The 57671-nt window shown below is 71.2% G+C and carries 50 protein-coding genes and 1 tRNA gene (1 of these 51 only partly in view); 18 read left to right on the top strand and 33 right to left on the bottom strand.

The features are described 5' to 3' along the window. The 6 genes in view from ACGFMK_RS17255 to kdpF are tightly spaced (at most 4 nt apart) and all read right to left on the bottom strand, a layout consistent with a single transcriptional unit that may run on beyond the window. Window positions 1-255, bottom strand: the beginning of a protein-coding gene (locus ACGFMK_RS17255; RefSeq protein WP_392763595.1) for a response regulator. Its footprint begins 441 nt before the window's first position; the window shows 255 of its 696 coding nt (coding positions 1-255); it begins with the start codon at window positions 253-255; the stop codon falls past the left edge of the window. Next, window positions 252-2789: a DUF4118 domain-containing protein gene (locus ACGFMK_RS17250; protein WP_392763592.1), complete on the bottom strand. Its 2538-nt coding sequence runs from the start codon at window positions 2787-2789 to the stop codon at window positions 252-254. The genes ACGFMK_RS17255 and ACGFMK_RS17250 overlap by 4 nt, the downstream gene beginning before the upstream one ends. A gap of 4 nt (window positions 2790-2793) precedes the next feature. Beyond that, window positions 2794-3405: a potassium-transporting ATPase subunit C gene (locus ACGFMK_RS17245; RefSeq protein ID WP_392763590.1), complete on the bottom strand. Its 612-nt coding sequence runs from the start codon at window positions 3403-3405 to the stop codon at window positions 2794-2796. A 4-nt stretch (window positions 3406-3409) separates the two neighbouring features. Then, window positions 3410-5455 (bottom strand): potassium-transporting ATPase subunit KdpB, encoded by a 2046-nt coding sequence (gene kdpB / locus ACGFMK_RS17240; protein ID WP_392763588.1) that lies wholly within the window; start codon window positions 5453-5455, stop codon window positions 3410-3412. Continuing rightward, complete coding sequence (kdpA, locus tag ACGFMK_RS17235; RefSeq protein ID WP_392763585.1) at window positions 5452-7113, bottom strand: potassium-transporting ATPase subunit KdpA; 1662 nt, start codon at window positions 7111-7113, stop codon at window positions 5452-5454. Before kdpA ends, kdpB begins: the two co-directional genes overlap by 4 nt. Continuing rightward, on the bottom strand, window positions 7113-7214 hold the full coding sequence (kdpF, locus tag ACGFMK_RS17230; protein WP_247062298.1) for a K(+)-transporting ATPase subunit F: 102 nt from the start codon (window positions 7212-7214) through the stop codon (window positions 7113-7115). The genes kdpA and kdpF overlap by 1 nt, the downstream gene beginning before the upstream one ends. Window positions 7215-7618: 404 nt before the next feature. On the opposite strand from kdpF, the gene asnB reads away from it, so the two are divergent. The 3 genes from asnB to ACGFMK_RS17215 all read left to right on the top strand — a co-directional run bounded on the left by asnB (window position 7619) and on the right by ACGFMK_RS17215 (window position 11340). Then, window positions 7619-9460 (top strand): asparagine synthase (glutamine-hydrolyzing), encoded by a 1842-nt coding sequence (asnB, locus tag ACGFMK_RS17225; protein WP_392763581.1) that lies wholly within the window; start codon window positions 7619-7621, stop codon window positions 9458-9460. 34 nt (window positions 9461-9494) lie between these two features. Further along, complete coding sequence (locus ACGFMK_RS17220; protein WP_392763579.1) at window positions 9495-9800, top strand: hypothetical protein; 306 nt, start codon at window positions 9495-9497, stop codon at window positions 9798-9800. Between the two features lie 85 nt (window positions 9801-9885). Further along, window positions 9886-11340 (top strand): alpha/beta hydrolase, encoded by a 1455-nt coding sequence (locus ACGFMK_RS17215; RefSeq protein ID WP_392763693.1) that lies wholly within the window; start codon window positions 9886-9888, stop codon window positions 11338-11340. Window positions 11341-11356: 16 nt separating this feature from the next. On the opposite strand, the gene ACGFMK_RS17210 is transcribed toward ACGFMK_RS17215, so the two are convergent. After that, on the bottom strand, window positions 11357-11848 hold the full coding sequence (locus ACGFMK_RS17210) for an SRPBCC family protein (protein WP_392763577.1): 492 nt from the start codon (window positions 11846-11848) through the stop codon (window positions 11357-11359). A gap of 62 nt (window positions 11849-11910) precedes the next feature. Here ACGFMK_RS17210 and ACGFMK_RS17205 point away from each other — a divergent pair, with 62 nt between their 5' ends. Then, window positions 11911-12492, top strand: a complete 582-nt coding sequence (locus tag ACGFMK_RS17205; protein WP_392763574.1) for a TetR/AcrR family transcriptional regulator — start codon at window positions 11911-11913, stop codon at window positions 12490-12492. 137 nt (window positions 12493-12629) lie between these two features. Here the strand turns inward: ACGFMK_RS17205 and ACGFMK_RS17200 are convergent, their stop codons facing one another. From ACGFMK_RS17200 to ACGFMK_RS17190, 3 genes are read right to left on the bottom strand one after another with little or no spacing between them, the layout of a single operon-like run. After that, window positions 12630-13631 (bottom strand): Gfo/Idh/MocA family oxidoreductase, encoded by a 1002-nt coding sequence (locus ACGFMK_RS17200; protein ID WP_392763571.1) that lies wholly within the window; start codon window positions 13629-13631, stop codon window positions 12630-12632. Between the two features lie 29 nt (window positions 13632-13660). Then, entirely contained in the window at window positions 13661-15148 is a 1488-nt protein-coding gene (locus ACGFMK_RS17195; RefSeq protein WP_392763568.1) for a CoA-acylating methylmalonate-semialdehyde dehydrogenase, read from the bottom strand. 8 nt (window positions 15149-15156) lie between these two features. Then, entirely contained in the window at window positions 15157-16152 is a 996-nt protein-coding gene (locus ACGFMK_RS17190; RefSeq protein WP_392763566.1) for a LacI family DNA-binding transcriptional regulator, read from the bottom strand. A gap of 114 nt (window positions 16153-16266) precedes the next feature. On the opposite strand from ACGFMK_RS17190, the gene ACGFMK_RS17185 reads away from it, so the two are divergent. Genes ACGFMK_RS17185 through iolD form a run of 8 tightly spaced genes read left to right on the top strand, consistent with a single transcriptional unit; the run spans window position 16267 to window position 24544 of the window. Beyond that, on the top strand, window positions 16267-17145 hold the full coding sequence (locus ACGFMK_RS17185; protein WP_392763563.1) for a TIM barrel protein: 879 nt from the start codon (window positions 16267-16269) through the stop codon (window positions 17143-17145). A 20-nt stretch (window positions 17146-17165) separates the two neighbouring features. Beyond that, a complete protein-coding gene (locus ACGFMK_RS17180) occupies window positions 17166-18170 on the top strand; it encodes a sugar ABC transporter substrate-binding protein (RefSeq protein ID WP_392763560.1) in 1005 nt (334 codons plus the stop codon). A 10-nt stretch (window positions 18171-18180) separates the two neighbouring features. After that, window positions 18181-19224: an ABC transporter permease gene (locus ACGFMK_RS17175; RefSeq protein ID WP_392763557.1), complete on the top strand. Its 1044-nt coding sequence runs from the start codon at window positions 18181-18183 to the stop codon at window positions 19222-19224. After that, entirely contained in the window at window positions 19221-20006 is a 786-nt protein-coding gene (locus tag ACGFMK_RS17170; RefSeq protein ID WP_392763554.1) for an ATP-binding cassette domain-containing protein, read from the top strand. The genes ACGFMK_RS17175 and ACGFMK_RS17170 overlap by 4 nt, the downstream gene beginning before the upstream one ends. Then, entirely contained in the window at window positions 20003-20932 is a 930-nt protein-coding gene (gene iolC, locus ACGFMK_RS17165; RefSeq protein WP_392763551.1) for a 5-dehydro-2-deoxygluconokinase, read from the top strand. Before ACGFMK_RS17170 ends, iolC begins: the two co-directional genes overlap by 4 nt. Further along, on the top strand, window positions 20929-21825 hold the full coding sequence (locus ACGFMK_RS17160) for an aldolase (protein WP_392763548.1): 897 nt from the start codon (window positions 20929-20931) through the stop codon (window positions 21823-21825). Before iolC ends, ACGFMK_RS17160 begins: the two co-directional genes overlap by 4 nt. Continuing rightward, window positions 21822-22712 carry a 5-deoxy-glucuronate isomerase gene (gene iolB, locus ACGFMK_RS17155; RefSeq protein WP_392763545.1) on the top strand — a complete coding sequence of 297 codons (891 nt, stop codon included), beginning with the start codon at window positions 21822-21824 and terminating at the stop codon, window positions 22710-22712. Before ACGFMK_RS17160 ends, iolB begins: the two co-directional genes overlap by 4 nt. After that, complete coding sequence (gene iolD, locus ACGFMK_RS17150; protein WP_392763542.1) at window positions 22709-24544, top strand: 3D-(3,5/4)-trihydroxycyclohexane-1,2-dione acylhydrolase (decyclizing); 1836 nt, start codon at window positions 22709-22711, stop codon at window positions 24542-24544. Before iolB ends, iolD begins: the two co-directional genes overlap by 4 nt. Here iolD and ACGFMK_RS17145 read toward each other — a convergent pair. Beyond that, window positions 24541-25923 (bottom strand): cytochrome P450, encoded by a 1383-nt coding sequence (locus tag ACGFMK_RS17145; protein ID WP_392763539.1) that lies wholly within the window; start codon window positions 25921-25923, stop codon window positions 24541-24543. The genes iolD and ACGFMK_RS17145 overlap by 4 nt on opposite strands. Before the next feature lie 75 nt (window positions 25924-25998). Here ACGFMK_RS17145 and ACGFMK_RS17140 point away from each other — a divergent pair, with 75 nt between their 5' ends. Continuing rightward, a complete protein-coding gene (locus tag ACGFMK_RS17140) occupies window positions 25999-26571 on the top strand; it encodes a TetR/AcrR family transcriptional regulator (RefSeq protein WP_392763536.1) in 573 nt (190 codons plus the stop codon). Here the strand turns inward: ACGFMK_RS17140 and ACGFMK_RS17135 are convergent. From ACGFMK_RS17135 to ACGFMK_RS17080, 12 genes are all read right to left on the bottom strand, one after another. Beyond that, entirely contained in the window at window positions 26561-27502 is a 942-nt protein-coding gene (locus ACGFMK_RS17135) for a hypothetical protein (RefSeq protein WP_392763533.1), read from the bottom strand. The two genes, ACGFMK_RS17140 and ACGFMK_RS17135, sit on opposite strands and share 11 nt — an antisense overlap. Continuing rightward, window positions 27499-28728: an MFS transporter gene (locus ACGFMK_RS17130; RefSeq protein ID WP_392763530.1), complete on the bottom strand. Its 1230-nt coding sequence runs from the start codon at window positions 28726-28728 to the stop codon at window positions 27499-27501. The genes ACGFMK_RS17135 and ACGFMK_RS17130 overlap by 4 nt, the downstream gene beginning before the upstream one ends. Window positions 28729-28741: 13 nt before the next feature. After that, window positions 28742-30340: a discoidin domain-containing protein gene (locus tag ACGFMK_RS17125; RefSeq protein WP_392763527.1), complete on the bottom strand. Its 1599-nt coding sequence runs from the start codon at window positions 30338-30340 to the stop codon at window positions 28742-28744. Window positions 30341-30812: 472 nt separating this feature from the next. Beyond that, window positions 30813-31880 (bottom strand): NAD(P)-binding domain-containing protein, encoded by a 1068-nt coding sequence (locus ACGFMK_RS17120; RefSeq protein ID WP_392763525.1) that lies wholly within the window; start codon window positions 31878-31880, stop codon window positions 30813-30815. 44 nt (window positions 31881-31924) lie between these two features. Then, a complete protein-coding gene (locus tag ACGFMK_RS17115) occupies window positions 31925-33148 on the bottom strand; it encodes a diguanylate cyclase (protein WP_392763690.1) in 1224 nt (407 codons plus the stop codon). A 1049-nt stretch (window positions 33149-34197) separates the two neighbouring features. Continuing rightward, window positions 34198-35136, bottom strand: a complete 939-nt coding sequence (locus ACGFMK_RS17110; protein WP_392763522.1) for an SRPBCC family protein — start codon at window positions 35134-35136, stop codon at window positions 34198-34200. 103 nt (window positions 35137-35239) lie between these two features. Next, a complete protein-coding gene (locus ACGFMK_RS17105) occupies window positions 35240-36094 on the bottom strand; it encodes an FAD binding domain-containing protein (RefSeq protein WP_392763519.1) in 855 nt (284 codons plus the stop codon). Further along, window positions 36091-38529, bottom strand: coding sequence for a xanthine dehydrogenase family protein molybdopterin-binding subunit (locus tag ACGFMK_RS17100; protein ID WP_392763517.1), 2439 nt, complete (start codon window positions 38527-38529; stop codon window positions 36091-36093). Before ACGFMK_RS17100 ends, ACGFMK_RS17105 begins: the two co-directional genes overlap by 4 nt. Beyond that, window positions 38529-39053, bottom strand: coding sequence for a (2Fe-2S)-binding protein (locus tag ACGFMK_RS17095; protein WP_392763514.1), 525 nt, complete (start codon window positions 39051-39053; stop codon window positions 38529-38531). The genes ACGFMK_RS17100 and ACGFMK_RS17095 overlap by 1 nt, the downstream gene beginning before the upstream one ends. A 187-nt stretch (window positions 39054-39240) precedes the next feature. Then, window positions 39241-40353 (bottom strand): XdhC family protein, encoded by a 1113-nt coding sequence (locus ACGFMK_RS17090; RefSeq protein ID WP_392763511.1) that lies wholly within the window; start codon window positions 40351-40353, stop codon window positions 39241-39243. After that, window positions 40346-41458, bottom strand: a complete 1113-nt coding sequence (locus ACGFMK_RS17085) for a VWA domain-containing protein (RefSeq protein ID WP_392763508.1) — start codon at window positions 41456-41458, stop codon at window positions 40346-40348. Before ACGFMK_RS17085 ends, ACGFMK_RS17090 begins: the two co-directional genes overlap by 8 nt. Window positions 41459-41481: 23 nt before the next feature. Then, window positions 41482-41555, bottom strand: a tRNA-Arg gene (locus ACGFMK_RS17080). A gap of 927 nt (window positions 41556-42482) precedes the next feature. Between ACGFMK_RS17080 and ACGFMK_RS17075 the strand changes: the two genes are divergently transcribed. Next, window positions 42483-44390, top strand: coding sequence for an FG-GAP-like repeat-containing protein (locus ACGFMK_RS17075; RefSeq protein WP_392763505.1), 1908 nt, complete (start codon window positions 42483-42485; stop codon window positions 44388-44390). Window positions 44391-44446: 56 nt separating this feature from the next. On the opposite strand, the gene ACGFMK_RS17070 is transcribed toward ACGFMK_RS17075, so the two are convergent. From ACGFMK_RS17070 to ACGFMK_RS17025, 10 genes are all read right to left on the bottom strand, one after another. Beyond that, window positions 44447-45325 carry an AAA family ATPase gene (locus ACGFMK_RS17070; protein WP_392763503.1) on the bottom strand — a complete coding sequence of 293 codons (879 nt, stop codon included), beginning with the start codon at window positions 45323-45325 and terminating at the stop codon, window positions 44447-44449. 489 nt (window positions 45326-45814) lie between these two features. Beyond that, window positions 45815-46402 carry an NTP transferase domain-containing protein gene (locus tag ACGFMK_RS17065; protein WP_392763500.1) on the bottom strand — a complete coding sequence of 196 codons (588 nt, stop codon included), beginning with the start codon at window positions 46400-46402 and terminating at the stop codon, window positions 45815-45817. Next, on the bottom strand, window positions 46395-47225 hold the full coding sequence (locus tag ACGFMK_RS17060) for an IclR family transcriptional regulator C-terminal domain-containing protein (protein ID WP_392763497.1): 831 nt from the start codon (window positions 47223-47225) through the stop codon (window positions 46395-46397). The genes ACGFMK_RS17065 and ACGFMK_RS17060 overlap by 8 nt, the downstream gene beginning before the upstream one ends. A 10-nt stretch (window positions 47226-47235) precedes the next feature. After that, window positions 47236-47640, bottom strand: coding sequence for a 4-carboxymuconolactone decarboxylase (pcaC, locus tag ACGFMK_RS17055; RefSeq protein ID WP_392763687.1), 405 nt, complete (start codon window positions 47638-47640; stop codon window positions 47236-47238). Between the two features lie 41 nt (window positions 47641-47681). Next, window positions 47682-48458 (bottom strand): 3-oxoadipate enol-lactonase, encoded by a 777-nt coding sequence (gene pcaD, locus ACGFMK_RS17050; protein ID WP_392763494.1) that lies wholly within the window; start codon window positions 48456-48458, stop codon window positions 47682-47684. A 14-nt stretch (window positions 48459-48472) separates the two neighbouring features. Continuing rightward, window positions 48473-49027 carry a protocatechuate 3,4-dioxygenase subunit alpha gene (gene pcaG, locus ACGFMK_RS17045; protein ID WP_392763492.1) on the bottom strand — a complete coding sequence of 185 codons (555 nt, stop codon included), beginning with the start codon at window positions 49025-49027 and terminating at the stop codon, window positions 48473-48475. Continuing rightward, window positions 49027-49761: a protocatechuate 3,4-dioxygenase subunit beta gene (gene pcaH / locus ACGFMK_RS17040; protein ID WP_392763489.1), complete on the bottom strand. Its 735-nt coding sequence runs from the start codon at window positions 49759-49761 to the stop codon at window positions 49027-49029. Before pcaH ends, pcaG begins: the two co-directional genes overlap by 1 nt. Window positions 49762-49771: 10 nt before the next feature. After that, entirely contained in the window at window positions 49772-50953 is a 1182-nt protein-coding gene (locus tag ACGFMK_RS17035; protein WP_392763487.1) for a thiolase family protein, read from the bottom strand. A gap of 16 nt (window positions 50954-50969) precedes the next feature. Then, complete coding sequence (locus ACGFMK_RS17030; RefSeq protein ID WP_392763484.1) at window positions 50970-51728, bottom strand: CoA-transferase subunit beta; 759 nt, start codon at window positions 51726-51728, stop codon at window positions 50970-50972. Window positions 51729-52419: 691 nt separating this feature from the next. Continuing rightward, window positions 52420-53229: a CoA transferase subunit A gene (locus ACGFMK_RS17025; RefSeq protein WP_392763481.1), complete on the bottom strand. Its 810-nt coding sequence runs from the start codon at window positions 53227-53229 to the stop codon at window positions 52420-52422. 91 nt (window positions 53230-53320) lie between these two features. On the opposite strand from ACGFMK_RS17025, the gene ACGFMK_RS17020 reads away from it, so the two are divergent. The 4 genes from ACGFMK_RS17020 to ACGFMK_RS17005 all read left to right on the top strand — a co-directional run bounded on the left by ACGFMK_RS17020 (window position 53321) and on the right by ACGFMK_RS17005 (window position 57263). Continuing rightward, a complete protein-coding gene (locus ACGFMK_RS17020; protein ID WP_392763479.1) occupies window positions 53321-54220 on the top strand; it encodes an alpha-galactosidase in 900 nt (299 codons plus the stop codon). Between the two features lie 74 nt (window positions 54221-54294). Next, complete coding sequence (locus tag ACGFMK_RS17015) at window positions 54295-55182, top strand: SGNH/GDSL hydrolase family protein (protein ID WP_392763476.1); 888 nt, start codon at window positions 54295-54297, stop codon at window positions 55180-55182. 21 nt (window positions 55183-55203) lie between these two features. Continuing rightward, complete coding sequence (locus tag ACGFMK_RS17010) at window positions 55204-56142, top strand: 2-hydroxyacid dehydrogenase (protein WP_392763474.1); 939 nt, start codon at window positions 55204-55206, stop codon at window positions 56140-56142. After that, entirely contained in the window at window positions 56139-57263 is a 1125-nt protein-coding gene (locus tag ACGFMK_RS17005; RefSeq protein WP_392763471.1) for a glycerate kinase, read from the top strand. Before ACGFMK_RS17010 ends, ACGFMK_RS17005 begins: the two co-directional genes overlap by 4 nt. Window positions 57264-57671 lie beyond the last annotated feature (408 nt).

Below are 57671 nucleotides of genomic sequence, written 5' to 3'. Positions count from 1 at the left end.
GCGGGCGGACAGCACGATGATCGGGACCGTCGTCCAGCCGCGCAGGCCGGCGATCACCTCGGTGCCGTCGAGGTCGGGCAGGCCGAGGTCGAGCACGACGACGTCCGGCTTGGTCTCGGCGACGGCCTTGAGCGCGGCCGTGCCGTCGTGCGCGGTGATCACCTTGTAGCCGCGGGCGTTGAGGTTGATCCGCAGCGCCCGCACGATCTGCGGCTCGTCGTCCACCACCAGCACGGTGGCCCCGGTGTCGCTCATCGCACCCCCTCCTCGACTTCGTGGTAGCTGACGCTCTCGGCGGGCAAGGACACGACAACGGTGAGCCCGCCGCCCGGCGTGTCCTCGGCGCGGATCGTGCCGCCCATCGCCTCGGTGAACCCCTTCGCGACCGACAGCCCGAGCCCGACGCCCGGGGTCGCGTCCCGGTCGCCGCCGAGGCGCTGGAACGGCGCGAACGCCGAGTCCGCGGTGCCCTTGCGCAGTCCCTTGCCGTGGTCGACGATCCGCAGCTCGACGTGGCCGGAGTGGGCGCTGGCCCGGGCCGACACCCGGCCCCCGCCGTGCCGCAGCGCGTTGTCCAGGACGTTCGCCACCACCCGCTCCAGCAGCCCCGGGTCGGCGAGCACGGACGGCAGCTGGTCGTCGACCGCGACGACCACCGCGTCGGAGGCGTCCACATTGGACAGCGCGTGGGCGACGACCTCGTCGTAGCCGACCGGGCGCAGGTGCGGCCGCACCGCGCCGGTGGCCAGCCGCGAGGAATCGAGCAGGTTGTCGATCAGGCCGGCCAGCCGGTCCGCGGACAGCTCGATCGCCTCCATCAGCTCCGCGGTGTCCTCTTCGGACAGCTGCAGGTCCGGGGCGCGCAGGCTGCCGATGGACGCCTTGATCGACGTCAGCGGCGTCCGCAGGTCGTGCCCGACGGCCGAAAGCAGCGTCGTCCGCAGCTCGGTGGCCTCGGCCTTGCGCTCGGCCTTCGCCGCGGCGTCGGCACTGCGTTGCTGGCGCAACGAAAGCAGGGCCTGCCCGGCGACGGCTTCCAGCACCCTCCGGTCGGCCGCCGGCAGGGCGCGCCCGCGCAACGTGAGGTGGACGTCGGCGGTGACGGCGATGTCGACGTCGGCCTCGTCCGGGTCGGCGCACGGCTGCTCGCCGGCGGTCGCGACGCGGTGCCACTCGCCGTTTTGCTTCTCCAGCAGCGTCACCGACGTCAGTGCGAAGTTCTCGCGGACCTTCTCCAGCAGCCGCTCGATCGGGTTCGCGTGGGTCAGGACCGTCCGCGCGTAGGACGCGAGCAGCGCGGCTTCCGTCCGCGCCCGCGCCGCCTGCGTGGCCCGCCGCGCGGCCTGGTCGACGACCAGCGCGACGAGCACCGCCACCACGACCATCGCGATCAGCGTCACGAGGTTCTGCGGCGTGTGCACGTTCAGCGTGTAGAGCGGCGGCGTGAAGAAGAAGTTGAGCAGCCCGGCCCCGAGCACGGCCGCGACCAGCGCCGGGCCGAGGCCGCCGACGAGGGCGACCACGACCGTGGCCAGCACGTAGGAAATGACGTCGGTGGCGAAGTCGAGCCCGGCGGGCACGAACAGGCCGATGACCGTCACCAGCACCGGCAGCACGACGCTCAGGACCCAGCCCGCGACCAGCCGCGAGAACCCCAGCGGGCTCGCGCCGAGACGGGTCCGCAGCCGGCCGCCCGCCTCGGAGTGGGTGACCATGTGGACGTCGATCGGCCCGGACTGGCGGACGACGGTGGCGCTGATGCCCTCGTCGAACAGCCGCGCCACGCGGGAGCGCCGCGAGGTGCCGATCACCAGCTGCGTCGCGTTGACGCCGCGGGCGAAGTCCAGCAGCGCCGTCGGGACGTCGTCGCCGACGACGGTGTGGAACGTCGCGCCGACCTCCTCGGCCAGCGTGCGGCAGCGGGCGATCGCGGTCGGGCCGAGCCCGGACAGGCCGTCGCCACGCAGGATGTGGACGACCTGCAGCTCGGCCCCGGCGCGCCCGGCGATCCGGCTGGCGCGGCGGATGAGCGTCTCGCTCTCCGGCCCGCCGGTGATGGAGACGACGACGCGTTCGCGTGCCTCCCAGGTGTCGGTGATCTTCTGCTCGGCGCGGTAGCGCTGCAGCGCGACGTCGACCTGGTCGGCCACCCACAGCAGGGCCAGCTCGCGCAGCGCGGTGAGGTTGCCGGGGCGGAAGTAGTTGCCGAGCGCGGCGTCGATCCGCTCGGCCGGGTAGACGTTGCCGTGCGCGAGCCGCCGGCGCAGCGCCTCGGGCGTGATGTCGACGAGTTCGAGCTGCTCGGCGCGGCGGACGACCTCGTCGGGCACGGTCTCGTGCTGGGTGACGCCGGTGATCCGCTCGACGACGTCGTTGAGGCTCTGCAGGTGCTGCACGTTGACCGTGGACAGGACGTCGATCCCGGCTTCGAGGAGTTCCTCGACGTCCTGCCAGCGCTTGGCGTTGCGCGAGCCCGGCACGTTGGTGTGCGCGAGCTCGTCGACGACGGCGACCTCCGGGGCGCGGGCCAGGATGGCGTCGACGTCCATCTCCTCGAAGGCGCGGCCGCGGTGCACGACGTGCCGTCGCGGCACGGTTTCGAGACCTTCGAGCAGCACCGCGGTCTTCTCGCGGCCGTGTGTCTCCACCAGCCCGACGACGACGTCGGTGCCGCGGTCGAGGCGGCGCCGGGCCTCACCGAGCATGGCGAAGGTCTTGCCGACGCCCGGAGCCGCGCCGAGGTAGATCCTCAGCTCCCCCCGGCGCGGCTTCGTCTTTTCCGTGGTCACGCTGTCAGTGTGCCCCTCCGGCCGCACCTTGCACGGCCAAGTTGAGCTGGAGCACATTCACCCCGGGGATCCCGATGCCGGCGCCCGACGTGTTCGCCTCGACGAGCTGCTTCACCCGATCCGCCGGCAACCCCGTCACCCGGGCGACGCGGGCGATCTGGAGGTCGGCGTAGGCGACGCTGATCGACGGGTCGAGCCCGGAACCCGACGCCGTCACCGCGTCCGGCGGTACCTGATCGGGCGACACCCCTTCGCGCTTCGCGATGGCGTCCTTGCGTTCGCCGATGGTCTTCACCAGGTCCTCGTTGTACGGGCCCTTGTTGGACGCGCCGGACGTCGACGGGTCGCCGGGGCCGAGCGCGTCCTTCGAGAGCGCCGAGGGCCGGTTGTGGAACCACGGGTCCTTCGCCGGGTCGGCGGGCACCGGGTCGACGCCGATCAGCGACGACCCGACGGCCTGGCCGTTCCGCGTGACGACCGAGCCTTCGGCGTGGCCCTCCAGCCCGGGGATGCGGGCGATCGCCCACACGGCCAGGGGGTAGATCACCCCGAGCAGGACGGTCAGCACGATCAGCACGCGCAGGCCGGCCCAGGTCTGCTTGACGAGAGTGTTCACGAGTTCACCCGATTCCAGGGATGAGGCGCACGAGCAGGTCGATCAGCCAGATCCCGAGGAAGGGGCTGACGATGCCGCCGAGGCCGTAGACGAGCAGGTTGCGGCGCAGCAACGCGGAGGCCGACGACGGCTTGTACCGCACGCCGCGCAGGGCCAGCGGGATCAGCACGACGATGATCAGCGCGTTGAAGATGACCGCGGAGAGGATCGCCGACTTCGGCGTGGCCAGGTGCATGATGTTCAGCGCGCCGAGCTGGGCGAAGATGCCGGTGAACATGGCCGGCAGGATCGCGAAGTACTTCGCGAGGTCGTTCGCCACGCTGAACGTCGTCAGCGCGCCGCGCGTGATCAGCAGCTGCTTGCCGATCTCGACGATCTCGATCAGCTTCGTCGGGTCGCTGTCGAGGTCGACCATGTTGCCGGCCTCCTTCGCGGCCGACGTGCCGGTGTTCATCGCGACACCGACGTCGGACTGCGCGAGCGCGGGGGCGTCGTTGGTGCCGTCGCCGGTCATCGCGACCAGGCGGCCACCTTCCTGCTCCTTCTTGATGAGCGCCATCTTGTCTTCGGGCTTGGCCTCGGCGAGGTAGTCGTCGACGCCCGCGTCCGCCGCGATGGCCTTGGCGGTGAGCGGGTTGTCGCCGGTGATCATCACCGTCTTGATGCCCATCGCCCGGAGTTCCTTGAAGCGCTCCTTCATGCCGGGCTTGACGACGTCGGAGAGCCGGATCACGCCGTGCACCACGGTGTCCTCGGCGACCACCAGCGGAGTGCCGCCCTGGGCGCTGATCTCGTCGACCACCCGCTCGGTCTCGTCGGGGAACACCCCGCCGTTTTCGCGCACCCACGCCCGCACGGCGGAGGCTGCGCCCTTGCGGATCCGCCGGTCACCGACGTCGAGGCCGCTCATCCGGGTCTGCGCGGTGAACGGGACGAACTCGCCGTGCACGTCCTCACCCGCGTGGGCCTCGGTCAGCTCGACGACGCTGCGTCCTTCCGGCGTCTCGTCGGCGAGGCTGGCCAGCCGGGCGGCCCGCGCGAGTTCGGCCGGAGTGGACGTTCCCACCGGGATCAGCTCGGTGGCCCGGCGGTTGCCGAAGGTGATCGTGCCGGTCTTGTCCAGCAGCAGCGTCGAGACGTCGCCCGCGGCCTCGACCGCGCGGCCGGACGTCGCGAGGACGTTGCGCTGCACCAGCCGGTCCATGCCCGCGATGCCGATGGCGCTCAGCAGGGCGCCGATCGTCGTCGGGATCAGGCAGACCAGCAGCGCGGTCAGCACGATCACGGACTGCTCGCTGCCGGAGTAGCCGGCCATCGGCTGCAGCGCCACGACGGCGAGCAGGAAGATGATGGTCAGCGTGGCCAGCAGGATGGTCAGCGCGATCTCGTTCGGCGTCTTCTGCCGGGAAGCGCCTTCCACCAACGCGATCATGCGGTCCACAAAGGACTCGCCCGGCTTGGTCGTGATCTTCACGACGATCCGGTCGCTCAGCACGGTCGTGCCGCCGGTGACGGCGCTGCGGTCACCACCCGACTCGCGGATGACCGGGGCGGACTCGCCGGTGATGGCCGACTCGTCGACGGTCGCGATGCCCTCGACGACGTCGCCGTCACCCGGGATCACCTGGCCGGCCTCGACGACCACGAGGTCGCCGATCTTCAGCTCGGCCCCCGGTACCTGTTCTTCGCCGGATCCGGTGAGCCGGCGGGCGACGGTCTCCTTCTTCGACCGGCGCAGCGATTCCGCCTGTGCCTTGCCCCGCCCTTCGGCGACGGCCTCGGCGAGGTTCGCGAAGAGGACCGTGAACCACAGCCAGATCGCGATCAGGATGGTGAAGACGCTCGGGTCGGTGACGGCGAAGACGGTGGTCAGCGCCGAGCCGACCCACACCACGAACATCACCGGGTTGGCGAGCTGGTGCTTCGGGTTGAGCTTCCGGAGGGCGTCCGGGAGGGACGTCCAGAGCTGGCGGGGGCTGAACACGCCCGCGCCGACCCGGCCGGTGTGCTCTTCGTGGGTCACCTGGGGTCGTTCTTCGGTGACGGTCATGCGAGTGCCTCCGCGATGGGCCCGAGCGCGAGCGCCGGGATGAACGTGAGGGCCGCGACGAGCACCACCGTGCCGGTGAGCATGGTGGCGAACAGCGGCCCGGTGGTGGGCAGCGTCCCCGCGGTCTCGGGGACCTTCTTCTGCGCGGCCAGGGAACCGGCCAGGCAGAGCACGGCGACGATCGGGATGAACCGGCCTAGCGCCATGGCGACGCCGAACGACGACTGGAACCAGTCGCTCGTCGCGGTCAGGCCGCCGAACGCGCTGCCGTTGTTGTTGCCGGTCGAGGCGTAGCCGTAGAGGATTTCGGACAGCCCGTGCGCGCCGCTGTTGCCGAGCGCGCCCGCGGTGTCCGGCAGCATCAGGGCGATACCGCTGCCCAGGAGCACGACCAGGGGCATGGCCAGCATCGAGATCGCCGCGCAGGTGACCTCGCGCTTGCCGAGCTTCTTGCCCAGGTACTCCGGCGTCCGCCCGACCATCAGGCCGGCCAGGAACATCGCGATGATGGCCAGCACGAGGATGCCGTAGAGGCCGGTGCCGACGCCGCCCGGCGAGATCTCGCCGTAGAGCATGTTCAGCAGCGGCCCGCCGCCACCAAGCCCCGAGAGGCTGTCGTGGGCGCCGTTGACCGCGCCCGTGGACGTACCCGTGGTGGTGTCGGCGAAGATCGACGTGCTCGAGATGCCGAACCGCTGTTCCTTGCCTTCCATGCTCGCTCCCGCGGCCAGCGCGGCCGGGTTGCTCGCCTTGGCCTCGGAGAACCAGATGATCGCCAGCGACGCGGCCCAGAGCAGGCTCATCACGCCGAGCAGGACGTAACCCTGCTTGGGCTTGCCGACGAGCTTGCCGAACGTGCGGGTCAGGCTGACCGGGATCACCAGGATCAGGAACAGCTCGACCAGGTTCGTCCACGCGTTGGGGTTCTCGAAGGGGTGCGCCGAGTTGGCGTTGAGGATGCCGCCGCCGTTGGTGCCGAGCTCCTTGATCGCCTCCTGGCTCGCCGCCGGGGCCAGCGCGATGGTGCTCTGGCTGCCGTCCGGGTTCGTGACCGCGACGCCCGCCTTGAGGCTCTGGACGACGCCGAGGGCGATCAGCACCAGCGCGAACACGAAGGCCATCGGCAGCAGCACGCGGACGGTGCCGCGCGTGAGGTCCACCCAGAAGTTGCCGAGCCGGTCGGTCCGCGAGCGGATGAACCCGCGGGTCAGCGCGATGGCGACGGCCAGGCCGACCCCCGCCGACAGGAAGTTCTGCACGGTGAGCCCGGCCATCTGCACGAAGTGGCCCATCGTCGTCTCGGGGACGTAGGACTGCCAGTTCGTGTTGGTGACGAACGAGATCGCCGTGTTGAACGCGACGCCGGGGCTCACCGAGCCGCGGCCCAGGCCCCACGGCAGGATCGGCTGCAGCCGCTGCAGCAGGTAGAGCAGGACGACCGAGACGAACGAGAAGCCGAGCACGCCGGCGGCGTAGGTCGGCCACCGCTGCTCGGAGTCCGGGTCGACCCGGAAGAGCTTGTAGAGCCCCTTCTCGAGCTTCAGGTGCTTCTCGGTCGAGAAGACGCGCGCCAGGTAGTCGCCGAGCGGCTTGTAGACCGCGGCGAGGGCGGCGAGGAGGAGGCCGAGCTGGATGAGCCCGGCCGCGGTGTCGGACATCAGAATTTCTCCGGCCTGATCAAGGCGACGAACAGGTAAACGAGAAGGCCCAGCGCCAGCAGCCCGCCGACGACGTTGGCCACGGTGCCCGCGCCGCTCACAGCTTCTCCAAGCCACGCAGGGCCAGCGCGATAACCACGAAGATGCCGATCATCAGAACGGCGTAGAGCAAGTCGGCCACTAGGCACCTCTCAGGACAGGTCACCGCTTTCGGTGACCAGGGACGACGCAACTGTGCGGCTGCGAGAGGCCGTTGCGGAGGCCGGCTGACGGCGCGTTAACGCCGTCCTGATGCGCATTTACGCGGTCTTTATGGCGGGTGGCGCCGGTCACGCAAGCGTTTGCCCCGCACCCGGGTCCCGCTGCGGGCGGTAAGTGACCAACAGCACAACGTGTGACCGAATGAGTGCGGAACGTGCAATTCGGGCAGACAAGATCTTCGCATCGTGTTACACCTGTGTTACCGATAGTTGTACTAGCTAAGTAAATGCTTGGAGGGGTCCATATGTGCGGTATCGCCGGCTGGGTTTCCTACGACACCGACCTCACCCGCCGTCAGGACGTGGTCGACGCCATGACGGAGACCATGGCCTGCCGCGGCCCGGACGACGTCGGCACCTGGGTGCGCACGCACGTCGCGCTCGGACACCGGCGGCTGGCCATCATCGACCTGCCCGGCGGCCGGCAGCCGATGTCCGTCCACACGCCCAACGGCGACGTCGCGATGGTCTACAGCGGTGAGACCTACAACTTCACCGAGCTGAAGGACGAGCTGACGAAGCTGGGCCACAAGTGGGAGACCGACAGCGACACCGAAGTGGTGCTGCACGGCTACCTGCAGTGGGGCGACGCGGTCGTCGACCACCTCAACGGCATGTACGCCTTCGCGATCTGGGACGAGCGCGACGACCGCCTCGTCATGATCCGCGACCGGATGGGCATCAAGCCGTTCTACTACTACCCCACGGCCGACGGCGTCCTGTTCGGTTCCGAGCCGAAGGCGATCCTGGCGAACCCGCTCGCGAAGAGGGTCGTCGACACCGACGGCCTGCGGGAGCTGCTGGCGTTCACCAAGCGCCCCGGCTGGTCGCTGTGGAAGGACATGGAAGAGGTCCAGCCCGGCACCATCGTCACCGTGTCGCGCGAGGGCGTCCGCACCCGCACGTACTGGAAGCTCGACGCGAAGCAGCACACGGACGACCAGGAGACCACGGTCGAGCGCGTCCGCGAGCTGATGACCGACATCGTGCACCGGCAGCTGGTCGCGGACGTCCCGCGCTGCGTGCTGCTGTCGGGCGGGCTCGACTCGAGTGCCGTCACCGGCCTGGCCGCCGCGCGGCTGGCCGAGCAGGGTGAGCAGCTGCGGACGTTCTCCGTCGACTTCTTCGGCCAGGAGGAGAACTTCAAGCCGGACGAGATGCGGGACACCGCGGACTCGCCGTTCATCCGCGACGTCGCGGACCTGGTCGGGTCCGCGCACCAGGACGTGATGCTCAACCCGGCGGAGCTGAGCGACCCGGCGGTGCGGCGCGCGGTGCTGAAGGCCCGCGACATCCCGGCCGGGCTCGGCGACATGGACACGTCGCTGTACCTGCTGTTCAAGGCGATCCGCGGCGAGTCGACGGTGGCCCTGTCGGGCGAGTCGGCCGACGAGGTGTTCGGCGGCTACCGCTGGTTCCACGACGAGAAGGCCGTCAACGCGGACACGTTCCCGTGGCTGGCGTTCCGGTCGTCGATGATGGACGAGCGGGCGTCGCTGTACACGCCGGAGCTGGTCCGCAAGCTGAACCTGGAGGCCTACGTCGCGGACCAGTACGCGACGGCGGTCGCCGGGGTCGAGCACCTCGACGGCGAGTCCGAGCGCGAGGCGCGGATGCGGACGATCTGCAACCTGCACCTGACCCGGTTCGTGCGGATGCTGCTCGACCGCAAGGACCGCGCGTCGATGGCGGTGGGCCTGGAGGTCCGGGTGCCGTTCTGCGACCACCGGCTGGTCGAGTACGTCTACAACACGCCGTGGTCGCTGAAGACGTTCGACGGCCGGGAGAAGAGCCTGCTGCGGCACGCGACCAAGCACGTGCTGCCGGACTCGGTGCGGGACCGCGTGAAGAGCCCGTACCCCTCGACGCAGGACCCGGGTTACGCCGCGGCGCTGCAGCAGCAGGTCAAGGAGGTCCTGGCGGAGCCGAACCACTCGGTGTTCGGGCTGGTCGACAAGGCGTGGGCGCACCGGGTGTCCGAAGTGGACCCGGCGACCATGGACCCGGCGGCCCGCATCGGCCTGGACCGGCTGCTCGACCTGTACCACTGGATCGACATGTACCACCCGGAGTTGCAGTTGTCTTGACCTCGAGCCCGCTTGAGGTTCCAAGCTGGGTGGCATGAAGGTACTGCTGTTCGGCCGCAACCCGGCCACGGTCTCGAGGGTGACGGCGGCGCTGTCCGCGGCGGGTCTCGCCGCGGACGGCGTCGCTTCGGAGGAAGCGGCGCTGTCCCGGCTGGGCGTGGTGGACGCGCTGGTGCTGGGCGCGGGCGTGGTGGGCCCGTTGCGCGAACGGCTGACGGCGGCGGCCGTGCGCCACGGGGTGCGGTGGGTGCAGGGGCCGCACATCCTGCCGGAGCGGGACGCACTGGAGTACGTGCGCACGGAGATCCTGCCCCGGCTGGGGTCGGCTCGGCACCAGTGACACCACGTCACCAGGGCTGGTGACGTCAGCACACTGCCTCCCCGGCGCCCGGCGCGCTGGAATCGGGGGCATGTCCACGACACCGATGAAGAAGATCCTGCTGGCGGCCGCCGCCGTCGCGGTCACGGCGACGGCCGTGGTGCCCGCCGCCTCGGCCGCGCCCGCCACGGGCGCGCTGAAGTGGGGGCCCTGTCCGGCCGGCGCCTTCCCCACGCCCGACCTGGAGTGCACGACCCTGCCGGTTCCGCTGGACTACCGCGACCCCGCCGGCCGCAAGATCGACATCGCCGTCTCGCGCCTGCCGAGCAAGCACCCCGAAAAGCGGCGCGGCGTGCTGTTCACGAACCCCGGCGGCCCCGGCGTCGAAGGGCTGGACTACCCGCAGCTGCTGGCCATCCCGAGCCTGCCGGCGCCGCTGCCGCAGAGCGTGCGGGACCAGTACGACGTCATCGGCTTCGACCCGCGCGGCATCGGGCGCAGCTCGCCCGTGACCTGCGACCTGACGCCGGAGCAGCAGGCGATCGGCAACCTGCCCTACGCCGAGAACCCCGCCGACGTCGTCAAGCAGGCGCAGGTCTCGAAGGCCGTGGCCCAGCAGTGCGCGAGGTCCAAGACCGGCTGGATGCTGCCGCACGTGACCACGGCGAACACGGCGCGGGACATGGACCGCATCCGGGAGGCGCTGGGCGAGCCCACGCTCTCCTACCTGGGCGCGTCCTACGGCACGTACCTGGGCGCGGTGTACACGACGATGTTCCCGCGGCGCGGCGACAAGATCGTGCTCGACAGCAACCTCGGGCCCGGCGGTTACGACATCGACGCGATGCGCGCCTTTTCCCAGGGCCTGAAGGACCGGTTCCCGGACTTCGCGAAGTTCGCCGCGGCGCACCCGGAGTACGGACTGGGCACCACCCCCGCCCAGGTGACCGCCAAGTTCTTCGAGCTGGCCACCCGCCTGGAAAAGGCGCCGGTCGCCGGGATCGACGGCTCGGCCTTCCGCGGGCTGGCGTTCAGCTACTCCTACGGGGACGCGCAGTTCCCGGACCTCGCGGCGGCGTGGCAGTCGCTGGACAAGGGTGAGACGCCGAAACTCACGGGCGAGATCACCGAGAACATGCTGGCCGCCCGGCTCGCCGTGGTCTGCACCGACTCACGCTGGCCGCGGTCGGTGGCGACCTACCAGGCCAACGTGGCGATCGACCGGATCCGCTACCCGATGCTCGGCGCCGCCACGGCGAACGTCTCGCCGTGCGCGTACTGGACGACCCCGGCGACCGAGCCGAAGGTGCGGATCACCGGGAACGGCCCTTCGAACGTGCTGCTCGTGCAGAACCAGCGTGACCCGGGCACCCCGCTGGTGAACGCCCGCAAGCTGCGCGCGGCCTTCGGGGACCGGGCCCGGATGGTGACCGCCGACGAGGGCGGCCACGGCGTCTACGTGGTCGCGGGGAACCAGTGCGCCAACACCGCGGTGACGGACTTCCTGGTGACGGGCGAGCGCCCGGCGCGCGACACCTTCTGCGCGGCGGAAACGCACTGACCGAGGGCCCGGCCGGTCAGCGGTGATCGGCCGGGCTCAGCCGGTTGGCGCGCATCCCGGCGAGTGCGCGCAGGAACCGGACGTACGGCGACCAGACGGCCGGCTGGGCGATCCGGCCGGTCACCGCCAGTTCGGCGCGGTCCAGGAGCTGCTCCAGCAACGCGTCGTGCAGGGGGCGGAACACCAGCGGCCAGCTCAGCCGGGCCCAGCCGTGGAGCGTCCCGGCCAGGACGTGGGTCAGCGCGTCACCCGAAATCGTGAACTCATGGTAACCGTGCAGGCCTTTCGGCGCTGTGAAGTGGAACCGCAGGCGATCGGGCTCGACCTCCTCGAGCACGTACCGGACGGGACCGTGGCTCGCGGTCGTGCCGGGAACCGGCGGGCCGTCGAGGCGGGTGGGCGGCCAGTCGGCGACCGGCCAGAGGCGGTCGTCCGGGGTGCCGAGGGTGGCCAGCAGCCCGGGTGGCACGGGGTGTGGGAGCCGCCGGGTGTGGACGTTGCGAACCATGACGCGAACCTCCGTTCTGGAGACTGTCCTCCAGAACGTATCAGAGGATAGTCTCCAGAACCATGGGCAGGCCCGCGACGCACACCCCAGCGCAGTTCCTCGACGCCGCCACGGCGTTGTTCGCCGACGGCGGTGCCCGCGCGGTCACGATGGCCGCGACGGCCAAGGCCGCGGGCGCGCCGAACGGCTCGATCTACCACCGCTTCCCGGACCGCCCGGCCCTGCTGGCCGCGCTCTGGCTCCGCACCCTGCGCGACTTCCAGGACCTGTTCGCCGAAACGCTGGGTGACGCGGCTTCGGTGGACGCGGCGGTCGAGGCCGCGACGAGCGTCGTCCGCTGGTGCCGCAAGCACCCCGAGGGCGCGCGGGTCCTCGACGCCGGCAAGCAGGCCTTCGGCCCCGCCGACTGGTCACCCGAGGCCGTCGCCGCCGTGACCACGGCGGAGGAGGAACTCCGCAAGGTCCTGAAACGCGCGACGCTCGCCCTGCCCCCGCTCACCGGCTGCACCGACGAGGACGTGGTGCTGGCCCTGGTCGAGATCCCGCGCGCGGTCGTCCACCGCTACCTCTCGACCGGCCGGACCCCGCCGCCGAAGGCCGCCGACCTGGTGGAACGCACAGTCCGGAAGCTCCTCCGCCCGTAACTCACGTGATGGGCGCGACGACACGACCGGCTCGCGGCGTGTCGTCCCCCTGATCGCGCGGTCACAGAACCGGCGATCGTCCGGAAGCTCCGCCGCCCGTAATTCGCGAGATCCGGCCCCAAACACGCGAGATCCGGCTAGCGGCGGACCTCTGTCAGCTTCACCGGGCGGCGCTCGCGCCGCGAGACCTCGCAGGCTTCGGCGATGTAGAACGCTTCGAGCGCGTCAGCCGCGACGCACGGCGAAGGAGCGCGGCCGGCCACGACATCCAGGAACGCTCGAAGCTCCGTCGTGTACGCCGGGCGGAAGCGCTCCATGAAACCCGGGTACGGCGGGCCCGGCAGCAGCGGCACACCCGGTTCGACCGACCGCAGCGGCGCCCGGTCGTCCATGCCGACCACGACGTTCGCGGCCGAGCCCAGTGCCTCCAGCCGGACGTCGTAACCCGCGCCGTTGTAGCGGGTCAGCGACACCGTCGCCAAGGTGCCGTCGTCCAGGGTGAGGGTCGCCGCCGCCGTGTCGACGTCGCCCGCGTCGGCGAAGAACCGCTCACCGCGGTTGGCGCCGATCGCGTAGACCTCCTCGACCTCGCGGCCGCTCACCCAGCGGATGACGTCGAAGTCGTGGACACCGCAGTCGCGGAACAGCCCGCCCGAGTGCGCGACGTACTCCGCCGGCGGGGGCGCCGGGTCGAACGTCGTCGCGCGCAGCGTGTGCAGCCAGCCCAGCTCCCCCGACGCGACGGCCGCCCGGGCCGCCGCGTACCCCGCGTCGAACCGGCGCTGGAACCCGATCTGGACCGGGACGTCCGACGCGCCGATCCGGTCGATCACCGCCAGGGTGCCGGGGATGTCGGCCGCGACCGGCTTCTCGCAGAACACCGGCAAACCCGCGTCGACCGCCGCGATGATCAGCCCGGGGTGGGCGTCGGTGGCCGCGGTGACGACCAGGCCATCGAGTCCCGCGGCGAACAGCCCCTCGATGCTCGCCGCGACCTCCACGCCCAGCTTCGCCCCCGCGGCCTGGGCGCGCGCGGTGTCGACGTCGGCCACCACGACCGACTCGACCTCGTCGAACCCCTTGAGCGTCTCCGCGTGCGCGGTGCCGATCCGCCCGGTGCCCGCCAGTCCCAACCTCATCGTCGTAAACCCTCCTGTGTCCGAAAAGATCAGCCGTGCGTGGGGAAGCCCAGGTCGACGCCCTGCGCCTGACGCGGCCAGCGTGACGTGACGGCCTTCGCCCGGGTGTAGAACCGGACGCCCTCGGCGCCGTGGACGTGGGTGTCGCCGAACAGCGAGTCCTTCCAGCCGCCGAAGGAGTAGTAGGCCATCGGGACCGGGATCGGGACGTTGATGCCGACCATGCCCACCTGCACCCGGCGCTCGAACTCGCGCGCGGCCAGGCCGTCGGTGGTGAAGATCGCCGTGCCGTTGCCGTACGGGTTGGCGTTCACCAGCGCGAGTGCCTCCTCGAAGCTGTCCGCGCGGACGACCACCAGCACCGGGCCGAAGATTTCGTCGGTGTAGACCGACATGTCGGTCGTGACGTGGTCGAACAGCGTCGGCCCGACCCAGAACCCGGCACCGGGCCCGACGAACGTCCGGCCGTCGACGACCAGGGAGGCGCCCGCCTTCTCCCCCGCGTCCACATAGGACACGATCCGGTCGCGCGCGGCGCCGGTGACGACCGGGCCCATCTGCGAGGTCTCGTCGGTACCCGGCCCGGTCTTCAGCTCGCGGGTCCGTGACGCGATCGCCTCGACCAGCTCGTCACCGCGGTCGCCGACCGCCACGACGACCGAGATCGCCATGCACCGCTCCCCCGCGCTGCCGTAGCCCGCGGACACCGCCGCGTCGGCCGCGCCGTCGAGGTCGGCGTCCGGCAGCACGATCATGTGGTTCTTCGCCCCGCCGAGGGCCTGGACGCGCTTGCCCGCGGCCGTGCCGGTTTCGTAGACGTGGCGGGCGATCGGCGTCGACCCGACGAACGACACCCCGGCGATGTCGGGGTGCACGAGCAGCGCGTTGACGGCTTCGGCATCACCCTGGACGACGTTGAGCACGCCCGGCGGCAGCCCGGCTTCGGCGAACAGCTCGGCGAGCCGGACCGACGCCGACGGGTCGCGGTCGGACGGTTTGAGCACGAACGTGTTGCCGCAGGCGATGGCGATCGGGAACATCCACATCGGCACCATCACCGGGAAGTTGAACGGCGTGATCCCGGCGACGACCCCGAGCGGCTGGCGCAGCGAGTACGCGTCGATGCCGCGGGAGACCTGGTCGGAGCGCTCACCCTTGAGCACCTGGGCGATGCCGCAGGCGAACTCGACGACCTCGAGGCCGCGCTGCACCTCACCGGCGGCGTCCGACAGCACCTTGCCGTGCTCGGCGGTGATCAGCGCGGCCAGTTCGTCGCGGTGCGCGTCGACCAGTTCGCGGAACTTGAACAGGATGCGGGTGCGGGCGGACAGCGAGCTGTCGGACCAGTCGAGCGACGCCTTGAGCGCCGACGCCACCGCGGCGTCCACGTCGGCTCGGCCGGCCAGGACGACCTGCCGGGCCACCTCGCCGGTGGCAGGCTGGAAGACGTCGCCCCGGCGGGCCGCCACCCCGGAGGTGCGGGCGCCGTCGATCCAGTGCTGGACGAGTTCGGACACGATCGCTCCTAAGCTCGGGCGGTGGTCGAGCGGACCACCAGGGACGGGTGCAGCAGGTGCCGGACCGGTTCGGTGCGCTCCCCGCGCACGCGCTCGATCAGGGCTTCGAACGCCAGCCGCGCCATGTCCTTGCGCGACTGGTCGATCGTGGTCAGCGAGAGGTGCCGCAAGGCGGCGAGCGACGTGTTGTCGTAGCCGACGACGGAAACGTCCTCGGGAACGCGCAACCCCGCTTCCTCGAGCGCCGAGATCGCCCCCACGGCGTTGAAGTCGTTGCCGGAGACCAGCCCCGTGGGCAGGTCCGGGCGCGAGTACGTGGCCAGCAGTTCCCGCACGGCGTTCTCACCGCCGACGTCGGTGTGCTCGCTGCGCACCACGATCGGCTCGAGGCCGTGGCCCCGCATGGCGGACTCGAAGCCGCGCCGCCGCTGCGCCGCCCCGGCCGCGCCACCGCCGTCGAGGTGGGCGATGCGCCGGTGCCCGAGGCCGACCAGGTGGTCGACGGCCAGCGCGGAGCCCGCCTCGCCGTCGTCGTTCACCGTGTCCACTGTGGACGAACGGGCCGTGCGCGAGACCAGCACGACCGGGCACTGCTTGGCCGCGACCTGGATCGCCGAGGCCGGCACGACCGGCGACAGCAGGACGATGCCCGCCGGCCGGAAGGAAAGGAGGGTGTGCAGGGCGTTCCATTCGCGCGTGGGACTGCGGCCGCCCGTGTTGAGGATCAGGTCGAAGCCCGCTGCCTGCGCGGCGGTGTCCAGCTCTTCGACGATGTCGGCGAAGAACGCGTTGCGCAGGTCGTTCACCATCACGCCGAGCACCGTGGACGTGCGGCTCGCCAGCGACCGCGCCATGAGGTGCGGCTGGTACCCGAGCTCCTCGGCCGCGCGCAGCACGGCGGCCCGGCGGGTGTCGGAGACCTTCGGCGAATTCCTCATCACGAGGGAGACCAGTGCGCGGGAAACTCCCGCTCGCGCGGCGACGTCCTCCATCGTCGGACGCATGACCGCACCTCCCCTGATCTCGGAAAACTCGGGCCTTGACTTGCTGTGACGGACGCTACAAGATTGGAGCGCTCTAATCAATAGAGCGCTCCAACGGACCAACGGAGGCCCTCTGTGTCAGCGACGATCCGAGTAGCCGCCGCCCCGATCTCCTGGGGTGTCTGCGAAGTCCCGGGCTGGGGCCGGATGCTGGACGCGCCGACCGTGCTGGGCGAGATGGCGGAGCTGGGCGTCCAGGCCACCGAACTGGGCCCGCCGGGATACCTCCCGCGCGACCCGGCACAGCTGCGGGAGCTGCTCGGGAGGTACGACCTGGCCCTCGTGGGCGGCTTCCTCGCCGTCGTACTGCACACCGAGCAGGAAAAAGCCCTCGCCGAGGCCGAAGAGTCCGCCGCGTTGTTCGCCGCGTGCGGCGGTGACGTCCTCGTGCTCGCCGCCGCGACCGGCCTCGACGGGTACGACGCCCGCCCGCAGCTCACCGACGCCGAATGGGCGACGCTCGTCGAGACCGCCGGCAAGATCCGGGACATCGCCCGCGGCCACGGCCTGCGCACGGTGCTGCACCCGCACGTCGGGACGCACGTGGAGCGGCAGGCCGAGGTCGAGCGCTTCCTCGGCGACTCCGATCTGGGGTTGTGCCTGGACACCGGGCACCTGATGATCGGCGGGACCGATCCGGTCGAGCTGGCGAAGCGTTTCCCCGAACGGGTGGAGCACGTGCATCTGAAGGACGTCCGCGAAGACCTCGCCGCCGAGGTGCGCGCGGGAAGCCTCGGCTACACCGAGGCGGTCGGGCGCGGCCTCTACGTGCCGCTCGGCGAGGGGGACGTGGACGTGGCGTCGATGGTGCGCTCCGTCCAGGCGGCGGGCTACGACGGCTGGTACGTCCTCGAACAGGACACCGCCCTCGGCGCGGCGAGCCCCGACGACGTGCCTCGCCGCGACACCGGGCGGAGCCTGGCCGAACTCGCGAAGATCGTGCAATCCCTCTAACTGGTCCCAAAGGAGTGACTGTGTTTTCGTTCAAGAGAAGCTTCGCCGTGGTGGCGGCCGTCGCCGCCACCGGACTGGTGCTCGCCGCCTGCAGCGGGCCGAGCGCCGACAACTCGAACAGCAGCTCCAGCGCGCCTTCCTCGGCCGCCGCGCCGCCGAGTTCGAGCGGCCCGCTCAAGGTAGCGGTGGTCACCCACGGCAGCGCCGGTGACGCGTTCTGGAACGTCGTCAAGAACGGCGCCGAGCAGGCGGGCAAGGACCTCAACGTCGGCGTCGACTACTACTCCGACGGCGACCCCGGAAACCAGGCCAAGCTGATCGACAACGCCGTCGCGCAGAAGGTCGGCGGCCTGGTCGTGTCGATGGCGAACCCGCAGGCGCTGCAGACGTCGATCCAGAACGCCGTCAAGGCCGGCATCCCGGTCGTCACGATCAACTCGGGCGAGGACCAGAGCGCGTCGTTCGGCGCGATCGCGCACGTCGGGCAGAGCGAGGGCCTCGCGGGCCAGGGCGCCGGGCAGCGGCTGAAGGCGGCGGGCAAGACGAAGCTGCTGTGCGTGATCCACGAGGCCGGCAACATCGGCCAGAACCAGCGCTGTGACGGCGCGAAGCAGACCTTCGGCACCGTCTCGACGCTGCAGGTCGACATCTCCAACCCGACCGACGCCCAGGCACGGATCCGCGGCGCGCTGCAGGCCGACCCGTCGATCGACGCGGTGCTGGCGCTGAACTCGCAGGTCGCGGCCCGCGCCGTGGACGCGGCCAAGGAGGCCAGCTCGAAGGCGCAGGTGGCGACGTTCGACCTGAACGCCGACGTCGTGGCCGCCATCAAGGCCGGCACCATCCTGTTCGCCGTCGACCAGCAGCAGTACGAGCAGGGTTACCTGCCCATCGTGTTCCTCAAGCTGTACAAGGAGAACGGCAACACCATCGGGGGTGGCCACCCGGTGCAGACCGGACCGGGCTTCGTCGACAAGACCAACATCGACACCGTGGCCCCGTACGCGCAGCGCGGCACCCGCTAAGGGGACTGAAATGACCGCAGCGATCCAGGCAGAACCGGACGAACGCGTAGCGAAGAAGAGCCTGACGGACCGCCTGGTGGTCCGGCCGGAGATCGGGGCGCTGCTGGGCGCCGTACTGGTGTTCGTCTTCTTCTCGGTCGTCACCGGCCAGTTCCTCAGCCCGCTCGGCGTCGCGACCTGGCTCGACGACTCGTCGACGCTGGGCATCATGGCCGTGGTGGTCGCGCTGCTCATGGTCGGCGGCGAGTTCGACCTCTCGGCGGGCGTGATGACGGCGTCGACGTCGCTGGTCACCGCGATCCTGGCGACACAGGCGGGCTGGAACGTCTGGCTCGCGCTGCTGGTCTCGCTGGTGTTCGCGCTCGGCGTCGGCGCGTTCAACGGGTGGCTGGTCATGAAGACCGGCCTGCCCAGCTTCATCGTCACGCTGGGGTCGTTCCTGGCCCTGCAGGGGCTGAACCTCGGCGTGACGCGGCTGGTCACCGACACCGTCCAGGTGTCGGGGATGCGCTCGACCAGCGGGTACGAGTCGGCCGGTGGGCTGTTCGCCTCGACGTTCGACATCGGCGGCACCGAGTTCCAGTCGTCGATCGTGTGGTGGATCGTCGTGACGGCGATCGCCGCGTGGCTGCTGCTGCGGACCCGGTTCGGCAACTGGATCTTCGCGGTCGGCGGGTCGCAGGTGTCGGCCCGCTCGGTCGGTGTGCCGGTGGTGCGCACGAAGATCCTGCTGTTCATGGGCACCGCGCTCGGCGCGTGGCTGGTCGGCTCGATCAACATCCTGCGGTTCGCCAGCGTGCAGGCCAACCAGGGCATCGGGCTGGAGTTCCAGTACATCATCGCCGCGGTGATCGGCGGCTGCCTGCTCACCGGCGGCTTCGGCTCGGCGGTGGGCGCGGCGATCGGCGCGCTGATCTTCGGCATGGCGCGCCAGGGCATCGTGTTCGCCCAGTGGAACAGCGACTGGTTCATGCTGTTCCTCGGGATCATGCTGCTGGCCGCGGTCCTGGTCAACAACGCCTTCCGGCGGCGCGCGGAAAGGGTGCGGCGATGAGTCCCCTGCTCGAGGTACGCGACATCGGCAAGACCTACGGCAGCGTCATCGCGCTGCGCGACGTGTCCACCGTGGTCAACGCGGGCGAGGTGACCTGCGTGCTCGGCGACAACGGCGCCGGCAAGTCCACGCTGATCAAGATCCTGGCCGGGGTGCACCAGCACGACCGCGGCGAGTTCCTGGTCGAGGACACGCCGGTGAAGTTCGCGTCGCCGCGCGAAGCGCTGGACCACGGCATCGCGACCGTGTACCAGGACCTCGCGGTGGTGCCGCTGATGAGCGTCTGGCGGAACTTCTTCCTCGGCTCCGAGCCGACGATCGGGTTCGGCCCGTTCAAGGCGCTCGACCGCAAGAAGGGCCGCGAGACGACCAAGCAGGCGCTGTCCGACATGGGCATCGACCTGCGGGACGTCGAGCAGCCGGTCGGCACGCTGTCGGGTGGTGAACGCCAGTGCGTGGCGATCGCCCGGGCGGTGTACTTCGGCGCGAAGGTGCTGATCCTCGACGAGCCGACGGCGGCCCTGGGCGTCAAGCAGGCCGGCGTCGTGCTCAAGTACGTCGCCCAGGCTCGTGACCGCGGGCTCGGGGTCGTGCTGATCACGCACAACCCGCACCACGCGTTCCCGGTCGCCGACCGGTTCCTGCTGCTCAAGCGGGGTGCGCCGCTCGGCTCGTACGAGAAGAAGGACATCGACATCAACGAGCTGACCCGGCAGATGGCGGGCGGCGCGGAACTGGAAGCCCTGGAACACGAGCTCCGGCAGGTGGAAAAGACGCCATGACCCTCGAAGCGCTAACGATCGGCCGGGTGGGCGTCGACCTCTACCCCGAGCAGAGCGGCGTCCCCCTGGCCGAGGTCAGCACCTTCGCCAAGTCGCTCGGCGGGACCGCGACCAACGTCGCGGTCGCCGCCGCGCGGCTCGGGCGGTCCGCGGCGGTGCTGACCAAGGTCGGCCCGGACGGCTTCGGCGACTACGTCCGGCAGGCGCTCGGCGGCTTCGGCGTCTCACCGTCCTATGTGGGCACTTCGCCGGACCTGCAGACGCCGGTGGTGTTCTGCGAGCTGAACCCGCCCGCGGACCCGCCGCTGCTGTTCTACCGCTCCCCCGTCGCGCCCGACCTCACGCTCACCGAGGCGGACGTGCCGTGGGACGTCGTCGAGTCGGTGCCGCTGCTGTGGGTCACCGGCACGGGCGTCTCCGTCGAACCGGCGCGGGCGACCCAGCGGAAGATCCTCGAAACCCGGGGACGCCGCGAGCACACCGTGCTGGACCTGGACTACCGGCCGATGTTCTGGACGTCGGTCGAGCAGGCCCGCGAGGAGATCGGCGGGATGCTGGACCACGTCACGGTCGCGGTCGGCAACCGCACCGAGGTCGAGGTCGCCGTCGGCACCGCGGACCCGGACGCGGCGGCCGACCGGATGCTGGAGCGCGGGCTGCGGCTCGCGGTGATCAAGAAGGGCGCGGACGGCGTGCTCGTCGCCACGCCGGACGGCCGCTGGACGGTGCCGCCGCAGCGGGTCGAGGTCGTCTGCGGCCTCGGCGCCGGTGACGGCTTCGGGGGCGCCCTGATCCACGGGCTGCTGTCCGGCTGGGACCCGGTGCGGATCGCGGAGTACGCGAACGCCGCGGGTGCGCTGGTCGCGTCCCGGCTGGCCTGCGCCGACGCGATGCCGACCGCCGCCGAGATCGAGGAGCTGCTGTGACGTCCTTGCTGACCGACGACCGCTGGCGCGAGCTGCTGCGCACCCGGGCCACCAACCCGGGCGCGGTTCGCCAGGCCTACGCGACCCGCAAACGCCGGTCCACGCTGCTGTCCGACTCCGGGACGCTGTTCCTGGTCGCGGCCGACCACCCGGCCCGCGGGGCCCTGGGGGTCGGCGAAGACCCCCTCGCCATGGCCGACCGCCGGACGCTGCTGGACCGGCTGCTCGTCGCGCTGGCCAACCCGGCGGTCGACGGGCTGCTCGGCACCCCGGACGTCGTCGAGGAGCTGCTGCTGCTCGGCGCGCTGCACGACAAGGTCGTGATCGGCTCGATGAACCGCGGCGGCCTGGCCGGCGCGGACTGGGAGATCGACGACCGGTTCACCGGTTACGACGCCGCGAGCCTGATCGACTGCGGGCTCGACGGCGGCAAGATGCTGCTGCGCCTGGTCGACTCCGACCCGGGCACGATCCCGACGCTGCAGTCCTGCGCGACGGCCGTCACCGAGCTGGCCGCGTACGGGCTGGTGGCGATGGTCGAGCCGCTGCCCTACACCCGCGAGGGCGGGAAACTGGTGCTGCAGAAGGATCCCGCGTCGCTGGCCCGGGCCGTCACGGTGGCGTCCGGCATCGGCACGACGTCGGCGCACACCTGGCTGAAGCTGCCCTCGACCGACTCGCCCGAGGTCCTCGGCGCGACGACGCTCCCGGTCGTCATCCTCGGCGGCGTGCCGTCGGGTGATCCGGCCGGCGACCTGGCCTCGTGGGGCCGGACGCTGCGCCACGACGTCGTGCGCGGCCTGGTCGTCGGCCGCACCCTGCTCTACCCGCCCGACGGTGACGTCGGCGCGGCCGTCGAAGCCGCCGCGAAGGTTCTGGAGGCCGCGAAGTGAGCCAGCTGCACCGTCCACACGGGACGCTTTCCGAAGGCTCCGACCCGATCGTGCTGACGCCGGAGGCGGCGGGCTGGGCCTACACCGGGCTGCAGGTGCTCAAGATCGGCCGGCGGCTCCCCCGCACGATCGAGACCGGCGAGTTCGAGGCGTTCGTGCTCCCGCTGTCCGGCTCGCTCACCGTCCGCGTCGACGACGAGGAGTTCGAGCTGGAGGGCCGTGATTCGGTGTTCACCCGCGTCACGGACTTCGCGTACGTCCCGCGCGACGCCGAGGTCGAGCTGACGTCGGCCACGGGCGCGGTGGTGGCCCTGCCGATGGCCCGCTGCACGCGACGGCTCGAACCTCGCTACGGGCCGGCGGAAGACGTCCCGGTCGAGGTCCGCGGCAGCGGCCAGGCGACGCGGCAGGTGACCAACTTCGGTGTGCCCGGGGTGTGGGACCACGCCGACAAGCTCAACGCGTGCGAGCTGATCACGCCGGGCGGCAACTGGTCGTCGTACCCGCCGCACAAGCACGACGAGGCGTCCGAGTGCGAGGTCGTCAACGAGGAGATCTACTACTTCCGGATCGCCGGACGGGACGGCGTGACGCCTTCCCGCGAGGGCTTCGGCCTGCACCGGACGTACACCGCGGACGGCGAGCTGGACGAGGACGTCGCGGTGCGCGACGGCGACGTCTTCCTGATCCCGCGCGGCTACCACGGCCCGTGCGTCGCGGCACCCGGTTACCCGATGTACTACCTGAACGTCCTGGCCGGGCCCGCCGAGGAGCGGTCGATGGCGTTCTGCGACGACCCGGCGCACACGTGGATCCGCGACACGTGGAAGTCCCAGGACCTCGACCCGCGCTGCCCGGTGACCGACCACGAGGGGCGGGTCCAGTGAAGCTGACGACGGCTCAGGCGCTGGTGAAGTGGATCCTCGCGCAGCGTTCGGAGACCCTTGACGGCCGTGAGGTGCCGCTGTTCCCGGGGGTGTTCGCGATCTTCGGGCACGGCAACGTCCTCGGCCTCGGCACCGCGCTGGAGGAGCACCGCGGTGACATCCCGGTCTGGCGCGGCCACACCGAGCAGGGCATGGCGCTCGCCGCGGTCGGCTACGCGAAGGCGACGCACCGGCGGCAGGTCGGCGTCGTGACGTCGTCGATCGGACCGGGCGCGCTGAACATGGTCACCGCGGCCGGGGTCGCGCACGCGAACCGGCTGCCGGTGCTGCTGCTGCCGGGCGACACGTTCACCAGCCGGGCGCCGGACCCGGTGCTGCAGCAGATCGAGCCCTTCGGCGACGGCACGGCGACCGTCAACGACGCCTTCCGCGCGGTCAGCCGCTACTTCGACCGGATCACCCGGCCCGAACAGCTGCTCTCGGCGTTGCCGCAGGTCGCGCGGGTGCTGACGGACCCGGCCGACGCCGGCCCGGTGGTCCTGGCGCTGCCGCAGGACGTCCAGGCGGAGACGTACGACTTCCCGGAGGCCCTGTTCGAGCCGGTGACGCACCGGCCGCTGCGCCCGCGTCCCGACCGCCGGGCGGTCACCGAGGCGGCGGGCGTGCTGCGCGCGTCCAAGCGTCCGCTGCTCGTGCTCGGCGGCGGCGTCCGCTACTCCGGCGCCGGGCGGCGCGCGCTGGACTTCGCCGAGCGGCACGGCATTCCCGTCACCGAGACGACAGCGGGCCGCACGCTGGTGCCGCACACGCACGACCTCAACGCGGGCCCGCTCGGGATCACCGGCTCGACGTCGGCGAACGTCGTCGCGGCGGAGGCGGACGTCGTGCTGGCCGCCGGCACCCGGCTGCAGGACTTCACCACGGCGTCCTGGACGGTCTTCTCCCCCGACGTCCGGCTGCTCACGCTGAACGCGGCGAGGTTCGACGCGGTCAAGCACGGCGCCCTCTCGGTGGTCGGTGACGCGGATGCGGGCCTGGCCGACCTCGGCGCGCAGCTGGAGAGCTGGCGGGTCGATCCGGCGTGGACGTCGCGAGCGGCAATCGAGCGCGCGAAGTGGGACACGCACATCGACTCACTGCGGTCGGCTACCGCGGAAGTCCCGTCGTACGCCCAGGTCGTCGGCGTGGTCAACGACCTTTCCGCGACGGACGACTACGTCATGACGGCGTCCGGCGGGATGCCGGGCGAGCTGATCGGCGGCTGGCGTGGGTCCGGCTCGGTGTCGATGGACGTCGAATACGGCTTCTCGTGCATGGGCTACGAGCTGTCCGGCGCGTGGGGTGCGGCGATCGCCCACCAGGGCCTGGTCACGACGTTGCTGGGCGACGGCTCGTACCTGATGCTGAACTCGGAGCTGTTCTCGGCGGCGTTCGCCGGGCACCCGTTCGTCGCGGTGGTCTGCGACAACGACGGTTACGCGGTGATCGCCCGCCTTCAGCAGGGCCAGGGCGGCAAGCCGTTCAACAACTTCTACGCCGACTGCACGACTTCGCACGCGTCACCCCCGCGCGTCGACTTCGCCCGCCACGCGGAGTCCCTGGGCTGCCTGGTGTTCCAGGCGTCCACAGTGGACGACGTCCGCGCGGAGTACGCGAAGGCGCGTGAGGCCGCAGTAGCCGAGAAGCGCCCGGCGGTCGTGGTCGTCAAGACCCAGCCGTCGGCGTGGACCGAAGCGGGCGCGTGGTGGGAGGTCGGCGTCCCCGAGCACCTGGCCGGGCGCGACGAGTTCGAGCGGGAGAAGGGCACGCAGGTGCGCTACCTGCGTTCCTAAGCCGCCGCGGTCGTCCGGTCCCGCACCCGGGGTAGCAGGGTGAACCCGCTCGGCTTGAGCGTCAAGGACTCCACGATCTTGAGCTCGTACGACGGGTCGACCTCGAAGTCGTAGCGCTGCACCACCATGCCCAGCGCCAGCACGGCTTCGTGCAGCGCGAACTGGCGGCCGATGCAGGCGCGCTCGCCCGTCCCGAACGGCTTGTACGCCTGCGCCGGCCGCTTCTTCACCGCCGCGGGCTCGAAGCGGTCGGGGTCGAACACCTCGGGGTCCGGGCCCCAGGCCGCCGGGTCGCGGTGGACCAGGGGCAGCGGCACGATCACCCAGTCGCCCTTGCGCAGCCGGTACTTCCCGCCGAGGACGACGTCTTCGCGGGCTTCGCGCGAGTAGCCCGGCGCGGTCGGCCAGAGCCGCATCGCCTCGTCGAGGACGCGCCGCACGTAACGCAGCTTCGCGACGTCGCCGAAGGCGGGCTCGCGGTCGCCCCAGACGGCGTCGACCTCGGCGCGGGCCTTCTCCAGGAGTTCCGGATGCCTTGTCAGGTAGTACAACGCGAACGACAGCGCGCCCGACGTCGTCTCGTGGCCGGCGACGACGAACGTGATGGCCTGGTTGCGGATGTTGATCGGGTCCAGGCGCTCGCCGGTCATCGGGTGCCCCTCGGTGAGCATCAACCCCAAGAGGTCGCGGCTTTCCTCGCCGCTCGTGCGACGCCCATCGATGACTTCGTCGACCAGGTCGGTCATCACGGCGATGTCGGCCTTGTTCTGCTCGGCCGTGCCGGCGAACGCGCGCCGGACGAAGGGCAGCTTGACGTTCTGCAGCTGCGCGAACCGCAGCGAACGCAGCATCGCCGTGACGAACGGGTGCGGTTCGGCGCGCTCGAACGACCCGAACCGGTAGCCGAACCCGGCGAGTCCGATCGTCTCCAGCGTCAGCCGGGTCATGTCGGCGGCGACGTCGACCGGCCCGGTGGCGGTGTCCCAGCGCGCGACGAGCTCGCGGGCGACGTCCAGCATCACCGGGTGGTAGCGGCGCATCGCCTCGGCCGAGAAGGCCGGCTGCAGGATGTCGTGCGCCAGCCGCCAGTTCGGCTCGTGGGTGTGGGCGGTGAACAGGCCGTCACCGGCGACCGCGCGCAGGTTTTCGATGCCCATGCCGACGTGCTTGCCGAACTTCGTCTCGTCGTTCAGCTCGGTGACCAGGTCGACGCCGCCGACGAAGACGATCTCGAAGCCGAAGACCTTGCGGGTGAAGACCGGCCCGATCTTCCGGCCGATGCGCAGGGTGTCCTGCAACGGCGTGCGCGGGTTCGCGCCGATCAGGTCACCGATCACCGGCAGGCGGCCCGGCCGGTGCGGAATGCCGGTGGTGTCCACGAGGCCCCCTATTGAATCCGGATCAATAAGGTCACGATCCCCCGCTACTGAACCCGTGTCAAGTAAGATCGGGGCATGCGGACGAGGCTGAGCACCGAACAGCGGCGCGAGCAGCTCCTGGCGATCGGGGCCGGGTTGTTCGCGAAGCGGCCGTACGACGAGGTCTGGATCGAAGAGGTCGCCGAGATCGCGCAGGTCTCCCGCGGCCTGCTGTACCACTACTTCCCGACCAAGAAGGACTTCTTCGCCGAGATCGTCCGCGGTCAGCGCGACCAGCTGCTGGCGATGAGCGAGCCCGACCCGGCGCTGCCGGTGACCGAGCAGCTGCGCGCCGGGCTCGACGTCTACCTCGAGTTCGCGCGCACGCACCCGGACGGCTACCGGATCGTGCACCGCGCGATGGGCGGCGACGACGTCGAGATCCGGCAGATCCGCGAAGCCGGGATGGCCGCGAACGCGTCACGCATCCTGGACGCCGTGAGCCTGCTGACCACGGTCACGGACACCACCCGGCTGGCCGTCCGAGGCTGGCTGGCGTTCGTCGCGGCGATGATCCTCGACTGGCTCGACCAGCCGAAGGTCACCCAGGAGGAGCTGCGCGACCTGTGCGTGCGGACGCTGTTCGCGGCGGTGGACGTCACCCCGTGACGGCCGGCGACGCGGCGTCCGAGACCAGCCGTTCCGGTCGGCCCGAGCCGTCCGCCGGGACCGCCCAGACGGCGTTGTCCAGCCCGTAAAGCACCCGGTCGCCCTGCCAGAGGGCCTGGTCGTCGACACTGCGCGTTTCGGCGAGTTCGGTCTCCTTCAGCGTCTTGAGGTCGAGCACGGACAGCCGCCAGACGCCGTCGCCGACCTTCTTCTTGAACGCGACCCTGGTGCCGTCCGGGGACAGCGACGGGCATTCGACGTTCTCGCGCAGGGTTTTGCCGCGGTAGCGCGCGTAGTCGGCTTCGACGAGGTAGGTCTTGCCTTTGCTGCCGAGCGTCGCGTAGAAGCGGTTGCCGTCCCCGGCGAAGGTGATGCCCCAGTAGTTGGCGTCGGCGGCGAAGTAGCGCTGGCCGTCGAGGAACACCGGGAGTTCCTCGATCGTCTTGACCAGCCGTCCGGTGTCGACCTCGTAGACGCCGGCGCGGGTCGAGAAGCCGGTGGCCGCGTAGGAGTCGCCGGTGACGAAGACCGTCCAGACGACGCGCCGGCCGTCCGGGGACACCCGCGCGCGGCTCGGCGTGCCCGGCACGGCTTCGGAGTGCCGGACGGCGAGGTGGTCGTCGAGGACCAGGACGTCGGTCACCGGCGGGAGCGTGCCGGGCCGGACGGCCAGGCACACGGCGGTCTGCCGCGCCACCGCGAACCGGTCGCACGTCAGGCCGCTGACCTGCGGTTTCGCACCCGGATCGGCGAGCGGGACGGCGGCGACGCGGCCGGTCGACACCTGCCGGAACAGCAGCTGACCGGGCGCGAGGCCGAGCTGTGCGGCCGGTCCCGCCTCGGCGGCGTCGGGGCGGGCGTTGACGATGTAGATGACGGCCGCGGCGACCAGGAGCGCGGTGCCGGCCAGGGCGAAGACGAGTTTCTTCACGGCCGCACCGGCTTCGCGAACGCGGCGGCGAGGACGACGGCCACCAGGCAGCCCGCGGCGACGAGCACCGCCGGCCGCAGGTCCCAGAGCGTCCAGGCGAGTCCGAAGAGGACGGACGAGACCATCCGCGCCCCGGCCTGCCCGGTCTGCACGACGGCCAGCCCGGTCGCCCGGAGATCACGCGGGACGAGCGGGCCCGCCGCGGCCATGAGGACACCGTCGGTGGCCGCGTAGAACAGGCCGTGGAGGCCGAGCGCGACCACGGCGAGCACCGGCGCGGCGGGCCCGCAGAGCAGGACGAGGGCCAGGCACAGCGCGGCGTGCCCGCCGAGGAACACCGGCCACCGCCCGATCCGGTCGGCCAGCCTGCCGAGCGGGACGGCCAGCAGGAGGTACACCCCGGCGGTGCCCAGCGGCAGGAGCGGGAAGTACGTCGCCGCGATCTCCCAGCGCCGCTGCAGCATGAGGTAGACGAACGAGTCGCCGACGGTCACCAGGCCCAGCAGCGCGGCCCAGAGCGTGACGCGCCGGAAGTCCGTGTCGCGCAGCAGACCCGCCGCGGCCCGCACCGACACGGCGGCGCGATCCACCGTGCCAGGCCGGTCGCGGACGAACAAGGCCAGCAGCAGCACGGCGATCGCGGCGACGCAAAAGCTGGTGAAGAACACGCTCGGGTAGCTGCCGAGACTCAGCGCGAGCACCGCCATGGCGGCGAGCGGGCCGAGGAACGCGCCGACGGTGTCGAGCGCGCGGTGCACCCCGAACGACCGGCCGAGCGTGCCGGGCTCGCTGCTCAGCGAGATCAGCGCGTCGCGCGGGGCGGTGCGCACCCCCTTGCCGGTGCGGTCGGCGGCGAGGACGACGCCGATCGCGGCGACCGAAGAACCGGCCGCCACCAGGCCGAGCTTGCACACCGCGGACAGGCCGTACCCGAACCCGGCGACCGCCTTGAGCCGCCGCCACCGGTCGGCGAGGTGCCCGCCGAGGACCCGGACGAGGGCGGTGGCGCCCGCGTAGAGGCCGTCGAGCAGCCCGAACTGCAGCGGGTTCAGGCCGAGGCCGAGCACCAGGTAGAGCGGGAGGACGGCGGTCACCATCTCCGAGGAGACGTCGGTGACCAGGCTGACCATGCCCAGCGCCACGACGTTGGCGGACACCCGTTTGAGCGCGGGTTTCCGGTCGGTCCCGGCGACCAGGTCGGAGGTACGGCTTGCCGCGATGTACATGCCCGGTCCCCTTCTAGTGGCAGGTGTAGGTCGGGCTGCTGTCGAGGACCTTGCCGTCGACGCCGATCAGCTGCGTCTGGAACGACGTGTCCGTCATGGACAGCTTCAGGACGCCGAAGGTCTTCAGCAGCTTGGCGGTCGTCGCGTGGGCCGGGCTCAGGTCGTAGAGGTCGGCGCCGCCCGAACCGCCGACGATCTCGACCGGACCGTTGGTGTCGGCCTTGCCGTCGGCGCTCTGCGGGACGAACCGCTCGTAGTCGTGGTCGTGACCGTTGAGGACGAGGTCGACCTTGTTCGCGGTCATGATGTTCCACAGCTCGACGCTGTCCTTGTTGTCACCGTGGTCCCCGGAGCTCCACCGCGGGTGGTGGTAGTACGCGGCGACGCAGCCCTTCTTGGTGGCGGCCAGGTCCTGCTTGAGCCAGGTGATCTGCGGCGGCTCGGCGACGTCGTCGTGGGTGACGAAGTCGTTGGAGTCGAGGGCGATGAAGTGCCAGTTGCCCATTTCCCAGCTGTAGTAACGCTTTCCCTGGGGTTTCGCGATGGCGCCGAAGTAGTCCTCGTACCCCTTGAACTTGGGGTCGTCGTACGACTCGTGGTTGCCCGGGATGGGGTGGGTGATGCTCTTGAACCGGCCCCAGGTCTTGTCGTAGTAGGCCTTGAAGTCGGCGAGGTGGGCGTCGTCGTACTGGTTGTCCCCCATGGTGATCACCGCGGCGGGGTTCAGCTGCTCGACGAGTTTCGCGGTCTTGACGTGGACACAGCTCGAGTCGCTCGCGGTGCAGCGCTCGGCGATGTCCCCGGCGGCGGCGAGGGTGAAACCGTTGCTGCTGCCAGCTTTGGTCTTGACGGTGACGGGCGCGCTCGCGGCCGAGACGTTGCCCGCGGCGTCCCGGGCCCGGACGGCGTAGGTGTAGCCGGTGTCCGGCGCGAGCCCGGTGTCGGTGTAGGACGGCGTCGCACTGGTCGCGACGACTTGGCCGTCGCGCAGGACGTCGTACCCGGTGACGCCGACGTTGTCGGTCGCGGCGTTCCAGGTCAGCCCGGCGCTGGTGGCCGTCGTGGTCGTGGTCGCGAGCCCGGCCGGGGTGCTCGGCGCCTGGGTGTCGCCGGCGGAGTCGGGCGTGCCGTAGGCCTGCAGTTCCCAGAGCGAGTAGCCGTACTTGGTGGCGCGCGTGACGCCGACGAAGCGCAGGAACCGGCCGTGGGCCTGGAGTCCGGTGAGGTCGTCGGTCTTGCCGTCGCCGTTGTCGACGGTCGTGACGGTGGTGAACTGCGTGCCGTCGTCGGAGACCTCGATCCGGTACTTCTTGGCGTAGGCGGCTTCCCAGGTGAGCTTGACCTGGTGGATGCTGGCGGGTTGCCCGAGGTCGACCCGCAGCCACTGCGGATCGGCGCTGACGGCGCTGGCCCACCGGGTCTGCGCACTGCCGTCGACGGCCTTGTCGCCGTTGAGCGACGAGCTTTCGAAGGTGGACGTCGCCACCGGTTTCCCTTGGGAGAGCAGGACATCGGCGGGGGTGGTGGCGGCGGCGATCGCGGAAGGCAGCAGGACGACGACGGCGATCGGCGGCGCCAGCCGCGCGAAGGGACGAAGGCGGAAGGGTGACACGTCGCACTCCTAGGGGCCGGACAGTGGCTGGGCTGCGGCGTCGGTGGACTTTCTCGAAACAGTTAAGAAACTTTCTTAACTAAAGAGACTGTAGCGAGACAGGGTTTCGACTGACAAGAGTTGTCCCGCTCTTGAATCGGTCAAGAGGGTGAGTTTGCCGCCATTCCCGCAGGTCAGCCGACGTGCCATTGACCGGAACAGTGCCCCGGCGTCCGGGATCGGCGCGTTTACCCCCTACTCCCCGACCAGGCGACGCGCCGATTTTGTCGGTCCCCAACGGTAGCCTGGAATTCGGGGGCTTCTCGCCTCGCCTCGATCGCACTTCCCTTGCAGCACAACAAAAATCTGCCGTCTCGTCTCACCCCGAGGTTCACCCGATTCAGCGATGATCTTCGCACGCGTGTTCGGTAACGTAAGGGGCATGACGTCGACCGACGAGTTTCCCGTTACCCCGCACCGAAGACCCATGGCCTCACGAACGCGGGCGCAGCTGCTTCCGGATTTCCGCCACGGCGGCCCGCCCCGCGCGGTTCGCCCCGACCGTGCTGGCCGAAGGCCCGTACCCCACCAGGTGCAGCCGCGGTTCGAGCACGACCCGCGTCCCGTCCACGCGGATCCCGCCACCCTGCTCGCGCACGTGCAGCGGCTTGAGGTGGTCGATCGCGGCGCGGAAGCCCGTCGCCCAGAGGATGACGTCCGCGTCAAAGCGCGAGCCGTCCGCCCACTCCACTCCCGAAGGCACGATCCGGGAGAACATCGGCCTGCGCTCGAGGATGCCCGCGGCCCGGGCGGCCCGGACCTCCGGCGTCACGGCCAGATCCGTCACGCTCACCACGCTCTCCGGCGGCAGCCCGGCGCGCACCCGTTCTTCGACCTTCGCGACGGCGTTGCGTCCCCAGTTCTCGCTGAAGGGTTCGTCGCGCCACACGGGCGGGCGTCGCGTCACCCAGGCCGTCGCGCGGGCGAGCGGGGCGAACTCCATCAGCAGCTGCACCGCCGACGCCCCACCGCCGACGACCACGACCCGCTTGCCACGGAACGATTCCGGCCCGGTGTAGTCCGCCGTGTGTACCTGCTGGCCCGCGAATGTTTCCTGGCCCGGGTAATGCGGCCAGAACGGCCGGTCCCAGGTGCCGGTCGCGCTGATCACCGCGCGCGCCGCCCACGACTCGGCCGGGCTCGACACCACGAGCCGGTCCCCGGCGCGCGTCACCGACTGGACGTCGATCGGGCGCAGCACGGGCAGGTCGTACACGCGCTCGAAGCGTGCGAAGTACTCCGAAACGACTTCGGAGGCGGGGCGCGTGACATCCGGGGTACCGAAGGCCATGCCGGGCAGGTCGTGGATGCCGTGCACCTTGCCGAGCACCAGCGACGGCCACCGGTACTGCCAGGCACCGCCGGCGCGCTTGCCGTGGTCGAGCACGACGAACCCGGAGCCGTTCGCGAAACCGGCGCGGCGCAGGTGGTAGGCCGCCGAAAGTCCCGCTTGGCCGGCCCCGACCACCACCACGTCCGTCTCGTGGTCCGCGCTGCTCATGTCGTTTTCAACGGCTGGCTCGCCCGCGTATTTCGCGCGCTACGTCACACGGCGACCCGGTTGCGGCCCGCGTCCTTCGCCCGGTACAACGCGGCGTCCGCCGACCGCAGCACGTCGTCGAGGGCCGGTCCCGCGTCCGGGAACCGCGCGACCCCGATCGACACCGACAGGCCACCGACCCGGACGGTCCCGCCGCCCGTCGAGATCACGACGTTCAGCTCTCCCACCGCGACCCGCACCCGTTCGGCGATGCCCAGCACGTCGACGCGGCCGGTGCCCGGCAGCAGCACGACGAACTCCTCACCACCGAACCGGCCGACCGTGTCGCCCTGGCGCACCGCACCGGAGATCGCCACCGCGACCGCGGCGAGCACGTCGTCACCGGTGAGGTGGCCATAGGTGTCGTTGATCCGCTTGAAGTGGTCGAGGTCGATCATCAGCACCGCGAACCCGCCGCCGGCCCCACGCCGCAGCGCGCGAGCGTGCTCCCGGACAGCGGACTCGTGCCAGCCCGCGGTGTTGAGCAGCCCGGTCTTCTCGTCCGTGACGGCGGAGACCTGCAACTGCTGCTTGAGCAACAGGTAGCGGTGCAGCAGCAGCAACGGCGCGATCACGAACACCACAAGCACCGGCTGCTCGACCAGCGCCAAGGCGGCGAGCCCGCCGAGGCAGAGCGTCGCCACCTCGAACGCGTTGTCCTCCCAGGTGCCGACGAGGTCCGTGGCCGACCGCTGGCTCGTGTAGAGGTAGATCCCGGCGGCGACGAGGCCGGCGTTCACCAGCTCGAACACCACCGCGGCCAGGCAGAGCGCGAACAACCCGCGCGGCGTCTGCACAGGCGTCCCGTGCAACCCCGTAACCGTGAGAACGGAGGAAGCGGCGAAGCAGGAGAGCATCGCCCAGGCGGTGCTCGCGACGAAGCGGTGCGCGGGCCGCGTCCGCACCTGGCGCCAGACCCGCACCCACAGGTGCGTGTAGAGCACCAGGGCCAGCAGCGCCACCCAGGCAGGAGGGAGCAGGACAACACCGGCGAGGTACCAGACGGAGGTGACGTTGATGTGCGTCTGCCCGCTCATCCACCGGCGCAACCGCTCGATGCGGCGGGACATCTCGGCCTGTGCGACACCGAGCGCGACCAGCACGGCGAACCAGATCGGCCGCACCGGTCCCCCGAAGCCGGTGGCCAGCGCGACCCCGGTGGCCGCGACAGCGGCCAGCTCACAGCAGAGGGCGTAGGTGATCCAGCGGCCCTTCGCCCCGGTCCACATGACCCAGCGCGCAGGCCAGCCCGACCAGGAGGAGAGGGCTTCCCGTCGCACGGCGGCCTGGGCTCTCAAGCGCCGCGACCACGGAGGTGACGGACCGGCATCGTGACGTACCCCTTGCGCGAAGTTCAGCCGACCAGGTAGCCCAGCGTAGCCGGTCAAGCGACCGGCGTCGCCAGTCCAGGCGAATTGCCGCGAAGGGACTGCCCCGAAGACCCGCTGAGGGTAGATCCACCCAGCTCAAACCCCCTCCGACGGATCACCAACGTGGAACCCCCGGCGCGGCAATCGCGGCCAGGTATCCCACCTACACCCTGCGAACCGCCTCCAGCCCGGAAGGCGACCACCAGCGCGGCAACACCCCGCCCGAGCCTTCCTCTGTTGCAGGGCGCGGCCACCGGAGCGAGAGCAGCAGCCGACAACCGCGAGGCACAACAACCGGGAGGAGGTAGCGAGCCGAGCCTCCGCTCACACCTGTCCACCACCGCTGACGCCAGGCGTCGTGCGGCCGCCAGAGTGGGGACAGTGAGCCGAGCACTCCACCCACACCTGCCCCACCCGCGGACAGGCGGTGGGCGACCACCGGAGAGGGGACAGTGAACCGAGCACTCCACCCACACCTGCCCCACCCGCGGACAGGCGGTGGGCGACCACCGGAGAGGGGACAGCGAACCGAGCACTCCACCCACACCTGCCCCACCCGCGGACAGGCGGTGGGCGACCACCGGAGAGGGGACAGCGAACCGAGCACACGACCGACACCCGCCCTGCCCGCTGGCAGCCAGGAGGTGCAATCACCAGAGCAGGGGAACAACGAGCCGAGGAACACCACCCACACCTGTCCCACTCCAGAGGGAAGGAGCGACCACCGAAGCGGAAACGGCGAGCAGGAATCCCACCTGCACCTTTCCGGGGCCACCGGATTGAAGCCTGAGCTGGGATCTCCACGGCCGGATCGCCGCACGGCGCCGGCGAGAATGCGATCTCCCCACCGAACGTGGGCAGAAAACGCAGACTGGTCGGCTGACCTCAGCGGCGCCGGCTGACCGAGGTCACTTGCGCAGGGCGCGGATGATCGCCACCAGTCCGACGATCGCGGCGATCCCGAGCACCACCGGGGCCAGGCGCTTCAGCACCGATGCCCCCGCGTAGTCGAGGAGGTCGATCGCCTCGGTTTCCGGGGCGGCCGGGACGCTGCGCAGCGCGGGCCGCTCGGCCGCGGGCTTCGGCTCGGTGTTGATCTCCGCGGTGGTCGGGGCCGGCTTGACCGCGGGCTCCGCCTTCGCGACCGGCGCGGACTTGGCCGCGGCAGACGACGCGGGCGCCTTCTCCGTTGCCGGAGACGAAGGAGATCCGGCAGCCGGGGCGGGCTTCGCAGGTGACGCCGAGTCCTTCTCCGGGGCCGGGGCCGGGGCCGGGGCCGCAGCCGCGGTCTTCCCGGCAGCCTGGGCGGATGTCGGGGCCGCAGCCGGCGCCTTCTCCGCCGTGGGGGCTGCAGCCGCGACGGGCGCAGCGGCGGCCGCGGGCTTCGACGCCTCCCCCGCCTCCGGCGACGCCAGCTTTCCGGACAAACAGCCCGCGAACGTGTCGAGGATCTTGCCGCCCACCTCGCTGATCAAGCCGCGGCCGAACTGGGCGGGCTTGCCCGTGATGGACAGGTCGGTCGCGACCGTGCCGTGGGTTCCGCCTTCGGCTTCGGTCAGGGTCAGGGTGACCGTCGCGGCGGCCGTTCCCGCTCCGCGGGAGTCCTTGCCCGAGGCCTTGATGGTGACCTTGTGCGCGGCGTCGTCCTTCTCCAGGAACTCGCCATTTCCCTTGTACAGCAACGAGATCGGACCGAGCTTGACCTTCACCGTGCCGCTGAAGCGGTCACCCTCGACCTTGGTCAGCGACGCGCCGGGCATGCACGGGGCGACCCGCTCGGGGTCGACGACCGCCTGCCAGACCTCGCCGATCGGAGCCGGGACGGTGAATTCGTGGTCGAGCCGCACGGGCCGACCTCCTTTCTGCCAGACCTGGGTGTCCGGTGCCCACCCTAGCCGCCCCCGCGGCCCGTGACCCGGCGCCGGAACGCCGGGTCACGGGACTACGGATTCAGGCGCCGGACGCCGCCGTGATCGCCCGGCCCGTCAGGACTCGAGCGAGATGGCGGCGGTATTCGACGTCGGCGTTGCCGTCGACCGGCGGATTCGTCCCTTCCGCCGCGTGCGAAGCCGCCGCGCCGATCGATTCGGCCGAGGCCTGTACGCCGACGAGTGCCGCTTCGACGCCGGACGCGCGGACCGGGGTCGAGCCCATGTTCGTCAGCGCGACCCTGGCCTCCTCGATGACGCCGGCCTCGGTCCGCACGGTGACCGCGACGGCGACCATCGACCAGGCCTGGGCGACCCGGTTGAACTTCTCGTAGTGCGCCCGCCACCCGGTGTGCTTGGGCACGCGAACCTCGACCAGCAGCTCGTCCGGGGCCAGCGCGGTGGTGAACAGGTCGCGGAAGAAGTCCGCGGCCGGCACCGTCCGGCGGCCGGACGGCCCGGCCAGCACCAGCGACGCCTCCAGCGCCAGCACCGGCGCCAGCAGGTCGCCCGCCGGGTCGGCGTGCGCGATCGCGCCGCCCAGCGTGCCGCGGTGGCGGATCTGCGGGTCGGCGACCGTGTCCGTCGCCGCTTTCAGCAGCTCCGCGTGCGACGCGACCAGCGGGTCGCGCTGCACGTCGTAGTGCGTGGTCATCGCGCCGATCACCAGCGTGTCGCCGTCTTCGCGCACGCCGCGCAGCTCCGGGACGCGCCCGAGGTCGATCAGCGTCGTCGGCGTGGCCAGGCGCATCCGCAGCACCGGCAGCAGGCTCTGCCCGCCGGCCAGCACCTTGGCGTCCTCACCCGCCGACGCCAGCGCCTGCACCGCTTCGTCCACTGTGGACGGGCGGACGTAGTCGAACGAGGACGGGATCACTGGGCACCTCCGGTGGCGTCGATCGAGCCGAGCCCGCCGCCGGCCTCGTTGCCGGGGCCGCCGGCGTCGGTGGTGCCGTGCTGGATGGCGTGCCACACCCGCATCGGCGTCAACGGCATCTCGATGTCGTTCACGCCGAAGGAGCGCACCGCGTCGATCACCGCGTTGACCACCGCCGGGGTGGACGCGATGGTGCCCGCTTCGCCGACGCCCTTGGCGCCCAGCGGGTTCGTCGTCGACGGCGTCTCCGTGCGGTCGGTGGTGAACGACGGCAGGTCCGCCGCCGACGGCAGCAGGTAGTCGGCGAACGTGCCCGTGGTCAGCGTGCCGCTCTCGTCGTGCACCGTGCCCTCGAACAGCGCCTGCGCGATGCCCTGCGCGAGCCCGCCGTGCACCTGGCCCTCGACGATCAGCGGGTTCACCGCGACGCCGATGTCGTCGACGCAGACGTAGGACCGCAGCTTGACCCGGCCCGTCTCGGTGTCCACCTCGGCCGCGCACAGGTGCGTGCCGTGCGGGTAGGAGAAGTTCTCCGGGTCGAACGTCGCGTCCGAGTCGAGGGACGGCTCGACGCCGTCGGGCAGGTTGTGCGCCGCGAACACCGCGAGCGCGACGTCGCCCATGGTCGTCGACGTGTCGGTGCCCTTGACGGTGAACTTGCCGCCCGCGAACTCCAGGTCGTCCTCGGCGCATTCGAGCAGGTGCGCGGCGATCGGCTTGGCCTTGGCCACGACCTTCTCCGCGGCCTTGACGATGGCGATGCCACCGACCACCAGCGAGCGCGAACCGTAGGTGTCCATGCCCTTGTGCGACGACTGGGTGTCGCCGTGGATGACCTCGATGTCCTCGAACGCGATGCCCAGCTGGTCGGCGACGATCTGGCTCCACGCCGTCTCGTGGCCCTGGCCGTGCGCGGACGCGCCGGTGATGACCTCGACCTTGCCGGTGGGCAGCATCCGGATCGCCGCGTGCTCCCAGCCGCCGGCGCCGTAGTCCAGCGAGCCGAGCACCCGCGACGGCGCGAGCCCGCACATCTCGGTGAACGTCGAGATGCCGATGCCGAGCTGCACCTTGTCGCCCGACCGGCGGCGCTTCTCCTGCTCGGCGCGCAGGCCGTCGTAGTCGAAGAGCTGCTTGGCCTTCTCCGTCGCGGCTTCGTAGTTGCCGGAGTCGTAGGTCAGCCCGGCCACCGTGGTGTACGGGAACTCCTCGTGCTTGATCCAGTTCTTTTCGCGCAGCTCCAAGGGATCCAGGCCGAGCTCGTCGGCGAGCTCGTCCATGATCCGTTCGATCGCGAACGTCGCTTCCGGACGGCCGGCGCCGCGGTAGGCGTCGGTCAGCGTCGTCGTGGTGTACACGTTGGTGCACGCGAAGTGGTAGGCCGGGATCTTGTAGATCGCGTTGAACATGAACGCGCCGAGGATCGGCACGCCGGTGCCGACCAGGCCGTTGTACGCGCCGAGGTTGGCGAGCAGCTCGACCTTGAGCCCGGTGACCGTCCCGTCGGCGTTCGCCGAGATGGTGATGTCCTGGATCTGGTCACGGCCGTGGTGCGCGGCGAGCATCGTCTCCGAGCGCGACTCGTTCCACTTGACCGGTTTGCCGAGCTTCTGCGCGACCAGCAGCGACATCATCTCTTCCGGCAGCACGCCGATCTTGCCGCCGAAGCCGCCGCCGACGTCCGGGGCGATCACGCGCAGCTTGTGCTCCGGGATGCCGAGCGTCAGCGCCGACATCACCCGCAGGATGTGCGGGATCTGCGTGGCCGACCACATGGTGATCTGGGTGCCGGTCGGGTCGACGACGCAGGCGCGCGGCTCCATGAAGGCCGGAATCAGCCGCTGCTGGCGGAAACGGCGCTTGACGACGATCTCGGACGAGCTGATCGCGTCCTCGACGTTGCCGCCCGTGCCGGCCTCGGCGGAGTCGAACTTCCAGACGGCGCTCGTGTTGCTGCCCTGGTCCTCGTGGACCAGCGGCGCGCCGTCGGCGATCGCGGCTTCCATGTCGAGGATGACCGGGAGCTCGTCGTACTCGACGTCGATCTCTTCGAGCGCGTCGTGGGCCTCGGCCGAGGTCCGCGCGACGACGACCGCGACGCCTTCACCGGCGAAGTTGACCTGGTCGGCGGCGAGCACCGGGCGGCGCGGCGCCTTCATGTCCGGGGTGATCGGCCACGCGCAGGGCATGCCGATCGAGCTGTCCGGGTCGAGGTCCTTCGCGGTGAAGACGGCGACGACGCCGGAGGCGCTCTTGGCCGCCGACGTGTCGATCGAGACGATCTTGGCGTGCGCGAACGGGCTGCGCAGGATGGCCATGTGCAGCATCCCGGGCAGCGTGATGTTGTCGGTCCAGCGGGTGCGGCCGGTGATGAGCCGCTCGTCCTCCTTGCGGCGCCGTGACTTTCCGACTTCCGGTTCGATCGTCGCGGTCATCAGTCACCACCCACGCCGACGTGCTTGGTCTCGGTGATCCGCTCCGCGTCGGGCCCGGCACCGGGGCTCATGTGCTGGGCGGCGTCGCGGACCGCGCGGACGATGTTCTGGTAGCCGGTGCAGCGGCAGAGGTTGCCTTCGAGGCCTTCGCGGACGGCCTGTTCGTCCGGGTCCGGGTTGTCGGCCAGCAGGTCGATCGACTGCATGATCATGCCGGGGGTGCAGAACCCGCACTGCAGCGCGTGGTTTTCGTGGAAGGCCTGCTGCACCGGGTGCAGCTTGCCGTCGCGGGCGAGGCCTTCGACGGTGGTGACCTCGCTGCCGTCGGCCTGCACGGCCAGGACGGAACAGGATTTCACGCTGTGCCCGTCCAGGTGGACGGTGCAGGCACCACAGTTGCTCGTGTCGCAGCCGACGACCGTGCCGACCTTGCCGATCCGCTCTCGCAGGTAGTGCACGAGCAGGGTGCGCGGCTCGACTTCGTCGGTGTACTTCGTCCCGTCGACAGTGACGGTGATGCGCATCAGGCCTCCAAGAACCGGTTCGGGAGCGGCCAGGCCCGACCGTGATCGGGCTCACAAGCCGAGCGTGCTACGCCTTCATGGCGCGGACAAGTCCTGATGTCACACGTTCGGCCGCCGTTCCCGCAGCTGCGGGAGAATCCACAGTGGAAGCACCGCATCCGCGGAAAGCCTGCCCGGGTGAACTTTTTCAGCCGTGGATCCGGCCGGACAGCTCCGCGAGGCGCTTGCCGCCGCCGCCCCACCGCAGCGCGATGATCTCCGCGGCGATGGACACGGCGGTCTCCTCCGGCGTGCGGGCGCCCAGGTCGAGGCCGATCGGCGACGACAGCCGCTCCAGCTCGGGCTCGGTGATGCCGGCCTCGCGCAGCCGCGAGAACCGGTCGTCGTGCGTCTTGCGGGAGCCCATCGCGCCGACGTACCCGACGTCGAGGCGCAACGCGACCTCCAGCAGCGGGACGTCGAACTTCGGGTCGTGGGTGAGCACCGCGATCGCGGTGCGCTGGTCGATGCGGCCTGCCTCGGCTTCGGCGGTCAGGTACCGGTGCGGCCAGTCGACGACGACCTCGTGCGCGTCCGGGAACCGGCTGCTGGTGGCGAACACCGGCCGCGCGTCGCACACCGTGACCTGGTAACCGAGGTAGGCGCCCATGCGCGCCATCGCGGCGGCGAAGTCGATCGCGCCGAAGACCAGCAGGCGGGGCGGCGGCTCGAAGGAGTTGACGAACACCGCCATCCCCTCGCCGCGGCGCTGCCCGTCCGGGCCGTAGTGCAGGGTGCCGGTGCGGCCGCTGGCCAGCAGGCCGCGCGCGTCGTCGGCCACCGCGTCGTCCATCCGCGACGACCCCAGCGAACCCTCGACCCGGTCCGGCCAGACGATCATGTGCTCGCCGACCAGGCCGCTGTGCTCGTGCTCGATGACCGTGACGACCGCGACCGGCTCACCGCTGCGGACCGACGCGACGACGTCCCCGAGCTCCGGCATCGACTCGCGGTCGACGTGCTCGACGTAGATGTCGATGATCCCGCCGCAGGTCAGGCCGACGGCGAACGCGTCGTCGTCGGTGACGCCGTAGCGCTGCAGCACCGGCTTGCGCTCGGCGACCACCTCCTGCGCCAGCTCGTAGACCGCGCCTTCGACGCAGCCTCCGGAGACACTGCCCGCGACGGTGCCGTCCGGGGCAACGACCATCGCCGCGCCGGGCGCCCGCGGAGCGGACGAGAAGGTGGCGACCACGGTGCCCAGCCCCACGGTCTCCCCCGCCGACCAGCGGCGGAACACGTCGTCCAGTACGTCACGCATCGGAAATCTCCCCGAGCAGTCGTTCCAAAGTGGCCAAGGTGTGCCCGGCCAGCAGCCGGTCGATGTGGGGCAGTGCGGCCACGATGCCCGACTGGACCGGAGCGTACCCCGCGCGGCCGGCGTGCGGATTCACCCAGAATACGGCGTGCGCGAGCCGGCGCAGCCTGGCGAGCTGCTCGCCGAGCAGGCCGGTGTCGCCGCGCTCCCAGCCGTCGGAGAACACCGTGACGACCGCGCGCCGGGCCACGCCGCGCTGCCCCCAGCGGTCGAGGAAGGCCCGCATCGTCTCGCCGAGGCGCGTGCCGCCGGCGAAGTCCGGCACCGCCGAGCCCGCCGCGAGCATCGCGCGCTCCGGGTCGCGCTGGCGCAGCTGGCGCGAGACGCGGGTCAGCCGGGTGCCGAGGGTGAACACCTCGACGGACTGCGGCGCGGACCGCGTGAGGACGTGCGCGAACCGCAGCAGCGCGTCGGCGTAGGGGCTCATCGAGCCGGAGACGTCGATCAGCAGCACGACCCGGCGCGGCCGTGAGCCGCGGCGGGTGTAGGCGAGCCGGACGGGTTCACCGCCGCTGGCGAGCATCGCGCGCAGCGTGCGGGCCGGATCGAGCCGCCCGCGGCGTGACGGCGTCCGGCGGGAGGCGGGCCGGCGGGGCGGCGCGGGGCGGAGGGTGGCCAGCAGCTCGCGCAGGTGCTCCCGTTCGGCGGTGGTCAGCGCGGCGAGATCCCGGTGGCGGAGCACCTCCTGGGTGCTCGCGGCGACTTTCAGCTGGTCAGGGCCGTCACCGCCCTCGGCGTCCCCACCGGCGGTGTCGACGAGCGGCGCGATCCGCGCCTGCTTCGGCACGGGCGACGTCGTCCGCCGCGGACCGGGTGGTTCGAGGGAGAACCACTGGCTGAACGCCTCTTCGTAACACGGGAGGTCGTCGGGGCTGGAGCACAGGGTGAGCCGCCCCGCCCAGTACAGCTGGGTGGGCTCGGCGACGTCGACCGCCGCGACGGCGGCCAGGTAGGCCTGCACGCGGTGCGCGTCGCAGGCGACACCCGCCTCCCGCAGCGCGGCGGCGAACCCGGCGTAACCGGCGACCGGATCGGAGACCGTGGTCATCTCCCCATTGTGCGCCTGTTCGGTGTCCCGGCGAGGAGTCGAACCTCGGACCTCGGCGTTCGTAGCGCCGCGCTCTGTCCTGCTGAGCTACCGGGACGGGGCGGCCTGCGCGCGCCCCTCCCCGGGCAGACGCAGACCGCGCTCTTCGCCGCGGCCGGCCCCGGTAGCGGCGGGGCGGGCGCGAAGAGCCTTCAGAAAGAATTCAGCGGACGGCACGGGAGATCGTGCCGCATTCATACGTCCGGGTTTGGGCCACGATCTCCTCCTCTCGGGTTTCTCGGTGCTGCAGGAAAGGATGCCGGACTCCCGGTGTCGCGGCAACGCATTTACGCGTCATGCGGTCACGCCCGGTGAGCTGCGACCTGGCCGGGTGGACGGACCGGCACCGGCGGACGACGCCTCAGGTCCCGCCGAACGGGTCTGCCAACCGGCGCTGAGGGCCGCATCGAACATCATCCGGTTGACGCGAGGTCCGGATCGATCGCCGTTCCGGTGATCTTCTGGGTCAGCAGGAACCGTGTCACGTCGGCGTCGGGCCGGCCGGATCCGACAGTAAGGCCGGACGCCCACACGGGTGTGTCGATTATCGCAAGAGCGTTGACTTCCTCGGCACGCAGTACTCAACACCCCATTTGACGTAACGTAGAGGTTCTCGAACACGAGTTCGCCAGCCCTTGACATTGACAATGCCGCGGCGTGCGATCGCGCAACCAAGTGGCTGTGACATAGGTCACTATTCACGGCGAAAGTCGTGCTCTAATCTCCCAGAGTCGAGAACGGGGTCCACCACAAGGGTGCTGTGCCCAATTCGCGAATTTCCATGTTCGAGAATTGCGAGGGGGAGGGCATGCGCTTATGGCGCACGTCAATCATCGTGGCCGCTGGACGCAGCGTCCTGACGGCCGACTGATCCGACGGCCGGAGCCATCCGAGGAATTCGACCGCCCACAACTCGGGTGACCATCCACAAGACCAATCAGAGGGGACCAGAATGCGCAAACACCACAGAAAAAGAACGGCCACGGTGGCCGTGACTTTGACCGCGCTCGGGTTGACCGCGGCGAGCCCGGCGCACGCCGTGTCGGGGAGCACGGCGGCGAACGACGGCGACTACGCCTTCGCCGCCTCGATCACGATGGCGGGACGAGCTTGCAGCGGCGTGCTCGTTGCACCGGCCGCCGTACTCACCGCAGCCAGTTGCTTCCCGGAAAACCCGCAGGGCGGCGCTCCGGCCAAGGCCACGACCGTCGTCGTAGGCCGGACGAGCCTGTCGAGCACCACCGGGGCGAGCACGGCCGTCGCCGGACTTGCTGTCTACCCGGGCCGCGACCTCGTTCTCGCCCAGCTGACCACCCCGGTCACGGCAGTCGCACCCATCTCGCTCGACACCGCGCCGCCGAGCACCGACGAGCAGCTGGCGGTCGCCGGATTCGGCCGTACCGGCACCGAGTGGGTGCCCGACCGCTTGCACACGGCCACGTTCCACACAGCTTCCAGCACACCGGCCACGCTCACACTGACCGGTGACAATGGCGCCGACACCTGCCGGGGTGACGCCGGCGCCCCCGTCGTCCGCACGGGGACCGGTGGACGGCTCACACTGGCCGGGATCAGCAGCGCCTCCTGGCAGCACGGCTGCTTCGGGGAAACGGAAACCCGCCAGGGCAGCACCGCCGTACGCACGGACGATCTCGCCGCATGGATCCGGCAGCAGACACTCGCGCCGACGGCCAAGCCGAACTCTCACAGCGTCACCGTCTCCTGGCGGCCACTGGCGGCTCAGGACAACGCCACGTACCGGCTCTACGGCGCGACGAGCACGCCGGTACCGATCGACCAGGCCCACTTGCTGACCACGACACAAGCCACCGCGTTCGTCCAGGCGTCGGTGCGCGCCAAGCAGACCTGGTACTACCGGATCGTGGCCACTACGGCGGACGGCCAAGCGAGCGCACCGACGGACCCGCTGCCCGCGACGACCCTGGCCCGTTCGGCGACCGACTTCACCGGTGACGGTAAGGCCGACGTGGCGACTTTCGTACGCGCCACAAGCGGGCTCGCCTACACAGCGACGTCCGACGGCACCAAGTTCGGCGCCGGTACCCAGGCGATCTCGGGCTTTGCCACCGGCGACGAGGTCCCGATGTCCGGCGACTTCAACGGCGACGGCAAGGCCGATCTCATCTCGTTCTCGCGTGGCAGTACCGCAGACGTGCACGTGGCTCTCTCGAACGGCTCCGGCTTCGGCGCGAGCACCTTGTGGGACGACAGTTTCTGCTACTACAGCGAGATTCCCGCGGTCGGCGACTTCAACGGCGACGGCAAGGACGACATCGCCACGTTCGTCTGGGGCGTCGGTGACGTCTACGTCGCCCTGTCGGACGGCACCAAGTTCGCTCCGGGCGTGCTGTGGAACGACAACTTCTCAAATGGCAACCAGGTCCCGATGGTCGGCGATGTGAACGGCGACGGCAAGGACGACGTCGTCTCGTTCAGCCGAAGCAGCACGGGTGACGTCACCGTCGCGCTCTCGGACGGTGCCAAGTTCGGCACCACCAGCCTGTGGCACGACAGCTTCGCCTACTACAACGAGACGCCCGCGGTGGCCGACTTCAACGGCGACGGCAAGGACGACATCGTCACCTTCGTCCGGGCTGGTCTGGGCGATGTGTACGTGGCGCTGTCCGACGGCACGAAGTTCGGCGCCGGAGCCCTCTGGCACGATTACTTCTCGGTCGGCAACGAGATCCCGGCGGTCGGGGATTTCAACGGCGACGGCAAGGCCGATGTCGCGACCTTCGTCCGGGCGAGCGCCGGCGACCTCTACGTCGCGACCTCGGACGGCACCAAGTTCGGCGCCGGCACTCTCTGGCACGACTACTTCTCGATCGACAACGAACTGCCGGCGCCTCGGGCCATCTTGCTCCCCTGACGCCAGCGCACCCACGCGCGGCCGGCTCCCGAACGGAGCCGGCCGCGCTTCGGTGCTCAAGAGAAGAGGCTGTCCAGCTTCGCCCTGACCCGGTCGAGGTCTTCGCTGTATTTGAGAACCGCACCGAGCGTGCGCGCCGCCGATGCGGCGTCCAGTTCGTCGCGCTGCAGGGTCATCAGGGCATTCGCCCAGTCGAGCGACTCTGCTACGCCAGGTGGCTTCAGGAGGTCCATTTCCCGGAGCCGATGCACCGCTTCGGCGACCTGCCGAGCCAGAGCTTCGCCGATCCCAGGGATCCGGCGGCGCAGGATCGTGACCTCTCGCACCAGGTCCGGATGTTCGAGCCAGTGGTAGAGACAGCGCCGTTTGAGGGCGTCGTGCACCTCGCGGGTCCGGTTGGAGGTCAGCACCACCAGCGGCGGCGTCGCCGCGCGGACTTCGCCGTACTCGGGGATGGTCACGGCGTACTCGTCGAGCAGCTGCAGGAGGAAGGCTTCGAACTCGTCGTCGGCGCGGTCGATCTCGTCGATCAGCAGCACGCACGGGGCGCTGATGAGGGCCTGCAGCAGGGGCCGGGCCAGCAGGAACCGCTCGGTGTAGAGGGAGCGTTCGGCGGTCTCCACGTCGATGCCGCCGTCGTTCGCCGCTTCGAGGGCCCGCAGGTGCAGGAGCTGCCGCGGGAAGTCCCACTCGTAGAGCGCTTGGGCGGCATCGATGCCCTCGTGGCACTGGAGCCGCACGAGCGGCCGGTCGAGGGCGGCGGCCAGCGCGAGGGCGAGTGAGGTCTTGCCGGTGCCGGGTTCGCCTTCGCAAAAGAGCGGCCGCCCCATCCGCAGAGCGAGGAACCCGGCGGTGGCCAGGCCGTCATCGGCGAGATACCCGGTCTTGTCGAGCGCGGCGGCGAGCTCTTCGGGCGAGGCGAGCGAGTCGGTCACAAGCTCGATCGTAGGGGGAGACGGAGCAGGCCGCGGGTCACGGTGGCGACAGCCGGCCAGGTCGGTGGGGTCGTGCGGGGCGGTCGAGCTGGTCCAGGACGATGTGGTGCGGCACTGAAGGCCGGGTGGTCGGAGCCGGTCCGGGGTCACGGGGACGGGCCGGGCCGGAACCGGTGGAGCGGGCGGACGAGCTGGTCCGGGACCGCGGGAGGAGTTGGGCCTGAACCGGCGCGGCCGGCCAGCCGGGCCGGGCTCGCGGGACGGCCAGGCACCGACGAGGCGAGGATCGGGGCCGTGCACTCGGCAGGTCCGGGTGTGTCGAGATCTCGTCGGAGTCGGACCGGGCGCAGCCGGGGACCACCCCGCCTACTTGTGCACATCCCCCGAATCCCTCCACAACCCCGCATCTTTCCTAGGGAAAGTGCCGTTCCAGGCCTCCGGAGGCGCATCTTTCGTAGTGAAAGCGGCGGGTCTCGCAGGGTGGGGTGGTTAGGGGGTGGATGGGCCTGGCAGGTCTGTGGGGCGGTCGACGTCGCGGCCGCTGCCCAGGTCTGCGCACTCGATCAGCTTCAGGTCTTCTCGGGTGGCCAGCCAGTCCCGGGCGCCGCGGTCTCCCTGGGCCGTCTGCGCTATGTCCGGCCACCAGGTGCGGCCCAGCAGGACCGGGTGGCCCGGGACTCCGTCGTAGGCCGCGCGGGCTACCGCGTGCGGGCTTGCGTGGGCCGCCACCCGGGTGAGGATTTCGGGGCCCACCCAGGGGAGGTCGACCAGGTGGACAAGGGCTGCGGGCGGGCCGTCGAGCTTGGTGAGTTCCGCCAAGCCTGCTCGCAGGGAGGCGCCCATGCCCGTGGCCCAGTCTTCGGCGACCACGGCCAGGGTTGGGTCGGGCAGGAGGGCGCTGACCTGGTCGGCTGACGCGCCGAGGACTACCCGGATCGGGGCGCAGCCTGCCGCCTCCAGGGTCCGCAGGGCGCGGCGGACCAGGGGTTCGCCGTCTAGGTCGGCCAGGGCTTTCGGGCCGCCGAAGCGGCGGCCCGCGCCGGCCGCCAGCAGCAGGCCGGCGACCGGCTCAGCCATGGGCGCGGCCCGGGGCGCCGACCGCCAGGTCCGCCTCGATCGTGCGCGCGGCGGCGAGCAGCGGGGGGACGAGGTCGCGCTCCACCGACTCGGCCGTCGTGCGGCTCGCGTGTGTGGACAGGTTCACCGCGGCGGCCACCTTGCCGCGGCGGTCGTGGATCGGGGCCGCCACCGAGCGGAGGCCCTCCTCGAGTTCCTGGTCGACCATGGCCCAGCCTTGCTCCCGGACCCTCGCCAGCTCGGCGCGCAGGCGGTCGGGTGCGGTGACCGTGCGATCCGTCAGGCGATCCAGCCTCGCGACCGCGAAGTACGCCTCCAGCTCCTCCTTGCCGAGACCGGCCAGGAGGACGTGCCCCATCGACGTCGCGTACGCCGGGAAGCGGGTTCCCACGTTGATGCTCACCGTCATGATGCGCGAGACCGCCACGCGCGCCACGTAGACGATGTCGGTCCCCTCCAGCACCGAGACCGAACTGGACTCGTGCACGTCGGCCGACAGGTGCTCGAGGTGGGGCTGCGCCACCTCGGGCAGCGTCATGCTCGACAGGTACGAGTACCCCAGCTCGAGGACGCGGGCGGTGAGCGAGAAGTACTTGCCGTCCGTGCGGACGTAGCCGAGGTCGGCCAGCGTGAGCAGGAAGCGCCGCGCCGCGGCGCGGGTGAGGCCGGTGGCGCGGGCGACGTCGCTCAGGGTCAGCTCGGCCGCGCCCGCGTGGAACGCCTTGATGACGGCCAGCCCGCGTTCCAGCGACTGCACATGGTGGGCGCCGCGGTGGGCCGGCTCGCTGTCCAGCTCGGCTTCGAAGGGCTGACCCGCGTCCATTCCGGCAACCTTATCCGGCGTCGGCGGGCAGGGCGCTCGGCTCGCCGAGCTCGGCCAGGGTGCGCTGGGCGATCGCGAACGCCGCGTTCGCCGCCGGCGCGCCCGCGTAGACGGCCGTGTGCAGCAGGACTTCGCCGATCTCCGCCGCCGTGAGGCCATGGCGGACCGCCGCCCGCACGTGCATCGGCAGCTCGTTGTGCGCCTGCAACGCCGTGAGCGCCGCCAGCGTGACGCAGCTGCGGGTCCGCCGGTCCAAGCCGTCACGGGACCAGACCGAGCCCCACGCGCCCTCGGTGATGTAGTCCTGGAACGGGCGGCTGAACTCGGTCGTACCCGCGACCGCGTGGTCGACGTGCTCGTCGCCCAGCACCTCGCGACGCACCTTCATGCCCTGCTCGTGGCGCGGGTTGGTCACGTGGTTGTCAGTCACGTGGTTGTCGGTCACGTGGTTGTCGGTCACAGTGCCTCCAGGTGCCCGAGGATCAGCCTGGTGAACTCCTCGGGCTGCTCGTAGTTGCCCAGGTGCGCGGCGTTCGCCACGATCTCCAGCCGCGCGCCGCGGACGCCGTCGGCGATCGGGCGGGAGTGCTCCTCCGGCGGCGTGGCCGGGTCGTCGGCGCCGGCGATGACCAGTGTCGGAGCGGTGATCTTCGGCAGCGCGTCGAGCAGGTCCATCCGCTCGATCGCGCCGCAGCAGGACGCGTACCCCTCGGCCGGGACCTCGGAGATCATCGAACGCAGGAACGCGGCCCGGTCGGGGTGCCGTTCGCGATACGCGGGAGTCAGCCACCGGCCGACACCCGGGCCGGCGACGGCCGCGGTGCCCTCCGCGCGGACCGTCCGGGCCCGGTCCGCCCACATCTCCGGCGGGCCGAACTTGGCGGACGTGCAGCAGAGCACCAGGCTCGCGATCCGGTCCGGTGCGTGGACGCCGAGCCACATGCCGGTCATACCGCCGAGCGACAGGCCGACCAGGTGCGCCTTCGCGACGTCGAGGTCGTCCAGCAGCGCGAGGAAGTCGGCCCCCAGGTCGTCGAGGGCGTACGGCCCGGGCGGCACCGGCGACGCGCCGTGGCCGCGCGTGTCGTACCGCACGACCCGGAAGCCCTGCTCCAGCAGCGGCACCACCTGGGGCTCCCACATCCGGAGGTCGCTGCCCAACGAGCCGGCGAACACCACCACCGGCCCGTCTTCAGGCCCTTCGACGACCCGGTGCACCTGTACGGCGCTCACGTTCCCAACTCCGTTCATACCGTGAAGAACACCGTCTCGCCGTCGCCTTGGAGGCGGACGTCGAAGCGGTAGCCGTCGTCGGTCTTCCGCGCGATCAGTGTGCCGCGGCGGTCCTCCGGCACCGTGGCCAGCACCGGGTCTTCGGTGTTGTCCTGGTCCTCGAAATAGATCCGTGTGACGACCCGGTTGAGCAGGCCGCGCGCGAACACCGACACGTCGATGTGCCGCGCCTGCGTCGTGCCGCCACCGCCGGGCAGCGCACCCGGCAGCAGGGTCAGGATCCCGTACGTGCCGTCGGTTTCCGTCGGGCAGCGGCCGAAGGCGCGGAACTCGCCGGACGCCTCGCCGCGCGGGTCGTCGGGGTGGTGGAAGCCGCCTTCGGGGTCGGCCTGCCAGGTCTCGATCATCGCGTCCGGGACCGGGTCGCCGGCACCGTCGCGCACCGTGCCGCGGATCCAGAACGCGCCAGGGGTGCCTTCCGGCACGACGTACGGGCCGTCCGGCCAGGGCAGGCCGATCGACAGGTACGGGCCGACGGTCTGCGACGGGGTGGGCAGCAGCTTGGGCATCAGTCCTCGTCCTCTTCCTCTTCGAACACCGACGCCTCGCTCCCGCGCAGCACGATGTCGAACCGGTAGCCGAGCGCCCACTCCGGCTGGGTGATCTCGTGGTCGTACCGCGAGACCATGCGCTGCCGGGCCTTCTCGTCCGGGATCGAGTTGAAGATCGGGTCCTGGGAGAAGAGCGGGTCGTCCGGGAAGTACATCTGGGTGACCAGCCGCTGGGTGAACGCCGAGCCGAACACCGAGAAGTGGATGTGCGCGGGGCGCCAGGCGTTGTCGTGGTTCTTCCACGGGTACGCGCCGGGCTTGATGGTGGTGAAGGTGTAGCGCCCGTCGCTGTCGGTCAGAGCGCGCCCGACGCCGTCGAAGTTCGGGTCGAGCGGCGACGGCCAGCGGTCGCCGGTGTGCCGGTAGCGCCCGCCCGCGTTCGCCTGCCAGATCTCGACCAGCGAGTCGCGCACCGGGCGGCCGTCACCGTCGAGCAGCCGCCCGGTGACGACGATCCGCTGGCCCTGCGGCTCCTCCGCGTGCTGGCGGGTGAGGTCGTTGTCGTGTTCGCCGAGGCGGCCGGGCCCGAGCAGCGGGCCGGTGACCTCGGTCAGCAGCTGCGGGAGCAGCACCAGCGGCTGGTGCGGGTGCCGCAACGCCGTGGACCGGTAGCCGGTGAAGCCCAGCGGCGGGTGCGTGCCTTCGGGGTCGGGCCCGTAGCGCGGCAGCTTGAGTTCGGTCGGAGCAGCCATGGTGCCTCCCTTACCGGCCTTCGAGGACGACGGCCAGGCCCTGGCCGACGCCGATGCAGATGGCGGCGAGTCCCCAGCCACCGCCGCGGCGGTGCAGGTCGTGCGCCAGGGTGCCGAGGATCCGGCCACCGGACGCGCCGAGCGGGTGGCCGATGGCGATCGCGCCGCCGTGGGTGTTGACGATCTCGGGGTCGAGCTTCGGCCAGTCGCGCAGACAGGCCAGCGACTGCGCGGCGAAGGCCTCGTTCAGCTCCACCGCGGCCAGGTCGTCCCAGCCGATGCCCGCGCGCTCCAGCGCGATCTCGGCCGCGCGCACCGGGCCGATGCCGAACACGTCCGGGTCGACGCCCGCCGCGCCCCGCCCGGCGATCCGGGCGAGCGGTGCCTTGCCGAGCCGGCTCGCCGCCGCCTGGTCACCCAGCAGCAGGGCCGAGGCGCCGTCGTTCAGCGGTGAGGCGTTGCCCGCGGTGACGGTGCCGTTCTCCTTGCGGAACGCGGGCTTGAGCTTCGCCAGCTTCTCCGGGCTGGAGTCCGGGCGGATGCCCTCGTCGCGGGCCAGGTCCACGCCGTCGACCGGGACGACCAGGTCGTCGTAGAAGCCCTCGTCCCACGCCTTGGCGGCGTTGACGTGGCTGCGCGCCGCGAAGGCGTCCTGCTCGGCACGGCCGATGCCGTACCGCTCGGCGAGTTTCTCGGTGGACTCGCCGAGGGAGATCGTCCACTCCCCCGGCATGGCCGGGTTGACCATGCGCCAGCCGAGGGCGGTGTTGTAGAGGGTCTGGTTGCCCGCCGGGAACGCCTTCTCCGGCTTGGGCATGACCAGCGGCGAGCGGGTCATCGACTCGACGCCGCCCGCGACGACCAGGGAGGCGTCACCGACCTGGATCGACCGGCTGGCCTGCATCACCGCGTCGAGACCCGAACCGCAGAGGCGGTTGACGGTGTTGCCGGGGACGCTCGTCGGCCAGCCCGCGAGCAGAGTGGCCATGCGGGCGACGTTGCGGTTGTCCTCGCCCGCGCCGTTCGCGTCGCCGAGGGTCACTTCGTCCACTGTGGACGGATCGAGGTCGTTGCGGGACTGGACGGCCCGGAGCACGGTCGCGGCGAGGTCGTCCGGGCGGACGCCGGCCAGTGCGCCGCCGTAGCGGCCGAACGGGGTTCGGAGCGCGTCGAGGACGTAGACGTCGGTCATGCGGTCGCCTTCCGGGTCACTTGCTTGCCTTCTCGAGATCTCGCAGCACCGTCAGCTCCTCCTCGGTGGGGGCGGGAGTGGTCTTGAGGTCGTCCGCGACCTTCAGTGTCCACCCGGTCGCCGCCACCGCGCGCTCCAGTTCGACGCCCGGGTGGAGCTCGGTGAGGGTGAGTTCCGAGGTCTCCGGGTCGGGGCGCAGCAGGCCCAGGTCGGTGACCACCAGGGTCGGGCCCCGGCCGGGGAGGCCGAGGCGTTCGCGGTCGCCCTTGCCGGTGCCGTGGCCGAAGGAGGTCACGAAGTCGACCTTCTCGACGAACGCGCGGGGGTTCTGGCGCAGCACGACGAACACCTCGCGGCAGGACGCGGCGATCTCCGGGGCGCCGCCCGCGCCGGGCAGGCGGACCTTCGGGTCGTGGTAGTCCGAGCCGATCACGGTGGTGTTGATGTTGCCGAACTTGTCCAGCTGGGCGGCACCGAGGAAGCCGACGTCGATGCGGCCGGGCTGGAGCCAGTAGTTGAAGATCTCGGGGACGCTGACCACGGCGTCGGAGGTGTCGGCCAGCTCGCCGTCGCCGATGGACAGCGGGAGGCGGGACGGCTTCGCGCCGAGGCAGCCGGACTCGTAGATCAGGGTCAGGCCGGGGGCGTGCGCGCGGCGGGCGAGGTTGGCCGCCTTGCTCGGCAGGCCGATGCCGACGAAGCAGGACATACCGTCGCCGAGGGCGCGGGCGGCCGCGACGCTCATCATCTCGTCGGCCGTGTAGTCGGTGGTCATGCCGTTGCCTCCGCGGTGGTGCGGGTGTCGCCGGGGTTCGGGGTGGCGGGGACCGGGGTGGGCGCTGCCTCGGGGAAGGAGGCGGCGACCGACTGGCTTGGTGCTGTGGGGGTGGCGGTTGCCGGCTGCGTGGAGAAGGCCGGGAGGCGTCCGCTGGGTCGGCCGGGGGTTACACGGGCGGCGGGGCCCGGCTGCGCTGGCAAGCTCAGCGTGCGCTGAGCGCGCCCGCCGAGCATTACGCGTGCGGGGGCGGGGGTTGCCGGGTGTGCGAGGGCACCCGGGGTGCGCCGGGTGAGGCCGCCGAACGGGACGAAAGTTACGCGGGCGGCGAGGCCCGGCTGCGCAAGCAAGCTCGGCATGCGCTGAGCGCCCCCACCGAACGGGACGAGAGTTACGCGGGCGGTGGGTGCCGGATGCGCAAAGGCACCCGGGGTGCGCCGAGTGAGACCGCCGACCGGGACGACAGATACACCGGCGGCGAGGCCCGGCTGCGCAAGCAAACTCGGCATGCGCTGAGCGCCCCCACCGAACGGGACGAGCGTTACGCGGGCGGGGGTTGCCGGATGTGCGAAGGCACCCGGAGTGCGCTGGGTGAGGCCGCCGAACGGGACGAGGGTTGTGCGAGCGGTGGTCGCCGACCGCGCGAGCAAGCCTGGCGTGCGCTGAGCGAGGCCGCCCATCGGGGTGGGGGTCATGCCTTTACCCCGGTCAGGTCGTTCAGCCATTTCGTGAACGCCTCGCGGTCGCGGCCCACCTCGTCCCAAGCCTGGTAGGCCGCGTTGTCGCGCTCGTAGTAGCCCGCCGCGTATGACGGCTTGGCGCCGCCCGGGACCTCGGCTACCGCTGTGACCACCCAAGCCGGGAGGACCACCGCGCCGGGGCGGGGGTCCAGGGTGTCGACGATCTCCTCCACCGTCACCAGCGAACGCTTTGCCGCCAGGACCGCTTCCTTCTGAACGCCCGTGATGCCCCACATCTGGACGTTGCCCGCCCGGTCGGCTCGCTGGGCGTGGACGATCGAGACGTCCGGATTCAGGGCCGGGACGGCCGTCAGCTGCTCGCCGGTGAAGGGGCACGTGATCGGCTTGATCGTGTCCGTCTGGGCCGGGAGGTCCGTGCCCGTGTAGCCGCGCAGGACCGCGAACGGCAGGCCTGACGCGCCCGCCACGTAGCGGTTCGCCATGCCCGCGTGGCTGTGTTCCTCGATCTCCAGCGGGACCGGCCAGTCGTGCTGGACCGCGTCACGGAAGCGGTGCAGCGAGCCGACTCCGGGGTTGCCGCCCCAGGAAAAGATCAGCTTGCGGACGCAGCCGGCGCCGATGAGCTGGTCGTACACGATGTCCGGGGTCATCCTGGCCAGCGTGAGATCGCGGCGGCCCTGCCGGATGATCTCCTGCCCGGCAGCGACCGGGATGAGGTGCGTGAAGCCTTCGAGCGCGACGGTGTCCCCGTCGTGCACCAGGCGGCCCACAGCCTCCTCCAGCGACAGCAGCTCCGCCATCACACACCCCAAACTGTTCGCATCACGCACACTCGTTCTGAAACCGAACATAGCATGACGCCCGGGGCGCCGACCAGGTGTCTTCCACCCAATGGATGACGCACGCACGTCGAAAAGGACTTTTCTCGCTCAACCCAGCGGGAAAAGGCCCCTTCGACCGGAAGGATCAGCCGATCCGGACCAGGCGCGAGCCGTGGGGCGGCACGCTCCCCCGGCGAACAGGACGGAACCGACCAGGAAGCTTCGACGATTCAGTCCGAATGTCTCAGGGCTCACTCGATCTCTCCTTGGACGCTCTCGGCGACGAAAAGACTCTGGATGGCGACGGCGGCCGCGCCGCGCGCCCACTCTTCCCGCGGGCGGTGGCGGCCGCACCGACCTGGGGATCCTCGCGCGCACCGACGAGATCTGGGCGTCGGACAACACCGACGCCACCGGCCGGATCACCATCCAGCACGGGTACGGCCAGCTCTATCCCGCCGGCACGATGTCGGCCTGGGTCACCGACAGCCCGAACCCGACCACCGGCCAGGAGGCGCCGCTGAGCTTCCGGTGCCACGTCGCGATGGCGGGTGTGCTCGGCCTGGGCGGGAACCTGCCTCGCTGGAGTGCCGCCGAACTCGAAGAGGCGGCGGCGCTCGTGGCGTTGTACAAGGAGATCCGGCCCGTCGTGCAGCACGGCGAGCTGTACCGGCTGGCGGATCCGGCGCGGTCGGCGTGGACCGCGGTGCAGTACGTGCTGGGTGACTCGGTCGTCGTGTTCTTCTGGCGGCGGCCGGCGGAGTTCGCGCGCCTGTTCACCCCGCCGCGCCTGGCCGGGCTGAATCCGGCGGCGCGGTACCGGGACCAGGACGGCGGGCTCCACCACGGCGCGGTGCTGCTGAGCCACGGGATCGACGTCGACCTGCCCGGCAGCGGCTACGCGAGCGTGGTGGTGCGGCTGACCAGGGGCCTGAATGCCCACGCCGTCCGGCGTCCCCAGGACGGGTGACCGGCATTGACTTTTCACCGGGCGCGGGCTGAATGTGAAAGCTCTTCACTACGCCGCTCGCCAACGGAGGCAGCATGCGCAGGCGCCTGTTCACTCTCTTCGCCGTGCCCGTGATCGCCGCGCTCGCTGCCGCCGCTCCGGCGGCCGCGAGCACCAGCTACCACGAATACGTGGCGCTGGGCGATTCCTGGACCGCGGACGTTTTCGTCACGCTCCCGCCCACCACCGCCTACACCCCGCTCGACTGCGCGCAGTCCACTTCGGACTATCCACACGAGGTGGCGGGCGCGCTCGGTGTCGAAACCTTCCGTGACGCCAGCTGCGGCGGCGCCACCACGACCGACTTCACCCAGCCGCAGAGCCTTCCGCTGGGCGGCACGAACGCCCCGCAGTTCGACCGGCTCACCCCGACCACGGACCTGGTCACCGTCGGGATCGGCGGCAACGACATCGGGCTCGCCTCCGCCGTGACGAAGTGCCTCAACGTCCTGCCGATCAGCACGTGCAAGGCGAAGTTCACCGCGGGCGGCGTCGACCAGCTGGAAAACGCCGTCAACGCGACCGCGCCGAAGATCGCGAACGCGCTCCAGCAGATCAAGCAGCGGTCGCCGAACGCGCGGATCCTGCTGGTGAACTACCTCGCCGGCCTGCCCGCGAGCGGCAAGGGCTGCTGGCCGGTGATCCCGGTCGCCGACGGCGACGTCGCCTACCTGCAGGCGAAGTTCCTCCAGATGAACGCCATGCTCGCGCGGGTCGCCGCGGACAACAGCGTCGAACTGGTCGACACCTACACCCCGACCGTCGGGCACGATGCGTGCCAGGCGCCCACCGTGCGCTACATCGAAGGCCTGATCCCCATCTCGGTGAGCAACCCGCTGCTGCTCGCGTTCCCCTTCCACCCCAACGGCGCCGGTGCCGCGGCGCAGTCGGAGATCGTTCTCGGAGCCGTCCTCGGGAACTAGCTCGGGGACTAGGCTGTCGGGGTGCCCAAGATCGCGGTGACCCGGTGGATACCCGACGAAGCGGTGAAGGTGCTCGCGGAAGCGGGTGAGGTGACGGTGTCGCCCGCGGACCGGCCGTTGACGACGGCCGAGCTGCACGAGTTCGCCGCGGGCGCGTCGGCGGTGGTCGGCATGCTGCACGACCGGCTCGACGGCGCGCTCGCCGACGCCGCCGGGCCGGATCTCAAGGTGGTCGCGAACGTGGCCGTCGGCTACGACAACGTCGACGTCCCGGCCCTGGCCGAGCGTGGCGTCGTCGTCACCAACACCCCGGGGGTGCTCACCGACGCCACCGCCGACCTCGCCTTCGGCCTGCTGCTCGCGCTCACGCGTCGCCTCGGCGAGGGTGAACGGCTGCTGCGCTCGCGCACGCCCTGGTCGTTCCACCTCGGTTTCCTGCTGGGCTCGGGGCTGCAGGGCAAGACGCTCGGCATCGTCGGGCTCGGCGAGATCGGCCGGGCGGTGGCGAAACGGGCCGAAGCTTTCGGGATGTCGATCGTCTACACGGGACGATCGAACCGCGGGGACGGATTCGTTTCCTTCGCAGAGCTTCTGGAACGCTCGGACGTCGTCTCGCTGCACTGCCCGCTGACGCCGGAGACGCGGCACCTGATCGACGCCGCCGCGTTGCGCGCCATGAAACCCGGCGCCTACCTGGTGAACACGACCCGCGGCCCGGTCGTCGACGAAGCGGCCCTCGCGGACGCGCTCGAGGCCGGGGAGATCGCCGGCGCCGCGCTCGACGTGTTCGAGCACGAACCCGACGTCGAGCCGCGGCTGCTCGGGCGCGACGACGTCGTGCTCAGCCCGCACCTCGGGTCGGCCACGCTCGAGACCCGGACCGCGATGGCCGTGCTGGCGGCCCGCAACGTCGCGGCGGTGCTCGCCGGGCGTCCCCCGCTGACGGAGGTGAAGCCGTGACCCGTGTCGTCATCGCGCCGGACAAGTTCAAGGGCAGTCTCACCGCGGTCGAGGCCGCGGAGGCGATCGCGCTCGGCGTGCGGGACGCGCTGCCGGACGCAGACATCGTCACCTGCCCCGTCGCCGACGGCGGTGAAGGCACCCTCGACGTGCTCGAAGCCGCGGGCGCCCGGATCGTCCGGCTGACGGTCCGCGGCCCGCTCGAAGAGGCGGTCAACGCGCGGTACGCCGTGCTGGACGGCACCGCGTACGTCGAGTCGGCGCGGGCGTGCGGCATCGAGTTCGTCGAGCCCAGCCCGGAAACGGCGCTGGCCGCGCACACCTGGGGCGTCGGCGAACTGCTCATGGACGCGCTGATGCACGGCGCCCGCCGGCTCGTGCTGACGGTCGGCGGCACGGCCAGCACCGACGGCGGCGCCGGCATGCTGGGCGCGCTCGGCGCGGGGGTGCTCGACGCGTTCGGCGCCCCGGTCGGGCTCGGCGGCGGCACACTGTCGCGGGTCGCGTCGACCGAGCTGACGCCGGTGCGGGAACGGCTGAACGGGGTGAGCGTCGCGGTCGCGACGGACGTGACGAACCCGCTGCTCGGCCCGGACGGCGCCGCGGCGGTGTTCGGACCGCAAAAGGGCGCGGGCCCCGAGGAGGTGGCGGCGCTCGACGCGGCGCTGGGCCGGTGGGCGCACGCGCTGCAGGTCGGCGGCGCGCCGGACGTGTCGCGGGTACCGGGCGCGGGAGCGGGCGGCGGAGTCGCGGCGGGCGCGATCGCGGGCCTCGGCGCGACGGTGGAGTCCGGGTTCGACCTGATCGCCGGGCTGACCGGGGTGGACGCCGCACTCGACGGCGCGGATCTCGTCATCACGGGTGAGGGATCGCTCGACGAGCAGAGTCTCAACGGCAAGGCCCCGGCCGGGATCGCGGCACGCGCCCGGCCGCGCGGGGTGCCGCTGATGGCGCTGGCGGGACGGATCCAGCTCGACGAAGCCGGGCTGGCGAGCCTGGGGGTCATCGCGAGCAGCGCGCTCATCGACCATGCCGAGTCGCTGGACCACGCCCGGGCGAACGCGGCCGAGCTGCTGCGGGTGAGGGCCGCGATCCTGGTCAGCGGCTGGCGGTCCCGCTAACGGGACAAGCGGACCCTCCGCCACGCGAGCACCGCCAACCACACCTCGGCGAACGGCTGCGCGTGCGAGCCGCGATCCTGATCTGCAGCTGGCGAACCCGCTAACGAGACAAACGGACCCTCCGCCACGCGAGCACGCCCGGGCGAACACGGCCGAACTGCGGCGCCTGCGAGCCACGATCCTGATCAGCAGCCGACGGTCCCGCTAACGAGACAAACGGACCCTCCGCCACGCGAGCACCGCCCACCACACCCCGCGGACGCAGCCAAACCGCTGCGCCTGCGAGCCGCGGTCCTGGTCAGCGACCGGCGGGCCCGCTAGCTGGTTGGTCTGCCGCGACTGGTCGTGAGTGGGGAACAAGGTTGTAAACCCCGTTACCACAAACCCCCCCGGGCACCGCGTGTGGGG

This window comes from Amycolatopsis sp. NPDC049252, assembly GCF_043197175.1.
Taxonomy (GTDB): domain Bacteria; phylum Actinomycetota; class Actinomycetes; order Mycobacteriales; family Pseudonocardiaceae; genus Amycolatopsis.
The sequence above is the reverse complement of the archived record's forward strand: the minus strand, read 5'-3'. Positions and strand labels throughout refer to the sequence as shown.

Bases quoted from the DNA above. Each gene is read 5' to 3' on its own strand.
- ACGFMK_RS17130 (WP_392763530.1), bottom strand. From the start codon at position 28,728: ATGTACATCGCGGCAAGCCGTACCTCCGACCTGGTCGCCGGGACCGAC.
- ACGFMK_RS17175 (WP_392763557.1), top strand. From the start codon at position 18,181: ATGACCGCAGCGATCCAGGCAGAACCGGACGAACGCGTAGCGAAGAAG.
- asnB (WP_392763581.1), top strand. From the start codon at position 7,619: ATGTGCGGTATCGCCGGCTGGGTTTCCTACGACACCGACCTCACCCGC.
- ACGFMK_RS17215 (WP_392763693.1), top strand. From the start codon at position 9,886: ATGAAGAAGATCCTGCTGGCGGCCGCCGCCGTCGCGGTCACGGCGACG.
- ACGFMK_RS17090 (WP_392763511.1), bottom strand. From the start codon at position 40,353: ATGCGTGACGTACTGGACGACGTGTTCCGCCGCTGGTCGGCGGGGGAG.
- ACGFMK_RS17220 (WP_392763579.1), top strand. From the start codon at position 9,495: ATGAAGGTACTGCTGTTCGGCCGCAACCCGGCCACGGTCTCGAGGGTG.
- ACGFMK_RS17120 (WP_392763525.1), bottom strand. From the start codon at position 31,880: ATGAGCAGCGCGGACCACGAGACGGACGTGGTGGTGGTCGGGGCCGGC.
- ACGFMK_RS17085 (WP_392763508.1), bottom strand. From the start codon at position 41,458: ATGACCACGGTCTCCGATCCGGTCGCCGGTTACGCCGGGTTCGCCGCC.
- ACGFMK_RS17060 (WP_392763497.1), bottom strand. From the start codon at position 47,225: ATGGACGCGGGTCAGCCCTTCGAAGCCGAGCTGGACAGCGAGCCGGCC.
- pcaH (WP_392763489.1), bottom strand. From the start codon at position 49,761: ATGGCTGCTCCGACCGAACTCAAGCTGCCGCGCTACGGGCCCGACCCC.
- pcaG (WP_392763492.1), bottom strand. From the start codon at position 49,027: ATGCCCAAGCTGCTGCCCACCCCGTCGCAGACCGTCGGCCCGTACCTG.
- ACGFMK_RS17200 (WP_392763571.1), bottom strand. From the start codon at position 13,631: ATGAGGTTGGGACTGGCGGGCACCGGGCGGATCGGCACCGCGCACGCG.
- ACGFMK_RS17205 (WP_392763574.1), top strand. From the start codon at position 11,911: ATGGGCAGGCCCGCGACGCACACCCCAGCGCAGTTCCTCGACGCCGCC.
- ACGFMK_RS17030 (WP_392763484.1), bottom strand. From the start codon at position 51,728: ATGACCACCGACTACACGGCCGACGAGATGATGAGCGTCGCGGCCGCC.
- ACGFMK_RS17190 (WP_392763566.1), bottom strand. From the start codon at position 16,152: ATGCGTCCGACGATGGAGGACGTCGCCGCGCGAGCGGGAGTTTCCCGC.
- ACGFMK_RS17095 (WP_392763514.1), bottom strand. From the start codon at position 39,053: ATGCGCATCACCGTCACTGTCGACGGGACGAAGTACACCGACGAAGTC.
- ACGFMK_RS17015 (WP_392763476.1), top strand. From the start codon at position 54,295: ATGCGCAGGCGCCTGTTCACTCTCTTCGCCGTGCCCGTGATCGCCGCG.
- ACGFMK_RS17170 (WP_392763554.1), top strand. From the start codon at position 19,221: ATGAGTCCCCTGCTCGAGGTACGCGACATCGGCAAGACCTACGGCAGC.
- ACGFMK_RS17140 (WP_392763536.1), top strand. From the start codon at position 25,999: ATGCGGACGAGGCTGAGCACCGAACAGCGGCGCGAGCAGCTCCTGGCG.
- kdpA (WP_392763585.1), bottom strand. From the start codon at position 7,113: ATGTCCGACACCGCGGCCGGGCTCATCCAGCTCGGCCTCCTCCTCGCC.
- iolC (WP_392763551.1), top strand. From the start codon at position 20,003: ATGACCCTCGAAGCGCTAACGATCGGCCGGGTGGGCGTCGACCTCTAC.
- ACGFMK_RS17025 (WP_392763481.1), bottom strand. From the start codon at position 53,229: ATGGCGGAGCTGCTGTCGCTGGAGGAGGCTGTGGGCCGCCTGGTGCAC.
- ACGFMK_RS17115 (WP_392763690.1), bottom strand. From the start codon at position 33,148: ATGTGGACCGGGGCGAAGGGCCGCTGGATCACCTACGCCCTCTGCTGT.
- ACGFMK_RS17100 (WP_392763517.1), bottom strand. From the start codon at position 38,529: ATGACCGCGACGATCGAACCGGAAGTCGGAAAGTCACGGCGCCGCAAG.
- kdpB (WP_392763588.1), bottom strand. From the start codon at position 5,455: ATGACCGTCACCGAAGAACGACCCCAGGTGACCCACGAAGAGCACACC.
- ACGFMK_RS17035 (WP_392763487.1), bottom strand. From the start codon at position 50,953: ATGACCGACGTCTACGTCCTCGACGCGCTCCGAACCCCGTTCGGCCGC.
- ACGFMK_RS17065 (WP_392763500.1), bottom strand. From the start codon at position 46,402: ATGGCTGAGCCGGTCGCCGGCCTGCTGCTGGCGGCCGGCGCGGGCCGC.
- ACGFMK_RS17020 (WP_392763479.1), top strand. From the start codon at position 53,321: ATGGATGACGCACGCACGTCGAAAAGGACTTTTCTCGCTCAACCCAGC.
- ACGFMK_RS17210 (WP_392763577.1), bottom strand. From the start codon at position 11,848: ATGGTTCGCAACGTCCACACCCGGCGGCTCCCACACCCCGTGCCACCC.